Annotated in this window: 53 protein-coding genes (2 of these 53 only partly in view); 25 read left to right on the plus strand and 28 right to left on the minus strand. The window is 64.2% G+C overall.

Going from position 1 to position 55,425, the window contains the following annotated elements:
* Together ACA027_RS11325 and ACA027_RS11330 are read left to right on the plus strand one after the other, a co-directional pair.
* Positions 1–159: the 3' portion of an EAL domain-containing protein gene (locus ACA027_RS11325; RefSeq protein ID WP_370682471.1), read on the plus strand. The gene continues 2,931 nt to the left of window position 1, outside the view; 159 of the gene's 3,090 nt are visible here — the last part of the coding sequence; the start codon falls outside the window, past its left edge; its stop codon occupies positions 157–159.
* A gap of 111 nt (positions 160–270) precedes the next feature.
* Positions 271–594, plus strand: a complete 324-nt coding sequence (locus ACA027_RS11330; RefSeq protein WP_370682472.1) for a YnfA family protein — start codon at positions 271–273, stop codon at positions 592–594.
* Between the two features lie 7 nt (positions 595–601).
* Here ACA027_RS11330 and ACA027_RS11335 read toward each other — a convergent pair.
* A protein-coding gene (locus tag ACA027_RS11335; protein WP_370682473.1) for an IS5 family transposase occupies positions 602–1,394 on the minus strand; the annotation gives its coding sequence in 2 pieces (ribosomal slippage) (positions 602–1,136 and positions 1,135–1,394; 795 coding nt in all).
* Between the two features lie 263 nt (positions 1,395–1,657).
* On the opposite strand from ACA027_RS11335, the gene smc reads away from it, so the two are divergent.
* The 5 genes from smc to ACA027_RS11360 all read left to right on the plus strand — a co-directional run bounded on the left by smc (position 1,658) and on the right by ACA027_RS11360 (position 10,215).
* Positions 1,658–5,185: a chromosome segregation protein SMC gene (smc, locus tag ACA027_RS11340; protein WP_370682474.1), complete on the plus strand. Its 3,528-nt coding sequence runs from the start codon at positions 1,658–1,660 to the stop codon at positions 5,183–5,185.
* 18 nt (positions 5,186–5,203) lie between these two features.
* Positions 5,204–6,430 carry a cell division protein ZipA C-terminal FtsZ-binding domain-containing protein gene (locus ACA027_RS11345; protein WP_370682475.1) on the plus strand — a complete coding sequence of 409 codons (1,227 nt, stop codon included), beginning with the start codon at positions 5,204–5,206 and terminating at the stop codon, positions 6,428–6,430.
* 266 nt (positions 6,431–6,696) lie between these two features.
* Positions 6,697–8,820: an NAD-dependent DNA ligase LigA gene (ligA, locus tag ACA027_RS11350; protein WP_370682476.1), complete on the plus strand. Its 2,124-nt coding sequence runs from the start codon at positions 6,697–6,699 to the stop codon at positions 8,818–8,820.
* A complete protein-coding gene (locus ACA027_RS11355) occupies positions 8,820–9,803 on the plus strand; it encodes a patatin-like phospholipase family protein (RefSeq protein WP_370682477.1) in 984 nt (327 codons plus the stop codon). Before ligA ends, ACA027_RS11355 begins: the two co-directional genes overlap by 1 nt.
* A 10-nt stretch (positions 9,804–9,813) precedes the next feature.
* Entirely contained in the window at positions 9,814–10,215 is a 402-nt protein-coding gene (locus tag ACA027_RS11360; RefSeq protein WP_370682478.1) for an Imm10 family immunity protein, read from the plus strand.
* Positions 10,216–10,736: 521 nt separating this feature from the next.
* Here the strand turns inward: ACA027_RS11360 and ACA027_RS11365 are convergent.
* The 3 genes from ACA027_RS11365 to ACA027_RS11375 all read right to left on the minus strand — a co-directional run bounded on the left by ACA027_RS11365 (position 10,737) and on the right by ACA027_RS11375 (position 15,003).
* Positions 10,737–13,433: a chemotaxis protein CheW gene (locus tag ACA027_RS11365; protein WP_370682479.1), complete on the minus strand. Its 2,697-nt coding sequence runs from the start codon at positions 13,431–13,433 to the stop codon at positions 10,737–10,739.
* Between the two features lie 189 nt (positions 13,434–13,622).
* The gene (locus ACA027_RS11370; protein ID WP_370682480.1) at positions 13,623–14,183 is read right to left on the minus strand and encodes an NUDIX hydrolase; all 561 of its coding nucleotides are present in this window, start codon (positions 14,181–14,183) and stop codon (positions 13,623–13,625) included.
* Between the two features lie 118 nt (positions 14,184–14,301).
* Positions 14,302–15,003: a fumarylacetoacetate hydrolase family protein gene (locus ACA027_RS11375; protein WP_370682481.1), complete on the minus strand. Its 702-nt coding sequence runs from the start codon at positions 15,001–15,003 to the stop codon at positions 14,302–14,304.
* A gap of 196 nt (positions 15,004–15,199) precedes the next feature.
* Here ACA027_RS11375 and maiA point away from each other — a divergent pair, with 196 nt between their 5' ends.
* Together maiA and ACA027_RS11385 are read left to right on the plus strand one after the other, a co-directional pair.
* Entirely contained in the window at positions 15,200–15,871 is a 672-nt protein-coding gene (maiA, locus tag ACA027_RS11380; protein WP_370682566.1) for a maleylacetoacetate isomerase, read from the plus strand.
* A 9-nt stretch (positions 15,872–15,880) separates the two neighbouring features.
* Complete coding sequence (locus ACA027_RS11385) at positions 15,881–16,759, plus strand: polyphenol oxidase family protein (protein ID WP_370682482.1); 879 nt, start codon at positions 15,881–15,883, stop codon at positions 16,757–16,759.
* 4 nt (positions 16,760–16,763) lie between these two features.
* Here the strand turns inward: ACA027_RS11385 and ACA027_RS11390 are convergent, their stop codons facing one another.
* Positions 16,764–17,042: a hypothetical protein gene (locus ACA027_RS11390; protein ID WP_370678352.1), complete on the minus strand. Its 279-nt coding sequence runs from the start codon at positions 17,040–17,042 to the stop codon at positions 16,764–16,766.
* A 175-nt stretch (positions 17,043–17,217) separates the two neighbouring features.
* Between ACA027_RS11390 and ACA027_RS11395 the strand changes: the two genes are divergently transcribed.
* From ACA027_RS11395 to ACA027_RS11425, 7 genes are all read left to right on the plus strand, one after another.
* A complete protein-coding gene (locus tag ACA027_RS11395) occupies positions 17,218–18,921 on the plus strand; it encodes a PHA/PHB synthase family protein (protein WP_370678353.1) in 1,704 nt (567 codons plus the stop codon).
* A gap of 125 nt (positions 18,922–19,046) precedes the next feature.
* The gene (locus tag ACA027_RS11400) at positions 19,047–20,225 is read left to right on the plus strand and encodes an acetyl-CoA C-acetyltransferase (RefSeq protein ID WP_370678354.1); all 1,179 of its coding nucleotides are present in this window, start codon (positions 19,047–19,049) and stop codon (positions 20,223–20,225) included.
* A gap of 24 nt (positions 20,226–20,249) precedes the next feature.
* The gene (locus tag ACA027_RS11405; RefSeq protein ID WP_370678355.1) at positions 20,250–20,462 is read left to right on the plus strand and encodes a hypothetical protein; all 213 of its coding nucleotides are present in this window, start codon (positions 20,250–20,252) and stop codon (positions 20,460–20,462) included.
* Complete coding sequence (gene phbB, locus ACA027_RS11410; protein WP_370678356.1) at positions 20,459–21,196, plus strand: acetoacetyl-CoA reductase; 738 nt, start codon at positions 20,459–20,461, stop codon at positions 21,194–21,196. The genes ACA027_RS11405 and phbB overlap by 4 nt, the downstream gene beginning before the upstream one ends.
* Positions 21,197–22,475: 1,279 nt before the next feature.
* The gene (locus ACA027_RS11415) at positions 22,476–23,144 is read left to right on the plus strand and encodes a LysE family translocator (protein ID WP_370678357.1); all 669 of its coding nucleotides are present in this window, start codon (positions 22,476–22,478) and stop codon (positions 23,142–23,144) included.
* 186 nt (positions 23,145–23,330) lie between these two features.
* On the plus strand, positions 23,331–23,882 hold the full coding sequence (locus ACA027_RS11420; protein WP_370678358.1) for an OmpA family protein: 552 nt from the start codon (positions 23,331–23,333) through the stop codon (positions 23,880–23,882).
* A 280-nt stretch (positions 23,883–24,162) separates the two neighbouring features.
* Positions 24,163–24,966: a PhzF family phenazine biosynthesis protein gene (locus ACA027_RS11425; protein ID WP_370678359.1), complete on the plus strand. Its 804-nt coding sequence runs from the start codon at positions 24,163–24,165 to the stop codon at positions 24,964–24,966.
* An 82-nt stretch (positions 24,967–25,048) separates the two neighbouring features.
* On the opposite strand, the gene gloA is transcribed toward ACA027_RS11425, so the two are convergent.
* From gloA to ACA027_RS11450, 5 genes are all read right to left on the minus strand, one after another.
* The gene (gloA, locus tag ACA027_RS11430) at positions 25,049–25,492 is read right to left on the minus strand and encodes a lactoylglutathione lyase (protein ID WP_370682567.1); all 444 of its coding nucleotides are present in this window, start codon (positions 25,490–25,492) and stop codon (positions 25,049–25,051) included.
* 115 nt (positions 25,493–25,607) lie between these two features.
* Positions 25,608–26,747, minus strand: coding sequence for an ABC transporter permease (locus ACA027_RS11435; RefSeq protein WP_370678360.1), 1,140 nt, complete (start codon positions 26,745–26,747; stop codon positions 25,608–25,610).
* Positions 26,748–26,749: 2 nt separating this feature from the next.
* Positions 26,750–27,937 (minus strand): ABC transporter permease, encoded by a 1,188-nt coding sequence (locus ACA027_RS11440; protein WP_370678361.1) that lies wholly within the window; start codon positions 27,935–27,937, stop codon positions 26,750–26,752.
* Complete coding sequence (locus tag ACA027_RS11445; protein ID WP_370678362.1) at positions 27,934–28,986, minus strand: HlyD family secretion protein; 1,053 nt, start codon at positions 28,984–28,986, stop codon at positions 27,934–27,936. The genes ACA027_RS11440 and ACA027_RS11445 overlap by 4 nt, the downstream gene beginning before the upstream one ends.
* Positions 28,983–30,413, minus strand: a complete 1,431-nt coding sequence (locus ACA027_RS11450) for a TolC family protein (RefSeq protein WP_370678363.1) — start codon at positions 30,411–30,413, stop codon at positions 28,983–28,985. The genes ACA027_RS11445 and ACA027_RS11450 overlap by 4 nt, the downstream gene beginning before the upstream one ends.
* A gap of 481 nt (positions 30,414–30,894) precedes the next feature.
* On the opposite strand from ACA027_RS11450, the gene ACA027_RS11455 reads away from it, so the two are divergent.
* A complete protein-coding gene (locus ACA027_RS11455) occupies positions 30,895–31,350 on the plus strand; it encodes an Lrp/AsnC family transcriptional regulator (protein ID WP_370678364.1) in 456 nt (151 codons plus the stop codon).
* 152 nt (positions 31,351–31,502) lie between these two features.
* The gene (locus tag ACA027_RS11460; protein WP_370678365.1) at positions 31,503–31,778 is read left to right on the plus strand and encodes a PsiF family protein; all 276 of its coding nucleotides are present in this window, start codon (positions 31,503–31,505) and stop codon (positions 31,776–31,778) included.
* 166 nt (positions 31,779–31,944) lie between these two features.
* Here ACA027_RS11460 and ACA027_RS11465 read toward each other — a convergent pair whose 3' ends face one another.
* From ACA027_RS11465 to ACA027_RS11480, 4 genes are all read right to left on the minus strand, one after another.
* Complete coding sequence (locus ACA027_RS11465; RefSeq protein WP_370678366.1) at positions 31,945–32,385, minus strand: DUF6691 family protein; 441 nt, start codon at positions 32,383–32,385, stop codon at positions 31,945–31,947.
* Positions 32,386–32,413: 28 nt separating this feature from the next.
* The gene (locus ACA027_RS11470; protein ID WP_370678367.1) at positions 32,414–32,863 is read right to left on the minus strand and encodes a YeeE/YedE family protein; all 450 of its coding nucleotides are present in this window, start codon (positions 32,861–32,863) and stop codon (positions 32,414–32,416) included.
* The gene (locus tag ACA027_RS11475; RefSeq protein ID WP_370678368.1) at positions 32,860–33,225 is read right to left on the minus strand and encodes an ArsR/SmtB family transcription factor; all 366 of its coding nucleotides are present in this window, start codon (positions 33,223–33,225) and stop codon (positions 32,860–32,862) included. Before ACA027_RS11475 ends, ACA027_RS11470 begins: the two co-directional genes overlap by 4 nt.
* A 151-nt stretch (positions 33,226–33,376) precedes the next feature.
* On the minus strand, positions 33,377–33,562 hold the full coding sequence (locus tag ACA027_RS11480) for a DUF2892 domain-containing protein (RefSeq protein ID WP_370678369.1): 186 nt from the start codon (positions 33,560–33,562) through the stop codon (positions 33,377–33,379).
* Positions 33,563–33,709: 147 nt separating this feature from the next.
* On the opposite strand from ACA027_RS11480, the gene ACA027_RS11485 reads away from it, so the two are divergent.
* The gene (locus tag ACA027_RS11485) at positions 33,710–34,075 is read left to right on the plus strand and encodes a carboxymuconolactone decarboxylase family protein (RefSeq protein ID WP_370678370.1); all 366 of its coding nucleotides are present in this window, start codon (positions 33,710–33,712) and stop codon (positions 34,073–34,075) included.
* A 74-nt stretch (positions 34,076–34,149) separates the two neighbouring features.
* Here the strand turns inward: ACA027_RS11485 and ACA027_RS11490 are convergent, their stop codons facing one another.
* The gene (locus ACA027_RS11490) at positions 34,150–35,388 is read right to left on the minus strand and encodes an MFS transporter (protein ID WP_370678371.1); all 1,239 of its coding nucleotides are present in this window, start codon (positions 35,386–35,388) and stop codon (positions 34,150–34,152) included.
* 145 nt (positions 35,389–35,533) lie between these two features.
* Between ACA027_RS11490 and ACA027_RS11495 the strand changes: the two genes are divergently transcribed.
* Positions 35,534–36,313, plus strand: a complete 780-nt coding sequence (locus tag ACA027_RS11495) for a helix-turn-helix transcriptional regulator (protein WP_370678372.1) — start codon at positions 35,534–35,536, stop codon at positions 36,311–36,313.
* Positions 36,314–36,327: 14 nt separating this feature from the next.
* On the opposite strand, the gene ACA027_RS11500 is transcribed toward ACA027_RS11495, so the two are convergent.
* Positions 36,328–36,978: a LysE family translocator gene (locus ACA027_RS11500; protein WP_370678373.1), complete on the minus strand. Its 651-nt coding sequence runs from the start codon at positions 36,976–36,978 to the stop codon at positions 36,328–36,330.
* Positions 36,979–37,083: 105 nt separating this feature from the next.
* Here ACA027_RS11500 and ACA027_RS11505 point away from each other — a divergent pair, with 105 nt between their 5' ends.
* Complete coding sequence (locus ACA027_RS11505) at positions 37,084–37,539, plus strand: Lrp/AsnC family transcriptional regulator (protein ID WP_370678374.1); 456 nt, start codon at positions 37,084–37,086, stop codon at positions 37,537–37,539.
* A 682-nt stretch (positions 37,540–38,221) separates the two neighbouring features.
* Positions 38,222–40,825: an autotransporter domain-containing protein gene (locus ACA027_RS11510; protein ID WP_370678375.1), complete on the plus strand. Its 2,604-nt coding sequence runs from the start codon at positions 38,222–38,224 to the stop codon at positions 40,823–40,825.
* Positions 40,826–40,882: 57 nt separating this feature from the next.
* Here the strand turns inward: ACA027_RS11510 and ACA027_RS11515 are convergent, their stop codons facing one another.
* The 5 genes from ACA027_RS11515 to ACA027_RS11535 form a co-directional block, all read right to left on the minus strand.
* Positions 40,883–41,413 carry an N-acetyltransferase family protein gene (locus ACA027_RS11515; protein WP_370678376.1) on the minus strand — a complete coding sequence of 177 codons (531 nt, stop codon included), beginning with the start codon at positions 41,411–41,413 and terminating at the stop codon, positions 40,883–40,885.
* A 205-nt stretch (positions 41,414–41,618) separates the two neighbouring features.
* Positions 41,619–43,619 (minus strand): TonB-dependent receptor domain-containing protein, encoded by a 2,001-nt coding sequence (locus tag ACA027_RS11520; protein ID WP_370678377.1) that lies wholly within the window; start codon positions 43,617–43,619, stop codon positions 41,619–41,621.
* A 129-nt stretch (positions 43,620–43,748) separates the two neighbouring features.
* The gene (locus tag ACA027_RS11525; protein ID WP_370678378.1) at positions 43,749–44,081 is read right to left on the minus strand and encodes a DUF3325 domain-containing protein; all 333 of its coding nucleotides are present in this window, start codon (positions 44,079–44,081) and stop codon (positions 43,749–43,751) included.
* A complete protein-coding gene (locus ACA027_RS11530) occupies positions 44,078–45,769 on the minus strand; it encodes a PepSY-associated TM helix domain-containing protein (RefSeq protein WP_370678379.1) in 1,692 nt (563 codons plus the stop codon). The genes ACA027_RS11525 and ACA027_RS11530 overlap by 4 nt, the downstream gene beginning before the upstream one ends.
* Positions 45,766–46,092, minus strand: a complete 327-nt coding sequence (locus tag ACA027_RS11535) for a DUF3649 domain-containing protein (protein ID WP_370678380.1) — start codon at positions 46,090–46,092, stop codon at positions 45,766–45,768. The genes ACA027_RS11530 and ACA027_RS11535 overlap by 4 nt, the downstream gene beginning before the upstream one ends.
* A gap of 130 nt (positions 46,093–46,222) precedes the next feature.
* Here ACA027_RS11535 and ACA027_RS11540 point away from each other — a divergent pair, with 130 nt between their 5' ends.
* Positions 46,223–46,921, plus strand: a complete 699-nt coding sequence (locus tag ACA027_RS11540) for a response regulator transcription factor (protein ID WP_370678381.1) — start codon at positions 46,223–46,225, stop codon at positions 46,919–46,921.
* Positions 46,902–48,218, plus strand: a complete 1,317-nt coding sequence (locus ACA027_RS11545) for a sensor histidine kinase (RefSeq protein WP_370678382.1) — start codon at positions 46,902–46,904, stop codon at positions 48,216–48,218. The genes ACA027_RS11540 and ACA027_RS11545 overlap by 20 nt, the downstream gene beginning before the upstream one ends.
* 85 nt (positions 48,219–48,303) lie before the next feature.
* On the opposite strand, the gene dsbG is transcribed toward ACA027_RS11545, so the two are convergent.
* From dsbG to ACA027_RS11580, 7 genes are all read right to left on the minus strand, one after another.
* Entirely contained in the window at positions 48,304–49,131 is an 828-nt protein-coding gene (gene dsbG, locus ACA027_RS11550) for a thiol:disulfide interchange protein DsbG (RefSeq protein WP_370678383.1), read from the minus strand.
* Positions 49,128–49,997, minus strand: coding sequence for a redoxin domain-containing protein (locus ACA027_RS11555; RefSeq protein ID WP_370678384.1), 870 nt, complete (start codon positions 49,995–49,997; stop codon positions 49,128–49,130). Before ACA027_RS11555 ends, dsbG begins: the two co-directional genes overlap by 4 nt.
* Before the next feature lie 122 nt (positions 49,998–50,119).
* Complete coding sequence (locus tag ACA027_RS11560) at positions 50,120–50,449, minus strand: hypothetical protein (RefSeq protein ID WP_370678385.1); 330 nt, start codon at positions 50,447–50,449, stop codon at positions 50,120–50,122.
* 63 nt (positions 50,450–50,512) lie between these two features.
* The gene (locus ACA027_RS11565) at positions 50,513–51,928 is read right to left on the minus strand and encodes an FAD-dependent oxidoreductase (RefSeq protein WP_370678386.1); all 1,416 of its coding nucleotides are present in this window, start codon (positions 51,926–51,928) and stop codon (positions 50,513–50,515) included.
* Between the two features lie 502 nt (positions 51,929–52,430).
* Positions 52,431–53,444, minus strand: coding sequence for a c-type cytochrome (locus tag ACA027_RS11570; RefSeq protein ID WP_370678387.1), 1,014 nt, complete (start codon positions 53,442–53,444; stop codon positions 52,431–52,433).
* A 15-nt stretch (positions 53,445–53,459) separates the two neighbouring features.
* Entirely contained in the window at positions 53,460–54,128 is a 669-nt protein-coding gene (locus ACA027_RS11575; RefSeq protein WP_370678388.1) for a cytochrome c, read from the minus strand.
* Between the two features lie 181 nt (positions 54,129–54,309).
* Positions 54,310–55,257, minus strand: coding sequence for a DMT family transporter (locus tag ACA027_RS11580; RefSeq protein WP_370678389.1), 948 nt, complete (start codon positions 55,255–55,257; stop codon positions 54,310–54,312).
* On the opposite strand from ACA027_RS11580, the gene ACA027_RS11585 reads away from it, so the two are divergent.
* Positions 55,256–55,425, plus strand: partial view of a hypothetical protein gene (locus ACA027_RS11585; protein ID WP_370678390.1) — the 5' portion only. The gene runs 76 nt beyond the window's last position; only the first 170 of its 246 coding nucleotides appear in the window; its start codon is at positions 55,256–55,258; its stop codon lies off the right edge, out of view. The genes ACA027_RS11580 and ACA027_RS11585 overlap by 2 nt on opposite strands.

The following is a 55,425-nucleotide window of genomic DNA, read 5'->3' on the forward strand; positions in this document are numbered from 1 at the left end:
CGCGTGATCGCCGAAGGCGTGGAAACCGCGGCGCAGCGCGACTTTCTGGACGCCAACGGCTGCCATGCCTGGCAGGGCTATTTGTTCAGCCCGGCCATATCGGTGGCGCAGTTCGAGAACTGGGTCGCGGAGTTCAGAGGCCAGCACCACACGGGCTGAATGCAGCCGCCGGCTCTGGGGTGCTGCTGAAACCAGCAGTCGAACCCGCCTCCATCGCCCGCTGCATACGCTTGGCATGCTATGGTTTGTGCTTTCTTGCGAACAATCTCCATGCGTACCCTGGCCTTGTTTTTGCTGACGGCGGTGGCCGAAATCGTGGGCTGTTATCTGCCCTGGCTCTGGCTGCGCCAGGGGGGCAGCGCCTGGCTGCTGTTGCCCGCAGCCGCCAGCCTGGCCTTGTTTGCCTGGCTGCTGACGCTGCACCCCGATGCCAGCGGGCGTGTCTACGCCGCCTACGGCGGGGTGTATGTCACGGCGGCGCTGCTGTGGCTGTGGATGGTGGACGGCGTGCGCCCCACGGCCTGGGATTTGCTGGGCGGCCTGGTCTGCCTGGGGGGCATGGCCATCATCGCCTTCGGGCCGCGCAGTGCTTAGAGCGTGTTCAAAGTCTCCTGAGCAAGAGCCCCAAGAACGCCAGATGGACGAACTGCAAGCTGGTGTTGAGCCAACGCTCGCAGTTTTTCCATAACCTTCTGTTCTTCTCCAGCCAGGCGAAGCTGCGCTCCACTACCCAGCGCTTGGGCATGACCTTAAAGCTGTGCATCTCGCTCCTCTTGGCGATTTGCACCGTCACGTGCTCGCCCAGAATCTCTTGTACGCCCTGCGCAAAGGGCTGGCCCACGTAGCCGCTGTCGCACAGCACGCCTTGCACTCGCCCCAACGTCCGCTTACAGCGCTGCAGGGCCTGCAGGGCACCTTTGCGGTCCGTTACCTCGGCCGTGGTCACCGCAATGGCATGTGGCAGCCCCTGCGTGTCCACCGCAATGTGGCGCTTGATCCCACAGACCTTCTTGCCCGCGTCATAGCCCTTCAGCCCCGCCGTGTCCGTGTTCTTCACGCTCTGCGCGTCCACAATCAAGAACGCGCTGCATGCGTTGCGCCCCAGTTTCTCGCGGGCCGCGCCAACCTGATTTTTTTAAAGCCTGCTCCAGCAGGCTGCCTTCCTCGCGGGGCTCGCTCCAGATCGCCCAGTACGAATGCACCGTGCGCCACTTGGGAAAGTCGCTGGGCAGCGCTCGCCACTGGCAGCCCGTGCGCAGCAGATACAGCACGGCGCAGAACACCTCGTAAAGCTCCACCTTGCGTGGGGGCGTCCTTTTGTGCGCACTCTCCAGCATTGGCCGGATCACTTCGAACTGCTCACGCTTGATATCGCTGGGGTAGCCTTTTCTCATCCTGCGAGCTTCTCACATCTGGCGAGACTTTGAACACGTTCTTAGATCGTGAACACGCTCTTAGGCCAGCTCCACACCACCCTGGTGCACGCTCGCCAAACCATAGCTGCGCTTGCACACCCTGTGGGCGTGACTGCGGGATTTGGCTTGCAGGCAGGCCGCCCGGTCAAGCCCGAGCCGGGCGCACAGGCGCGGTATCATGCGGGCCTGTTTGCCTGCTTCGTACGCTCCACGCCTTCACCTTCCCGACGCTGAACTGATCCGTGCGCCTCAATTCCATCAAGCTTTCCGGCTTCAAGTCATTTGCCGAACCCACCAACTTCCTGCTGCCAGGCCAGCTGGTGGGTGTGGTGGGGCCGAATGGCTGCGGCAAGTCCAACATCATGGATGCCGTGCGCTGGGTGCTGGGCGAGAGTAAGGCCAGCGAGCTGCGTGGCGAGTCTATGCAGGACGTGATCTTCAACGGCACCACGCACCGCAAGCCGGCCAGCCGCTCCAGCGTGGAGCTGGTGTTTGACAACAGCGACCACCGCGCTGGCGGCCAGTGGGGCCAGTACGGTGAAATCGCCGTCAAACGCGTGCTCACCCGCGACGGCAACAGCAGCTATTTCATCAACAACCAGCCGGTGCGCCGCCGCGACGTGCAGGATGTGTTCCTGGGCACCGGCCTGGGCCCGCGCGCCTACGCCATCATCGGCCAGGGCACGATCAGCCGCATCATCGAGTCGCGCCCCGAAGAGCTGCGCCTGTTTCTGGAAGAAGCGGCCGGCGTGTCCAAATACAAGGAACGCCGCCGCGAGACCGAAAACCGCCTCTCCGGCACGCGCGAGAATCTGACCCGCGTCGAAGACATTCTGCGCGAGCTCAATGGCAATCTGGAGAAGCTGGAAAAGCAGGCCGAAGTGGCTGCCCAGTACAACGCCCTGCATGCCGGCGTGACGCTGAAGCAGCAGCAGCTGTGGTTTTTGAAGCGTGCCGATGCCGAGGCCGATATGGCCAAGATCCGCGCCGAAGGGCTGGAGGCCGTCAACGAGCTGGAAGCCCGCATGGCCGAGCTGCGCCATATCGAGGCCGACCTGGAAGCCATACGCCAGGCCCACTATGCGGCCGGCGACACCGTCAACCAGGCCCAGGGCAAGCTCTACGAGGCCACGGCCGAAGTGGGGCGCCTGGAGGCCGAAATTCGCTATGTGGTCGAAGGCCGCCAGCGCGTGGAGCAGCGCCTGGCCCAACTGGCCGAGCAGATCGACAGCTGGGGTGTGCGCCGTGACGAGGCCGAGATCGAGCTGGAACAGCTGGCCGGCCAGGGCATGGACGCCGAGGAGCAGGCCGAGATGCTGGCCGCCCAGCTGGAAGAGCAATCGCTGCAGCTGCCCGATCTGGAAGACGCCCACCGCAGCGCCCAGACCAAGGCCAACGAGCAACGCCAGCAGGTCAGCCATGTGCAGCAGCAAATTCAGGTGCTGGCCGCCGAGCAGCGTAGCACCAGCGAGCAAACCCGCCAGCTGGAAAGCCGCCACGAGCGTTTGCGCACCGACCGCAATGCCCTGGCCGCACCCGACGAAGCCCGGGTCAACAATCTGCGTCAGCAGTACGAGGAAGCGGCCGAAATGGCCGAGATGGCCGAGGCCGCCCTGGTTGAGCTACAGGACAGCGTGCCCCAGCTCGATGACGATCGCCGCCAGCGCCAACAGGCGCTGAACCAGGAGGGCGCCCGCCAGGCCGATCTGTCGGCCCGCATGGAGGCCCTCAAGGCCCTGCAGGAAAAAGTCAAAACCGACGGCAAGCTCCAGCCCTGGCTGGCCAAGCATGGACTGGACAGTCTGCAAGGCCTGTGGAGCCGCTTGCATGTGGAGCCCGGCTGGGAAAACGCGCTGGAAGCCGCGCTGCGCGAGCGCATGGGCGCGCTGGAAGTCGGCCGCCTGGACATGGTGCGCGGCTTTCTGGGTGCAGGCGGGCAAGATGCGCCGCCGGCCCGCCTGGCCTTCTACAACAAGCCGGTCGACGCTGCGGCTGCGGGCGCCACGGGTGGTTCGCATCGCCTGTCCGATCTGCTGCGCGTGCAGGACCCCGGCTTGCACGCCGTGCTGGTGGACTGGCTCACCGGCTGCCAGACCGCGCAGAGCCTGGACGAGGCCTTGAACCGCCGCGCCGCTCTGCAACCCGGCGACACCATTTACGTGCCCACCGGCCACGCCGTGACGGCCCACAGCGTCAGCTTTTATGCCCAGGATTCCGAGCAATCCGGCCTGCTGGCCCGTGCCCAGGAAATCGAACACCTGGAAAAAGAGCTGCGTGCCCAGGCCCTGATCCACGAAGAGGCACGCATGGCCCTGGCCCGCGCCGAAAGCGCCTATGCCGACGCCTCGCAGCGCCTGGTGGCCGCCCGCCGCGAGGCCTCGGAAGCCAAGCAGACCGCCCATGAGCTGCAGGTGGAGTCATTGCGCCTCACCCAGCTGGCCGAGCAGGCCCGCGCCCGCACGGCCCAGCTGGATACCGACCTGGGTGAAGTCAAGGCCCAGCTCGAGGAATTGCAGGAGCGCGCCGTGACCGCCGAGGCCCGCTTTGAAGAGCTGGACATGCAGCTGGCCGACAGCCAGGAGCGCCATGCCCAGCTGGACGAGCGCGTGATCGAATGCGAGCGCAAGGTGGCCGAATGCCGCGAGCAGCAGCGCGCGCTGGAACGCCGCGCCCAGGAGGCGACCTTCAGCCAGCGCAGCGTGGAAGCACGCAAGGGCGAGCTGCAACGCACCATGGAAACCGCGGTGCAGCAGTCCAAGGCCCTGGGCGAGGAGCGCGAGCGCGCCCTGGCTGAGCAGGGCCGGCTGAACGACGCGGCCGCCCAAGGCGGCCTGCAGGATGCGTTGAACATCAAGATGGAGCGCGAGCAGGCCCTGGGCGCCTGCCGCAGCCAGTACGACGACCTGACCAACAAACTGCGCGCCAGCGACGAGCGCCGCACCCAGCTGGAACGCGGCATGGAGCCGCTGCGCGGGCGCATCACCGAATTCCAACTCAAGGAGCAGGCCGCGCGCCTGGGTGTGGAGCAGTTCGAAGGCCTGCTGACCGAGGCCAATGCCGATCTGGCCGCCGTGGCCCAGTCCATCACCGAAGGCAATGTGCGTCTCCATGGTCTGCAGGGCGACATCGACCGCCTGCACCGCGACATCGCGGCCCTGGGCGCGGTCAACCTGGCGGCCCTGGAGGAGTTGACGATTGCCCGCGAGCGCAAGACCTTCCTCGACGCGCAAATGGACGACCTGACCCGCGCCATGAACACGCTGGAAGACGCGATCAAGAAGATCGATGCCGAAACCCGCCAGCTGCTGTCCGGCACCTTCGACACCGTCAACCACCATTTCGGTCGTATGTTCCCCGAGCTGTTCGGTGGCGGCCAGGCCAAGCTCATCATCACCGGCGATGAAATCCTGGACTCGGGCGTGCAGGTCATGGCCCAGCCCCCAGGCAAGAAAAACCAGACCATTCACCTGCTCTCGGGCGGTGAGAAGGCGCTGACCGCCATTGCCCTGGTGTTTGCCATCTTCCAGCTGAACCCCGCGCCTTTTTGTTTGCTCGACGAGGTGGATGCCCCCTTGGACGACGCCAATACCGAGCGCTATGCCAAACTGGTGGCCAGCATGAGCACCAGCACCCAGTTTTTGTTCATCAGTCACAACAAGATCGCCATGGAAATGGCGCAGCAGCTCATCGGCGTGACCATGCAGGAGCAAGGCGTCTCCCGCATCGTGGCAGTGGACATGGAGTCCGCACTGTCCATGGCCGATGCCTGACACCCAAAGAATGCATTCATGAGTACCTTGCAAATAAGCCTGGCCGTTGTGGGCGTGATCCTGCTCGGTCTGATCGTGGCCTATAACGCGTGGAACAACCGGCGCCATGCGCCCAAGCGGGCCGACCGGGACGAACAACAGCGCCAGGGCGCGGAAGATGCGGCGCGCTTCGAGCCCGGGCTTGACGGCCTGGACGTGACCAATCTGCCCCCCCATCTGCGCCCGGCAGCTGCCGCACAGTCCGCAGCGCCCCTGCATGACCCGCTGCTCGATGCCGGTGCCGGTGCTGAAGCTGCTGCGTTAGATGTCAGCGCCATGCCCGAGCTGCAGACCGGTGCCACGGCGCCGGAGCGCTCCATGGCCGCATCGGAGATGGCCGAGCCCAGCCTGCCGCAAGCCGCGCCCGCCATCCCGGCCGAGCGCAAGCTGGCCCTGGATGGCCTGATCGACGCCATGGCGCCCATCCACCTGGAGCAACTGGTCAGCGGCGAAGCCGCGCTGCAGATCCAGCCCACGACCCGCCGCGCCGGCAGCAAGCCGTTTCGCATCGAGGGCCTCAACGAGGCCAGCGGGGAATGGGAAAGCGTGCGCACCGGCCAGCGCTACAAGGCTTTTCAGGCCGGTGTGCAGCTGGCCAACCGCACGGGTGCGCTCAACGAAATCGAGTTTTCCGAATTTGCCGCCAAGGCCCAGCACTTTGCTGACACCCTGGGCGCCAGCCTGGAGCTGCCCGACATGCTGCACGAGGTGGGCCGCGCACGCGAGCTGGACCAGTTCGCCAGCGAACATGACGCACAGCTGAGCTTTATGCTGCGCGCCCGCACTGCCGCCTGGAGCCCAGGCTATGTGCGCCAGCACGCCGGCCAGCTGGGCTTTGTGATGAGCAATATGCCCGGCCGCATGGTGTTGCCGTCGCCCGTGCCTGGCAACTATCCGCAGCTGGTACTGGGCTTTGACGCCCAGGCCGCCCAGGCAGCCGACCTGGACCGCACAGCCTTTCACGAGGTGACGCTGAGCCTGGACGTGCCCCAGGTGCCGCGCGCCGAACAACCTTTTGCCCGTCTGCGCGAAGTGGCCCAGGCCCTGTGCGAGGCCATGGATGGCGTGCTGTGCGACCAGAATGGCTCGCCGCTGCACCCCCAGGTGCTGGAACCCATTGCCGTGGACCTGGAGCAGCTGTACGACCAGCTGGACCAGCGCGAGCTGTCGGCCGGCTCCATGCTGGCGCGACGATTATTTAATTGAGTAATTGAGGCACCCCCTGAGCCGCTGCGCGTCTTCCCCCTCTCTCGCTACGCGGGAGGGGAACGGCACCAGCGCGGCGGGGCGGCCCTTGCGCGGTGCCCCTGGCGAAAGGGGGACTTCATGCGCCCGTACTTTGCTCCTTCCCCCGTCGGGGGAAGGCAGGGATGGGGGCCTGTCCCGGTTCTTTCTCCCTCGCCCGCTTGCGGGAGAGGGTGGGGGTGAGGGGGCTTTCTGCCACGCACAGCACCATGAATAATTGAATTGCAATGACCGAGAGTTTTGACCTTTTTGGGGCCCAAACGCCCGAGCCGGCTGCACAGACTGCACCCAAAGCGGTAGTGGACAAGGTGCAGGCTCTGCGTGCCCAGCTGAACCAGTGGGCGCATGAATACTATGTGCAGGATGCGCCCAGCGTGCCCGATGGGGAGTACGACCGTGTGTTCCAGCAGCTGCAGGGCCTGGAAGGCGCTTACCCCGAATTCATCACCCCCGACTCGCCCACGCAGCGCGTGATTGGCGCGGTGCTGGATGGTCTGACGCCGGTGCGCCATGTGGTGCCCATGCTGTCCATCCGCACCGAAACCGACAACGAAGCCACAGGCGCTCAGGCCTTTGATGCCCGCATCCGCCGTGAGTTGGAGCTGGAAGACAGCGCTGCTGCCGTCGAATATGTGTGCGAGCCCAAGTTCGACGGTCTGGCCATGAGCCTGCGCTACGAGCTGGGCCAGTTGGTCCACGCCGTCACCCGTGGTGATGGCGAGGTGGGTGAAGAGGTGACGCACAACATCCGCACCATCCGCCAGATTCCTTTGACTCTGCCCATGGGAGAGGGCGGTGTGCCGCCCGTGCTGGAGGTGCGTGGCGAGGTCTATATGCGCCGCGCTGACTTTGCCAGGCTCAACGAGCGCCAGGAGGCGGTCGGGGGCAAGCTGTTTGCCAACCCGCGCAATGCCGCAGCCGGTGCTGTGCGCCAGCTCGATAGCAATATCGCGGCCCAGCGCCCGCTGTCGTTTTTTGCCTATGGCCTGGGCGACATCACGCCCGCAGCCGAGGGTGGCCCGCAGTTCGGCACCCACTACGCCATGCTGCAGCAACTGAAGAGCTGGGGTTTTCCGGTGGCGCCGCAGGTGTGTATTGCATATGGCGCTGCAGAATTGGTAGCGTTTCATGCGCGCATGGGCGCCGAACGCAGCGCGCTGCCCTATGAGATCGATGGCGTGGTCTACAAGGTCAACAGCTTGGCCCAGCAACGCCAACTGGGCTTTGTCACGCGCGAGCCGCGCTGGGCCGTGGCCCACAAATACCCGGCCGAGGAAATGCCCACCGTCATGGAAGGCATTGATGTGCAAGTGGGTCGCACCGGCAAGCTCACCCCCGTGGCGCGCCTGGCGCCGGTGGCCGTGGGCGGCGTGGTAGTCACCAATGCCACGCTGCACAACCTGTTCGAGACACGCAAAAAAGGCGTGCGCGTGGGTGACACCGTCATCGTGCGCCGCGCCGGTGATGTGATTCCCGAAGTAGTCGGCAAGGTTCCTGGGGAACGTCCCGCTTATGTACCCAATTTCCGCATGCCCACGGCTTGCCCCATTTGCGGCAGCGCCGTGGTGCGCGAAAAGGGTGAGGCCAACCACCGCTGCAGCGGCGGCCTGTTCTGCGGCGCACAGCGCAAGGAGGCCTTGCTGCACTTTGCCGCCCGCCGTGCCATGGACATCGAAGGCCTGGGTGACAAGCTGGTCGACCAGTTGGTGGACAGCGGCGTGGTGCGCACCCTGCCCGATCTGTACAAGCTGGGCCTGACATCGCTGATTGCGTTGGAGCGCATGGCCGAAAAGTCCGCGCAGAACGTGCTGGATGCGCTGGAAAAATCCAAGTCCACCACGCTGCCGCGCTTTCTGTTCGGTCTGGGCATACGCAATGTGGGCGAGGCCACGGCCAAGGACCTGGCTCGCCATTTCGGCCTGCTGGACGCCATCATGGACGCCAGCGTGGAAGACCTGGTGCAGGTGCGCGATGTGGGGCCCATCGTGGCCAATAGCATCCACACCTTCTTCGCCCAGCCCCACAACCGCGAGGTGGTGGAGCAGCTGCGCGCCTGCGGCGTGCACTGGAAGGAGGGGCCTCCGGCCGAAAAGCCGGCCCAGATTCTGGCCGGCATGACCGTGGTGCTCACCGGCACCCTGCCCACGCTGACACGCGATGCCGCCAAGGACATGCTGGAAGCGGCCGGTGCCAAGGTGGCCGGCTCGGTCAGCAAAAAAACCAGCTATGTGGTGGCCGGCGCAGAAGCCGGCAGCAAGCTGGCCAAAGCCGAGGAGCTGGGCGTCAAGGTGCTGGACGAGGCCGGCCTGCTGGCCCTGCTGCAGGGCGGTATGCCGCAAGAAGGTCTCTGATGGCCCTGGCCCGGCGCGCACCCAAACTGGGCCTGGCGCTGGGCAGTGGCTCGGCGCGCGGCTGGTCGCATATCGGTGTGCTGCGGGCCTTGCAGGAGGCCGGTATACAGCCCGATGTGGTGTGCGGCAGCTCGATTGGCGCCCTGGTGGGCGCGGCCTATGCGGCCGGCGAGCTGGAGCGCTTTGCCGACTGGGTGCTGGGCCTGGGCATGCGCGACGTGTTCGGCTTTATGGACTTCAACCTGGCCGGCGGCATGCTCAAGGGCGAAAAGCTGATCAGTTTTTGGCGCCGCAACTTCGCTGATTTCGATATAGAAAACGCCCCACGGCCTTTTGCCGCCGTGGCCACCGACCTGCATTCCGGCGCCGAAGTCTGGCTGCGCAGCGGCTCCATCGCCGACGCCGTGCGTGCCTCGATCGCGCTGCCCGGCCTGTTCACCCCGGTGCTGCGCGATGGCCGCATGCTGGTGGACGGCGGCCTGGTCAATCCGGTGCCGGCCTCGCTGGCACGCGCCATGGGCGCAGACATCGTGATTGCCGTGGACCTGAATGCCGATATTCTGCTGCGCCATATGCAGCCGCTGACCGTGACGCAGGATGCGGCAGCAGCACCGCTGCCTCCGCTTGCGGAAGCAGCGGCAGATGCTCTGCCAGAGGGGGCGGACAAGACTGCGGCCCCACCCTGGACCACGCGGCTGCTGTCCATATTGCCCGGTGTGGCAGCCAGCCCCTCGGGAGCGGAGCCACCCGCCGCCAGCCTGCCCACGCCTTCGATGCTCGATGTGGTGATGACCAGCGTCAACATCATGCAGATGCGCATCACCCGCAGCCGCATGGCCGGCGACCCGCCCGAGCTGGTGGTCGCCCCGCGCCTGGCCCACCTCGGCCTGTTGGACTTCCACCGCGCCCAGGAAGCCATAGACGCCGGCTACGCAGCCACCCAGGCCGCGCTGCCGGGGCTGGCGCATTGGCTGCCTGCGTGAGCGAGACCCTATGCAACACCTGATTTTTGACGCTCACTGCATCGCCCTGGAGCACCCCGAGGGCCTGTGCCATCTGGTCGGCTTGGCCGACAGCGAGTTCGACACTCACAACTATGTGATGCTGCAACGCGACTGGGAAAGTGATGCCCATGACCGGGCACTGGGCATGGACAGCTATCACGCCGAGTACGGCGGCGCACAGCGCGCCGGTGGCTATGGCGGCCTTGTGCGCTGTGTGCTGACGCCGCAAGCCATGCAACTGGTGTTTGCGCCTTCAGGCCCGCAGGCCGCAGGTGGCGTGGGCAGCATGGACATACGCTATCAGCTGGATGCAGCGCGCTACGCTGCGTTGCATCAGGCCCTGGCGCTCATTTTTGCGGGCACCGATTGCCTGCAAGTGCGCGCTGCATGATCGTGTGCCACCGCCATGTCTGAAAGCCCGCTCGCGCCGAAATCTCATCCCATATCTCACCCCATTGCCGCCGTCATGGTATATGTGGGCGATGTGCAGCAGGCGCTGGCTTGGTATCTGCGGGCTTTTGATCAGGCCTGTCGCCATAGGCCGCCGGGCACAGACTTTGAATGCCTGCGCATTGCCGGCGTGCAGCTGGAGTTTGTGCTGGCTGATCACCAAGTGGGCAGCGGCCCTGCGGGCTCGGTGGTGTACTGGCGGGTGGACTGCCTGGCTAGGGCGCGCAGCCATTTTCTGGCGCTGGGTGCCACCCCATACCGTGGCCCGCTGGCGATCGAGTCCGGCTTGGGCATATGCCAGGTGCGCGATCCCTGGGGGAACTGCATAGGCCTGCGCGGGCCATGGGAATCCATGCGTGTTCTGAGAGGATGCGCGCCTTCAGGCCCAGACCTGGCGTCTGGTCTGGGCAAGGTGGCAATAGTGCGCCGGGCGCAGCGCACTGTCGCGCAGGCCCCGCCTTCCTAGGCTGCATGGATAGCCTGGGCCTGGCCTTGCAGCATCTGCAGCAAACCGCTGGGGCTCAGGCACTGGATCAGCAGACTGCCGTCGTTGGCCTTGATCAAGGCGTCCAGCAGCGGGCGCTGGGTGGGGGCCATGGCGGGGGCGGGAATGATTTGCGCTGGCGTAAAACGCGCTACGCCTTGCAGGTCGCTGACCAGTACGCCCAGCTGGCGCCCCGCATGCTGCAGCACGATGACCTGGCTTTGTGCCGTCAACGTGCTGGCCTGGCCGTGCAGCAGCGCCCCCAGATCAAACACCCAGACATAGCCGGTGACCTGGCCCTGGCTGTGGCGCGCCAGCGTACCCACGCAATAGGGCATGCGCCCGGCCGAGACCGGGGCAATGGCGGATGCGGACAGGGCTTCGAGCACGCAGGCCGCGTCCAGCGCCATCAACTGGGAGCCGACGAAAAAGGTTGCCATTTCATGGGCCTGCTGCGACGGGGCTGCGGACTGGATGCGGATGCTGCGGCGGCGCACGGCAGCGACGGCGTCTTCTTGCTCATGGCCAAAGACTTGGAGGGAGACGGCCAACACCTCATCGCGGTAGCCGTCGCTGCGCTTGAATTCGCGGTAGCCGCTGCTGGCCGTGGCGGCCACGATGCAGTACTGGCCGGCATGCACCATGGCGCGGGCACGGCTTTCTCCGTTGGGGGTTTGCAGCAGCTCGGCCGGCAGTGCCATATGGCTGCCGGGCAGCTGCAGCGGATCGGTAGAGGCCATTACCAGGCCTTGGCGGTCCAGATAGAACACCCGGGTTTGCAGGCCACCTGAGCCCTGGGCAGGGACCGCGCTGTCCAGCATGGCGCGCAGCTCGCGCGCGGCGTGGAACACCAGGCCTATGCCGCCCAGCATCTGCCCGTCTTCCCCGCGGATGGCCGCATGGTAGGCATAGGTCGGGGGCGGTGTGCGGCCTGGCGCACCAGGAGGGTGGATGGCATCCAGTGCGTTGGGCCGCCAAGGCGTGACGTGATAGGCCTGGCTGTGCGCTAAGGCACGCACCTGGGCCAGGGTGTCGGCTTCGATTTGCAGGCCCAGCAAGGGATGGGGTGGGTCGCCGGCCAATGCGGGCAGGCCGGCGGTGGAGGCGGGGGCGCAGGAGGGCGTCTCGACCTCGGCCCGCAGGCTGGAGGCCACGATGCGGCCGCTGCGGTCGTAGACCACGATCTGGTGGTAGACGGTGTAGAGGTCGTGGATGCCAGTGAGCAGCGCGCAGCCCTGTTGCACCTGGTTCTGGGTGGCCTGGCCGGCATTGGCGGCCGCCAGCAAGGTTTGCAGCTGCGGCGTCAAGGCCCACCAGCGGCAGTCATTGGCACGCTCATACAGATTGCGATCCAGCAGGTCTACCAACAGACGGCTGAGTAGGGCGTTGTCGCGCAGTGCAGCGCTGAGCACGGTGTCGTAGAGCGTGCGTATGGACTGGGCGAAGACCTCGTTGGTGCGGGCGCCGGTCTCGCCGATCTGCTCCAGCACGGCTTGCAGCCGGGTGCTGTCGCTGTCCTCGCCTGCGGTCATGACCTGGCCGTTCCAGACCACGCGGCGTATGGTGTCGGCCGCCGTGATGATGGCGTGCAGCGGCGGGCAAAAACGGTGGGCATGGGCCAGCAAGCCCTGGGCCACATGGGGGGCGAGCTGCTCCAGCAACTGCTGGCCCTGGCCGGTGAAGGCCTGCTCCACAGGCACCATCACCTGGCCCTGCCAGCCGGCCGGCCCGGGATAGCCCTGGTAGCCGGCCGAGCGGGCGGATTGCACCAGATAGGTGCGGCCTGCGTGCACATGCAGCTGGGGTTCGGCGTCATGGTGGGTGGGCACGGGGGTTGTGGCGCCGAGCCAGTGCGCATCGCTGCTGGCCAGCACATGGCCTGAGCCATCCACCAGCAGTGCAATGCTGCGAGAGCCCTGGTGCTTGCCCGCCAAGCCGGCGGCGCGGGCGCTGAAGATGCTTTGCATCTCGCCCTCGAAATCAAAGCACAGGCACAGCACGCCCACGGGCACACCGCTGACCGGGTGCAGCAGGCGGTGGGAGTACACCAGGGCCTGTGGCAGATGCGGGCGAAGGTCGGTGGCGCGAAAAGTCTCCACATAGCGCGTGCTGGCCAGGCTGTGCGCCAGCAGCGGGTCCTGGCTGCCTTCGACGGGCGAGTCGCCATCGGTTTGGGCCATGACCTGGCCCTTGATGTCCAGCAGCATGATGGCGTTGTAGACGCTGTACTTGCTGCGATAGGCGCGCAGGCGTTCCTGCACGCCTGTGCCGTCGCTCAGTCCGGCCACATAGCGGCACAGCACGCTGTCGGTGGCCAGAAACCCCACATCGGCCGTGCGCTCGTAGAGGTTGCGCACCAAGGTGTCGATCACATGCTGGGCCTGGGTGGCCAGGCCCGCCATCACGCCGGAGACGGACTGCTGCACCATGGACTGCACCAGCTCCTGCTCCAGCTGCTCAAATCCGGCGCGCGTGGCGGCCATCATGGGCAGGATGGCGTGGGCCTCCTGGGGGCAGTTCATCTTGGCGGACGACTCGATCAGCCGCCACATCAGGTTCAGCTCCCGCAGCGACGTCTCGCAGCGCGTGACGCTGCGCATATAGGGAATGAAGGCGTCGCTGTCCAGACTGCTGGAAACAGCCGAAGCGGCGGAGGCAGGCGCGTTGTGGTGCATGGCGGTCTCGGTTTTTGCGGTGGTGGCGTGGTGCTACCGTGCAAAAAACGGGCCTGGCTTGTGGCCATGCCGGTGGGCTGCAATGCGCAGACAGCTTGGCGTCAGCATGGAATGCGCACGAAAAACACGCACGAAAAAAAGCCCGCTGCGAGCAGCGGGCGTAGTGGCAGCGATGCAGGCCGGTCTTTGCTATGCCAGGTCGATGCAGTGCACCTGGCCCTGGTCAATCACGCCGCGGCGGCGGTCGTCAAACCATTGGCGCAGCGTGGTGCTGACAGTGCGAAACGCCAGCTCTTCCCAGGGGATCTCGGCCTCGGTGAACAGCCGCGCCTCTATGGTTTCAAAGCCGGGGTTGAACTGCGCACTCAGCAGCTCGGCGCAATAGAACAAATGCACCTGGCCCACATGGGGCACGTTGACCAGCGAAAACAATCGGCCCATGCGGATCTGGGCGCCGGCTTCCTCGTCGGTTTCGCGGGCAGCGCCCTGGGCGGTGGTTTCGTTCAGCTCCATGAAGCCGGCGGGCAACGTCCACTTGCCCCAGCGGGGTTCGATGTTGCGCTTGCACAGCAGCACGCGGCCATCGGGCATCACCGGAATGGTGCCCACCACATTCAGCGGGTTTTCGTAGTGGATGGTGCTGCACTGGGGGCACACCGCGCGTTCGCGGGTGTCGCCGTCGTCGGGAATGCGATAGGCAACGGCATGGCCGCATTCGCGGCAGAACTTGATGGGGCGGCGCAAGGTCATGCCGCGAATATACGAAAAAACAGCTGCTTGCGCAGAACCGATGCGCACAAGCAGCTATCAAAACATGAGTTTTTCAGCAGGCGCGCAGGGCCGTCTTGGCCCACGCGCCTTGCGGCGATCAGACCATGCGCACGCGGATGGGGGCCAGGCCTTCGACGCCACCCTCCAGCACATCGCCGCGCACCACGGCACCCACGCCTTCGGGGGTGCCGGTCATGATCAGGTCGCCGGGCTGCAGCTCCCAGGCCTGGGAGAGGATGGCAATGGTCTCGGCCATGTTCCAGATCAGCTGGTCCAGATTGCTACGCTGGCGATCGGCGCCGTTGACCTGCAGCCAGATGGCGGCCTTGGCCACATCACCGGCCTGCGCGGCCGGGGTGATGGCGCCAATGGGGGCGCTGAAATCAAAGCCCTTGCCAATGCACCAGGGGCGGCCCTGGCGCTTCATCTCGCCTTGCAGATCGCGGCGCGTCATGTCCAGGCCCACGGCGTAACCCCAGACATGCTGCAGCGCCTGCTCCACCGGAATGTTCTTGCCGCCCTGGCCAATGGCCACCACCAGCTCGATTTCGTGGTGCAGGTTTTCGGTCAGCGTGGGATAGGGCATGTCGGCTGTCTGGCCTGCTGCCACGGGCAGCACGGTGTCGGCCGGCTTCAGAAAAAAGAAGGGGGCCTCGCGGCCGGTAAAGCCCATTTCCTTGGCGTGTTCGGCGTAATTGCGGCCCACGCAGTAGATGCGGTGCACGGGAAAGCGCGCATCGGAGCCGGCAACGGGCAGGCTGGCAACAGGGGCGGGGGGGAGGACGTACTGTTGTGACATGGATAAGAGCGGAAAAAACGTGTTGTCTCGGGGCACAGGCAGGGCGTGCCGCAGCGGCAGACCTGCCCAGTCGCAGTGTGCCACGGCGCCGCGAAGGCCAGCCTAAGAACGTGTTCGAAGTCTCTACGCAGGCGCGCCGCGAGGAGGCATTGAACACGTTCTAAAAAGCCGCATGGGCTGCGCTATGCTGCCGGCCATGCAGCTCTACAACTACTTTCGCTCCTCGGCCTCCTACCGCGTGCGCATCGCCCTGGCACACAAGGGCCTGCCTTATGACTACCGCAGCGTGCACCTGGTGCATGGCGAACAAAACGCCCCCGACTTTGCCGCGCAGGTGGGGGACAGCCTGGTGCCGGCGCTGGATCTGGGCGATGGTGCGGCCTGGCTGTCGCAGTCCGTGGCCATCATCGAATACCTGGATGAAGCTCACCCCACGCCCAGCTTGCTGCCGGGCGATGCATTGGCGCGGGCGCGCATCCGTGGCCTGGCCCAGCAGGTGGCCTGCGATATCCACCCGCTGAACAATCTGCGGGTGTTGCGCTGGTTGGTGAGGCAGGGAGGGCTGTCGGATGACAAAAAAAACCAGTGGTATCACCACTGGGTGCGCCAGGGGCTGGAAGCCTTTGAGCGCGCCTTGGCATTGATGGCCACCGAGCGCCAGCGTCTGGGCCTGGCTCCCTCCACGCTGTGCTGGGGCAGCGAGCTGACATTGGCCGACTGCTGCCTGGTGCCGCAAGTCTTCAATGCCCAGCGCTTTGCCGTGCCATTGGATGGCCTGCCCCTCACCATGGCTGCTTACGAGGCCGCGCAGGCCTTGCCGGCGGTGCAGGCGGCCCAACCCTCGGCCTGCCCGGATGCGCAGGCCTGAGTCGCCAGCATGCCCATGTCCTCTGCCGCGTCACACCCCTGGATCATGCCCGACTGGCCGCCGCTGCCCGGCGTGCAGGCCTTGTTCACCACCCGCGCGGGCGGCGTGAGCCAGCCGCCTTTTGACAGCCTGAACCTGGGCGACCATGTGCGCGATGCACCGGCCGATGTGGCGGCCAACCGCCGCATTCTGGCCGAGGCCCTACAGCAGTGCAGCCCCGGCGCGCGGCCGGTGTTTTTGCAGCAGGTGCATGGCTGTGATGTGCAGGCCTTGAACGCCAGCACGGCCGATGGCACGGCAGCCGATGCCTGTACCAGCAGCCAGCCCGGCCAGGTTTGCACCATCATGGTGGCGGATTGCCTGCCTGTGCTGCTGGCCCACCGCCATGCGCCGGTGGTGGCGGCGGCCCATGCAGGCTGGCGTGGCCTGGCGGGCCAGGGCGGTGTGGGCGTGCTGGAGACCGTGTTGGAGCGTTTCAAGGCGGATGTGCAGGCACAGCTTGCGCGGAAAGCTCTCAAAAATGAAGCAGCCACGAATGAGGCAGTCATGCCCGCTTGGTGCGCGGACGATGTGCAAGCCTGGCTGGGCCCTTGCATAGGCCCCACGGCGTTTGAGGTGGGCGACGAGGTGCGCCAGGCCTTTGTGGCGGATAGCGCTGCGGCCCAAGCCTGCTTTGCCCCAGGGGCGGTGCCGGGCAAATGGTGGGCCGACCTGGCTGGCCTGGCCCGCCTGCGGCTGCAGGCCCTGGGCATCCACCGCATCTATGGCAACGACAGCAGCCCTGGCTGGTGCACGGTGACGGATGCGGCGCGCTTTTTTTCACACCGACGCGATGCAGCAGTGCTGGGCAGCACGGGCCGCATGGCGGCCTGCATCTGGCTGGGTTAGGCGCTCAGGACATGGGCGGTTGCGAGGGCGGCGGGGGCGTCGCGGCTTGTTCCGCTGGTTGGGCCTGGGCCGCATCCCAGGCGCGCTGTTCGGCCTCGCGCTGGGCCCGCAGCCGGCGCTTGCGCATGGGGGTGCCCAGGATGTAGGCCACGATGCCCATGGGCAGCAGGCCATACAGCGCGAAGGTGATGCAGGCGCCCAGCAGGCTGCCGGCTGGGTTGGTGGCCTCGGCGATGGCCATCATCAGCACAACGTAGAACCAGGCAATCAAAATCAGGTACATGGCTGGCAAGCATAGGTCAGAGCGGGGGGCAGGGTGCTTGCCGCCCTTGATATCCGTCAATGAGCATGCTTGCAAACGGGGCCGCTGCGCCGGCTTGCGTTGTCAGCGGCGTCTGGCTCGGCAACAATGGATAGGCAGCTGATCGCACGCATACCAACAAGGGGACAAAGCAGGCATGAATTCCGATCCTATCTGGGGCCAGAGCGCCCAGGCTTTTCAGCAGTTTTTCGGTGAGCAATGGTCCAAGGCCATGCAGTCGTTTCAGCAGTTGGAGCCCGGCTCCCAGAGCAAAGCAGCGGCCCAGCCCGGCGTGCAGTTCGAGCCGGGCAAACTCCAGTCCGTGCAGCAAGACTATGTGCGTGAAGCCACGGCGCTGTGGGCCGCCGGCATGAAGGCGCCGGTGCCCAAGGACAAGCGCTTCAGCGCCGCGCCCTGGGAGCAAAACCCGCTGGCCTCTTTCTCGGCCGCAGCCTATGCGCTCAATGCGAAGGCCTTGATGGGCATGGCCGAGGCCGTGCAGGGCGATGCCAAGACCCGTCAGCGTGTGCGCTTTGCCGTGGAGCAGTGGGTGGCGGCCATGTCGCCCAGCAACTTCATGGCACTCAACCCCGATGCCCAGCAAAAAGCCATTGAGACGCGCGGCGAGAGCATTGCCAAGGGCGTGCAAAACCTGCTGCACGACATCCAGCAGGGCCATGTGTCCATGACGGACGAAAGCGTGTTCGAGGTGGGCAAAAACGTGGCCACCACCGAAGGCGCCGTGGTCTATGAGAACGAATACTTCCAGCTGATTGAGTACAAGCCGCTGACGGCCAAGGTGCACGAGCGCCCATTCCTGATGGTGCCGCCCTGCATCAACAAGTACTACATCCTGGACCTGCAGCCCGAGAACTCGCTGATCCGCTATGCCGTCAGCCAGGGCCATCGCACCTTTGTGGTGAGCTGGCGCAACCCCGATGCGTCCATGGGCGATCGCACCTGGGACAACTACATCGAGGAAGCGATTCTTCGCGCCATTGCCGTGGTGCAGGAGATTGCAGGCGTCGAGCAGATCAACGCCCTGGGCTTTTGCGTGGGCGGCACCATGCTGGCCACCGGCCTGGCCGTGCTGGCTGCACGCGGTGAGTACCCCGCAGCCAGCGCCACCTTTTTGACCACGCTGATCGACTTCCAGGACACCGGCATTCTGGATGTGTTCATCGACGAAAACTTCGTCAAATACCGCGAGATGCAGATGGGGCAGGGCGGTCTGCTGGCAGGCCAGGAACTGGCCTCGACCTTCAGCTTTTTGCGCCCCAACGATCTGGTCTGGAACTATGTGGTGGGCAACTACCTGAAGGGCGAAACCCCGCCGGCCTTTGACCTGCTGTACTGGAACAGCGACAGCACCAATCTGCCCGGCCCCTGGTATGCTTGGTATCTGCGCAATTTCTACCTGGAAAACAATCTGGTGAAGCCCGGCAAGCTGACCGTGTGTGGCGAACAGATCGATCTGCGCCTGCTGGATCTGCCGGTCTATGTCTATGGCTCGCGCGAGGACCACATCGTGCCCATCGACGCGTCATATGCATCCACCCAGCTGTTGCCTGGCCCCAAGCGCTTTGTGATGGGGGCTTCGGGCCATATCGCTGGCGTGATCAACCCTCCCGCCAAGAACAAGCGCAGCCACTGGCTGCGCGAGGATGGCGCGCTGCCACCCACCTTGTCGCAATGGCTGGAAGACGCCGAAGAGCTGCCCGGCAGCTGGTGGACCGATTGGGCCGACTGGCTCAAGGGCCATGCAGGCAAGCAGGTGGCCGCGCCCAAGCGCTACGGCAAAGGTACAAAGTACCAGCAACTGCAGGCAGCGCCCGGCAGCTACGTGCAGCAAAAAGCCTGAGTTTCCCTGTGTTTTGTCCCGTGAAACCGGGGCAGAATGCTGCGGTGCAATATGAAGCCGGCACGCCATGTGCTTGTTGGCTTTGGCACATATCCCTGACCAAGTGAATACGCAAAAGGAACATCATGGAAGACATCGTCATCGTTTCCGCCGTCCGCACTCCCGTGGGCAAGTTTGGGGGCTCGCTGGCCAAGGTGCCCGCGACCGAACTGGGTGCCATCGTGATCAAGGAAGCGCTGTCGCGTGCCCAGGTGGGTCTGGACCAGGTGGGTGAAGTCATCATGGGCCAGGTGCTGACCGCTGGCGTGGGCCAGAACCCTGCCCGCCAGGCCATGATGAAGGCTGGCGTGGCCAAGGAAACCCCGGCGCTGACCATCAACGCCGTGTGCGGCTCCGGCCTGAAGGCCGTAATGCTGGCAGCCCAGGCCGTGGCCACGGGCGACAGCGAAGTGGTGGTGGCCGGCGGCCAGGAAAACATGAGCCTGTCGCCCCATGTGCTCAACGGCTCGCGTGACGGCCAGCGCATGGGCGACTGGAAGATGACCGACACCATGGTCGTTGACGGCCTGTGGGATGTGTACAACCAATACCACATGGGCATCACCGCCGAGAACGTGGCCAAGGAAAACGCCATCAGCCGCGAGCAGCAGGACACGCTGGCACTGGGCAGCCAGCAAAAGGCGGCCGCAGCGCAGGACGCAGGCAAGTTCAAGGACGAAATCGTTCCCGTGGTCATCCCCCAGCGCAAGGGCGATCCCGTGGTGTTTGCTGCCGATGAATACATCAACCGCAAGACCAATGCCGATGCGCTGGGTGGCCTGCGCCCCGCCTTCGACAAGGCCGGCACCGTGACGGCGGGCAATGCCTCCGGCATCAATGACGGCGCGGCCGCCGTGGTAGTGATGAGCGCCAGCAAGGCCAAGGCCCTGGGCCTGAAGCCCCTGGCCACCATCAAGGGCTATGCCACCAGCGGCCTGGATCCCGCCACCATGGGCATGGGCCCGGTGTTTGCCACCCGCAAGGCGCTGGACCGCGCTGGCTGGTCCGTGGGTGATGTGGATCTGTTCGAGCTGAACGAGGCCTTTGCTGCCCAAGCCTGCGCCGTCAACAAGGTGCTGGGCATTGACGCCGGCAAGGTCAACGTCAATGGCGGTGCGATTGCCATTGGCCACCCCATTGGCGCTTCCGGCTGCCGCGTGCTGGTGACCCTGCTGCATGAAATGCAGCGCAGCGGCGCCAAAAAGGGCGTGGCCGCGCTGTGCATTGGCGGCGGCATGGGCGTTGCCATGGCACTGGAACGCTGAGGCGCATGGCACGAAGCGGCCTGCATGCCAGGCCACTTCGTGCTGCCAGCGCAGCAGGTGCATCGCAGCATGGCTGCCGGTGCATGCCATGCGCTGGCATTGACAGCTGCTGCTCTTGTGTTGATAGCGCAAAAGTCAATAAAAAAGCCGCGATTGGTACTTACCTCAAGCTTTCTCTGGAAAATTGCAGGTAGAGTGTTAGTAGAAAACTATCGATCAACAGGAGAGATTTCATGAACCAGAAAGTAGCGTATGTGACCGGGGGCATGGGCGGAATTGGTACGGCGATCTGCCAGCGTCTGCATCGTGAAGGTTTCAAGGTCATTGCGGGCTGCGGGCCCACACGCGACTTCCAGAAATGGCTGGACGAACAAAAGGCCCTGGGCTACAGCTTTTACGCATCCGTGGGCAATGTGGGCAATTGGGAGTCCACCGTCGAAGCCTTTGCCAAGGCCAAGGCCGAATATGGCAGCATCGACGTGCTGGTGAACAACGCAGGCATCACACGGGACCGCATGTTCCTGAAGATGACGCCGGATGACTGGCAAGCCGTGATCGAAACGAACCTGAACTCCATGTTCAACGTGACCAAACAGGTCGTGGGTGACATGGTGGAAAAGGGCTGGGGTCGCATCGTCAACATCAGCTCGGTGAACGGTGCCAAGGGCCAGGCCGGCCAGACCAATTACTCGGCGGCCAAGGCGGGCATGCACGGCTTCACCATGGCCCTGGCCCAGGAACTGGCCACCAAGGGCGTGACCGTGAACACCGTCAGCCCCGGCTACATCGGCACCGACATGGTCAAGGCCATCCGCGCTGACGTGCTGGAAAAGATTGTGGGCACCATCCCCGTCAAACGCCTGGGCGAGCCGGGTGAAATCGCCTCCATCATCGCCTGGCTGGCGTCGGACGAAGGTGGTTACTCCACCGGCGCTGACTTCTCGGTCAACGGCGGTCTGCACATGCACTAAAGCCTGGTAGTGGAGGTGTGAGGGCGCAAGCCTTTCCCCTCGCAAGGCGCAAAGGAGCTGGATATCCAGCTCCTTTTTTTATGCCTGTGCATGCAGTGCATACCTGCATGGCCCCCAGAGGTTTTCGCGGCATCGGCCCCCTGCCGCAAAAGCGGAAAGGGCGCACTCGGCGGAGAAACGAGAAAGCCCACCGAGGTGGGCTTTCATGGGGTGGAACAACGTCGTGGACGGCGCAATCTGTGCTCGGTATCAGTGCCACGCCGGAAGGCAGGATGGACAGTGCCGAAGCATCATGTGGGCCACAGGACCAGCAACCAGACTACAGGCGTGCCGGGGCACGCTTGCGGTCACGTTCGTCTTCAGGCCAGGCGGACAGTGTTGTGGAAAGTTGCATGTAGTTTTCACTCCTTGTACTTCTATAACGCCGCGCCAAAAGACATCGTTGACTGGGCGTGCTGCAAAGATTTGCGTGAAAAGTTCAGATTTGTATCTGTTTCATGTCCGGTCTGCCGCCAGCCATGGAAAGCAAAAAGCCCGCCGAGGCGGGCTGATTGGCAATGTGGTGAAGGCCATTGGATGCATCACCGGGGAGATGTGGACTGGCATGTCTGGCAGTCCTGGTAATCCGTACGGGGCAGCGGCGCTGTGCGTGTGCAAGCTGCGCGAAAAGGCGGGTACTTGTCAGTTCGGGGTGCGGTGCACATGGCCGCACTGCCGACGCCTGTTTACAGGCGAGCGGGGCTGCGCTTGCGGTCGCGTTCGTCGTCAGGCCAGGCGGACAAGATGGCGGTGGTGTTCATACAAATTCACTCCTTGTGTACTGACATAACGCGGCAGAAATACCTGCGGTTGACAGGCGCGTGGTCGGTAAAACGGAGAAATGCCAGGGAATCCACCTTTGTTTCAGGCTTGCTACGAAAGTGCCGAGCAAGAACAGCAAAAAGCCCGCACGCAGCGGGCTTTGGGGCAGAAGGTTCAGAGCGGCGCTGGGCGCTGGCTCTATAAAGCAGGGTTTACGCAGTGGCAGGCCGGCAGCCCGCGCACGGGGCGCTTACAGGCGGGCCGGGCTACGCTTGCGATCGCGGTCGTCGTTGGGCCAGGCGGACAAGATGGCGGTGTGCAACATGATAGGTTTTCTCCTTGTGCATCTACAACGCGGCGGCGCACAGGGCGGTTGACAGGGCTGCACAAAAAAATCGGTGCCAGAAGAAAAACATCCTGAGACGCATGCCAATGGCCGTTCCCTACAATGTCTGGTTTGCTGGCTGCCGGAGGGCTTATGTCTTTGCACACATGGCTGTTGTATGTCTCTTTGGCGGGCGTGGTGATTGCTTCGCCTGGGCCTTCGGCGCTGCTGTGCGCCACGCATGCGGCCCGTTACGGTGTGCGGCCGGTGCTGGCCACCATTGTTGGGGGCATAACGGCATCGATGACGCTGATGGGGCTGTCCGCCCTGGGTCTGGGCGCGGTGATTGCCGCTTCGGATACGCTGTTTCACGCCATCAAATGGGCGGGCGCTGCCTACCTGCTGTACCTGGGAATCAGCACCTGGCGCAACCAGGGAGGTGAGGCTGCGGGCAGTGCTCCTGCCGCAGCCGCGGACGACGCGCAGCAGCCCAAAGAGGAGAGCGGCCTGTCCATGTGGCGCACCTGGGGGCCGCTGTATCGCAAGGGCTTTGTGGTGGGCATTGGCAATCCCAAGGATTTGTTGTTTTTCAGTGCGCTTTTCCCGCAGTTCCTGGATGCCAGCGCCCCGGTTGCCGGGCAGTTGGGTGTGCTAGGACTGACCTGGCTGGTGCTGGATGGCAGCATCATGTTTGCCTACGGATTGTGCGGCGCCACATTGCTGGCCCGCTTGCAGCATGGTGCTGCGGCCCGTTGGTTTCATCGCGTCACCGGTGGTGCCTTCATTGCGGCCGGTGGTGTCCTGGCCGCGTCCAACCGCTGAGGCCAGCGCAGCCTCAGCGTTGCAATGGCACAGCGGCGGCAAAGTACATCACACAGGCCAGATACATACTGACTCTAGAATGTGCCCCGCCAGTCTTGTCGCGCACCAGGCTGGGTTGGCCTCTGCAAGCAAGAGAGGGACGGCCGACATGCAACATCACACAACATATCTCTGGAGAATTTCGACATGACATCGGACGATGACAGCCAGCAGCGCTTGGCTCTTGGCCTTATTTTTGCCCTCGTGACCCTGGTGGTCAGCACCGTGGTGGGTGGGGTGGTGTACCGCTCGGTGGCCCAGGGCGGCAAGGCCCCAGCGGCCAGCATCCCGGTTGTGCTCGATCCTGCTGTGGCGAACCAAGGGGTTCCGCCGGCTTTGGCAGCGGGCGCCGTTGAAGAGGGCGAAGGCGCCTACATCCGTGTGGAGCAGGGCGTGGTCAAGTTCTACTTTGCCACGGGCAGTGCAGAGCTGGCAGCCGGTGCCGATGATGCGCTGGCCGACGCTGTGCGCATTGCCAACCAGCGCGGCAAAAAGCTGTCGGTGGCGGGCTTTCACGACGGCACGGGCGATGCCGCCCTGAATGCGGAACTGGCCAAGCGCCGCGCCTTTGCCGTGCGCGACGCCATCGTTGCCCTGGGTGTCAGCACGGCCAATATCGAGCTGCGCAAGCCCGAGCAGACCCTGGCCGACGGCAGCAATGCCGAAGCCCGCCGCGTGGAAGTGGCCGTGATCGAATAAGCCCAAAGCGCTGCGCCAGCGCAGGCCCTTCACTGCGCAAGCAGATGAAGGCCGGCAAGCCCGCTTCCCAAGCCCATCACTACGGGCTTGGGAAGCGGGCTTTTTTGATGGCGGGGTTTGGGGACGATGGTGGGCGCCATCTGTATGGCGCTTGTGTGGCCCATCTGTACCAGGTGCGGCGGGCGGTGGGTCCGTAGAATTCGCTGTCTCGCGCCCCAGGAATGGGGGCCGGCCCCTCGCCCCAACACCCCCAAAAAACGGCCAACAAGCCCTGTGTGCCATGCAACTCCCCATCCACATCATTGACGCATTCACCGCAGAGCGGTTCAAGGGCAACCAGGCCGCCGTGATCCCCCTGGACGCATGGCTGCCTGCCCCTGCGCTGCAGGCCATTGCGGCAGAGAACAACCTGTCCGAGACGGCATTCCTGGTCTGGAGCGCCGACCGCGATGCCTATGAGATCCGCTGGTTCTCGCCGTTGAAAGAAATCGATTTCTGCGGCCATGCCACGTTGGCCAGCGCGTTTGTGCTTTTTGAATCTGCCCCGGCCCTTCGCAGCCTCACGTTCTGGGCCGCTGCCGTGGGCAAGGTCTCCGTCACGCTGGAGGACGGTGGACGCATCCGCATGAGCTTCCCCCGCCGTGACGCACAGCCCGTGGCGGAGCCGCCGGCCGCACTGCGCGAGGGCCTCAGCCCGGCCCCATCGGCCTATCTCGTGAACCAGCAGGCCTATGTGGCCGTTTACGCATCGGAAGCGCAGGTGCGCGCGGTCCAGCCTGATCTTGAACGCCTTCAATCGCTGGGGCCGCTCGATGTGGTGGTGACGGCGGCTGCGAATGCCGGTGCGGCCTATGACTTTGTCAGCCGCTATTTCTGGCCAGCCAATGGCGGCGATGAGGACCCGGTCACCGGTTCCATCCATGCGGCGCTGGCACCTTACTGGGCCGGCCGACTGGGCAAGAACAGCCTGGTGGCACACCAGGCATCACGGCGCACGGGCACGCTGTTTTGCGAGGTGACGGCATCGAGCGTGGAGGTGGCGGGCCACTGCGCCCGCTATCTGAGCGGCTGCATCACGATTTAGCCGGCAGCAGGCTTTGTGCCGAGCACGCAGCGCCAAAGAAAAATCCCCGGCACCTTGGATGGTGTCGGGGATTATTTTTCGTTTACGCGTTCCGCAGTGCGTCAGTGGAGGCGTCTTGGGGGCCTGTCTTATAAGCCCTTGAATTCTCTTGTATCAATTCGATCTTGTAGCCATCCGGATCCGTCACAAAAGCGATCACCGTGCTGCCGCCCTTGACGGGGCCGGCCTCGCGGGTGACAGCGCCGCCGGCAGCCTTGATTTTTTCGCAGGCTGCATAGGCATCGGGCACGCCCAGGGCGATATGGCCGTAGGCCGTGCCCATGTCGTAGCTTTCGGTGCCCCAGTTGTAGGTCAGCTCGATCTCGGCCTGGGCGGGGTTGCCGCCCTCAAAGCCCAGAAAGGCCAGCGAGTACTTGTATTCGGAGTTTTCCGAGGTGCGCAGCAGCTGCATGCCCATCACCTGGGTGTAGAAATCAATCGAGCGCTGGAGGTTGCCCACGCGCAGCATCGTGTGGAGGAATCGCATAGTCATGCCGCCCATTGTGCCTTCAAGCACAGCCCCTCGCCTGAAAGCACACACTAACAATATCTATGAAGTTGATAGCTGTTCATGCTGATGCAGAAAGCGCTAGAGGCCGTTTTTATGTGGATTTTTGCGGCTGCCGCGTTCCCAGCCACAGCACGCAGGCCCAGGTGAGCAAGGCGATGCAGGCCAGCCAGGCCATATGGGGCAGGGCGGCATCCAGCGGCGCACCGATTTGGTTCAGCCGCAGCGAGGCCTGTATGCCTGCCGTGCTGGGCGAGAGCCAGCGCAGCCATTGCAGCAACTGGGGCAGGGCCTCCACCGGCCAGGTAAAGCCACCCACAAAGGCCAGCGGGATGGAGGTGAACAACACCACCTGCAGGGCGCGTTCGCGGTTGGCCAGCCACCAGCCCAGCAAGGCGGCGCAGCCAGCCACAGCGGGCACAAAACAGACCAGCAGCAGCAGGGCACCAGCGGGATTGCCGCCGCGTGGGTAGTCTTGCCAGATGAAGATCCAGCCAAAGTACAGCAATCCGGCCAGCCAGCCTGGCACGCAGAATGCACAGAGCCGCGCCAGCCAGTGGGTGGCGCTGGCATGGGCCAGGCCTTGCTCGCGCCAGGTGCCCACCGTCAGTGCCGCGCCCATCAACAGGGTTTGCTGCAGGATGAGAATCGCCACGGCGGCCACGACAAAGCTGCCATAGCCCTCGGTGGGGTTGAACAGCGCAATCGCCTGGGCGTTGACGGGCGAGCGGCTGCTGGCGGCCTGCAGCGCGCTCTGGCCGCCGGCCGAAAGCCGCTTGATCTCAATGCCGGCGGACACCGTGCCAAAGGCCTCTGCAAAGCCGTACTGCACCTGTTTGCTCACCAGCGGATAAGCGCCATTGGCATAAACCGGCACCACCACAGAGCTGCTGCGTACCACCTCGCGCTTGAGGTCGCGGGGCAGCAGGGCATAGCCCATGACCTCGCCGCGCAGCAAGGCCTCGCGGGCCTCGCCCTCGTCGCCGGTGACCAATTGCGGGTCTATGCGCGGGCTGGCCTGGGCAAAGCGCAGCATTTGCCGCGCCAGGTTGGAGTTGTCTTGCACCACCACGGCCACGGGCACGCGTTGCACCACCTGCAGGCCGTAGAACCAGGGGTAGAAAAAGCCATACAGCAGCGGCGCGCCGCACAGCAGCAGCACGGCGCCCTTGTCGCGCAGCAGGCTCAAAAGGCTGTCCCGCCACAGCTGCCAGAAACCAGGGGATGTGGGCATATTCATCGACCGCCCCATTTCTCGGGGTGTGCCAGGCCACGCAATAGGCCGGCGCTGGACAGCGCCAACAGCACCAGCGTGGCCAGCAGCAGGCCGCAGACCACGGGCAGGGTTTGGGCCACGGGCGCGCCCATCTGCCACTGCTGCAGCTGCAGGCGGGCGTAATGGGTATAGGGCATGGACAGCGCCCAGCCGCTGGCCGCTGGCGTCATGGCCAGCAGCGGAAAGCCCACGCCGCTGAAGGCAAAGGCCGGCGCCGACAGCAGACCCGCGCCCGACAAGGCCGTGCGCAGCGACAGGGTGACAGCCGCCAGCGCCGCGCCAAGGGCCAGGCTGAGCACGGTCAGCGCCGCCAGGCCCACGGCCATCCAGGCCAGGCTGCCCGCCACGGCCCAGCCGCGCAGCTGTGACAGATACACCAGGCAGACCATGGTGCTGGCCCACAGCATCACCGCAGGGGGCAGCAACTTGGCCGATAAAGCCCCGGCCACCTGCAGCAGGCCGGGCTTTTCCACGCCATTGGCCTGCAGCCACTGCCCCAGCGTGCGGTCGCGCAGCTCGCGGCCCACAGACCAGGCGCCTGCCGTCATGGCCAGAATATGCAGCAGCGCCGGGATCAGCGCCGCGGCCAGAAAGGCCTCGTAATTGGTGGACACATTGAACAGCGCCACCAGCTGAGTCTTGATGGGTTCCATGCGTACCTGCAGCGCTTGGTGCGGATCGCCGCGCTTGGCGCGTGCCTGCATTTCCACACCGGCTGACAGCGTGCCCACCACCTGCTTCAGATCGCGCTGCAGCAGGCTGGAATGGGTGGCCAGCTGGGCGTTGTGCAGCAAGGTGACGGTGGCCGCCGTGCCGCGCTTCACATCGCGGGCAAAGTCCGGCGGGATATGCACCACGCCGTAGACATCGGTGCGCTGCAGCGCCTCTTCGGCCTCATGGGCGTTGAGCACATGGCGCTGCACCGACAGCCCAGGCGTGGCCTGCAGCATGCGCTCCAGCTGGTGCGACAGGGTGCTGTGGTCCTCATTCCATACCGCAATCGGCAGGCCATAGGGCTGGCCGGCGGCAAACACCCAGCACAGCATGGCCATGGCCAGCAGCGGCACCCAGCTGACCATGGCCATGTCCCAGGGGCGGCTCACCAACAGCCCCCATTCACGGCGCAGGCTGCGGCCGAATGCGCTCACGCGCCGCCTTCCACAATCACGCTCATGCCGGGGCGTGCGCCTTCAATGGGCTGGGCCGGGCGGGCACGCACCTCAAAGGTGCGGGCATCAAAACCCTGGCTGCCGCGCGTGGCGCGCCAGGTGGCAAAGTCCGGCAGCACGCCCACGTAGTACACGGTGAATTCAGCGCTGCGCTGGCCCAGGGCCGGCAACTGGCCGCTGAACTTGCTGCCCACGGCAAAGCGCTGCAAAAAGTCTTCGCGCACATTCAGCACCACCCATTGGTCGTTCAGATCGACCACGGTGACCACGCTCACGCCCTGGGGCGAGAGCTCGCCCACTTTGGCCAGCACATTGCTCACTTCGCCTGCGACCGGGCTGCGCAGCTGGGTTTCGGCCTCGGCCGCTTTGACCTCGGCGATCACGCCATCCACCTGGCGGGCCTGGGCAGCCGCGGCCGATTTGTCTTCCACCCGGGCGCCGCTGGCGGCCATGTCGTACTGAGCCTGGGCCGCCTGGGCGGCTGCGGTGGAGGCGCGCCAGTTGGTATGGGCCTCGTCCCGTTTTTGCGCCGCCACCAGTCCCTGGTTGAACAGGCTTTGCACGCGGTCATACGAGGTCTTGGCCAGCTCCGCAGCCGCCTGGGCACGCTGCCAGTTCAGGCGGGCCATTTCCACTTCCTGGGGGCGGGCGCCACGGTTGGCCTTGTCGGCCACGGCCTGGGCCGCGTCCTTGGCGGCCTGGGCCTGGGCCAGCTTGGCCTGCACCTCGGGGCTGTCCATTTCCAGCAGCAGATCACCGGCCTGGATTTTCTGGCCCTCGGTGACCAGCAGCTTGCTGATGCGGGCCGTGACCTTGGGGGCGATATCGGCTTCCTGGGCTTCCATCTGCCCCTGGAAATAAGGGGCTGGCGGCTGGGCCGCTTTCCAGAAACCCCAGAGGATGAAGAGCAGCACCGCTACTGCTGCGGCGCCAGCCACCAGCAGCGGCAGGGGCTTGCGCGGCGCGGGGGCGCGCGGGGGGACAGGCGCGGGCGTGGCAGAGGTCGGTGCTTGGGTGGGTTCGGTCATGGAGCGTCTGCAGGAATGAGGATGTCGGCACGGGCCATGTACTGGGCAAAGTCATCGGTCTGGCCGGTGCTCTCCAGCAAGGCGGCCAGGGCCTGCACATATTGGTTGGCGGCGGCGGCGCGTTCGGTCTGCACCTTGGCCAAATTCAGCTGGGTATCAATCAAGTCCAGCGTGGTGCTGCTGCCTTCCTTGAGGCCGGCGGTGCGCAGGCGCAGCAGCTCGCGCGCCAGGTTTTCCTGGGCCTGGCCGGCCAGGTATTGGGTGCGGGCCTGCTCCACGGCCAGCCAGTTTTTTTCCACCAGCAGGGCGATGTCGGAGCGGACCTGGGCATCGGTCAGCTCGGCCTGCTCGATGCTGCGCTGGCCTGCGGCAGCCAGTTTGTCGCGGTCTATGCTGTCCCACAGCGTCCAGCGCACGGCCACGCCGGCCACCCAGTTGGGCTTGCTGCTGGTGTTGACCTCGCGCATGCCAAAGGCCAGCACCTGGGGTTTGCGCAGTGCCTCGGAGGCATCATGCATAGCCTCGGCCTGGCGCTTTTTGGCGGCGACCTTGCCCAGGCCCGGGTGCTGCAGCAGGGCGGCATCCAGAAACTGCTGCAGCGGTGGCAGAGGCTGGCTGCTGACAAACAGTGCCGAGCTGGGCTGTACGCCGGCGGCCGCATGCACGGTACGCGCCAGGGCGTTGTGGGCCAGGTGGGCATCGTCATCGGCCTTGAGGGCTTGCTGCTGGGCATCGGCCAGGGCGGCGCTGGCCTGCAGCCGTTCCACCTGGGCGATCACGCCGGCTTTGAGCATGCGCTGGGCCGCGTCGTCATGGGCACGCACGCCGGTCAGGGCCCGCTGGCGCAAGGCTGCGGCGCGGGCCGCCAGCTGGGCGCCGAAGTAGCGCTGCACCAACAGGGAATGCAGCTGATTGCCGCTGGCCGCGGCGTCGGCCACGGCTTCATCGGACATGCCATCGAGCTGCTGGCGCACGGCGTTGGACAGGCCGCCCATATAGACGGGCCAAAGCGCCGACAGATTGGCCGAGCCCACATTGTTCTTGCGCTGCAAATCGTAGTTGGAGGGCAGGTTGAGCTGCGGGACCGGCAGGGGAAGCGGAATCGGAAGCCCCCCGCCCAGATTCACATCGACATTGGCCGAATAGCGATAGCCCATGCCCGTCACCGCCAAGGACGGGCCACCCAGCCCCTCCATGCCTTCGCGGCGCAGCTTGGCGCTGTCCACGGCCTTGCGCGAGGCGGCCAGTTGCTCCGAGCGCTCCAGGAAAGCGGCCTGGGCCTGGGCAAAACTCATGCGGGTGCCGTTGGCGGCCGTCTGCGCCCCTGCGCTGCAGGCCAGCAACATGCTGGCGACGACCAAGCCGTAGCGCGGCCAGGCAAGTGGGCCATGGGGTGGAGCGTGGTGCGACAAGGAGCTCAAGGGCATGGAGACAAGGCGATAGGCTTCACAAAAAGGTAGCGACAAGGCCTGTGCACCGAAGCGATGGAGCTGCACCAGCCCGGCGGACCTTCATCGACGGCTTGGGCATACGCGGCGCCACCCTGGGAGTCTGAGAACATGTTCCGATGGATGTTCTAAGGCGTGTATTTTGTGTTGCATTGTGCGCTGTCGCGACCAACGGTTTGAAATAACCAAGAAAACGCACAGACAAACAAACAAGCCGCAGCACCCGGGTAGGGTGGCGCGGCCTGCTTCAGGTGTTTCTGCTGTGGAAGCACTTCACATCTTCATTGCGAAACGGTAATTGAGCGTTGTCATGTGACTGGTGTTGCGGCCATCGTAAGCGCCGCTTCCATGGCTGTTAGTGTGCCGTGCGGGCCACAGAAAATGTTGCTTCAAATTTGAGAGTATTGCCGTGCTACAGAATTTTCTTCTGCAAAAATTCTTTGAGTGGTAAATTTTGCTGATGGATTCTTTGGATAGAAAAATTCTGGCCGCACTGCAGGCCAATGCCCGGGCCAGCTTGCAAGAAGTAGGCCAGGCCGTGGGTCTGAGCGCCTCACCCTGTTGGAGCCGCATCAAACGCATGGAAGAGGCCGGCGTCATCGAGGGCTATACCGTGCGCCTCAACCCCCAGGCCCTGGGCCTGGCCGACACGGTGCTGGTCATGGTCACCCTGGACAGCCACTCCGACAACACCCTGGAAAAGTTCGGCGAGGTGCTGGCCTCCATTCCCGAGGTGGTGGAAGCGCATCTGGTGTCGGGCGAATACGACTATCTGCTGCGCGTGGTGGTCAAAGACACGCGCGACTACGAGCGCCTGTTGCGCGAGAAGCTCTACAAGATCAAGGGCATACGCCACAGCCAGTCCAGCTTTGTGCTGCGCACCCTCAAGCGGGCCGATTTGCCACTGGGCGTTTGATGGCCGGTGAACAGGCGCTCACGCAATGCAGGACAGCGTTGCGTGCTCCCCCAAAATGAAGCGACGCAGTGCGTGCCAGGCATTGCTGCCACCTGCAGCCTGTGCTGAAATGCGGCTGCGCCGGCCATCGGCGTGACTGCACCACGTACACCATGAAAAACTGCATCGTTTTGTCGGCCCTGGTTCTGGCGACTTCCCTGGCTGCTGCTGCCGACAAGGCCCCCACGGCCCAGCAAAACCTGATGGCGACCTGCAACACCGAAGCCACCGGCAAAAAAGGCGATGAACGCAAGGACTTCATGAAGTCCTGCCTGTCCGACGGTAAAAAACGCCAGCAGGAGCGCATGAAGACTTGCAACACCGACGCCACCGGTAAAAAGGGTGAAGAGCGCAAGGCGTTTATGAGTGAGTGCTTGAAGAAAAAGTAACCCCCCTGAGCCGCCTTCGGCGTCTTCCCCCCAGGGGGACGGCATCATCGCTGCGGGGCGGCCCTTGCTCGATGCCCCTGGCATATGCCGTGCCGTGGCGAACAACTTTCTACCGCACGTAAAAAGCCCGCAGTCGCGGGCTTTTGTTTTTCGCTGAGCTGGTATTTCAGCCCCAGCATTTGTCCCACAGATGCTGCAGTGCCATGCCCGCCAGCATGGCGGCCACAAACAGCCAGGCCTCGGGCTGCAGCGTGGACAGGTTCATCAGCGCCGGGCCGGGGCAAAAGCCCGCCAGACCCCAGCCGGTGCCGAACAGGGCCGCGCCAACCAGCAAGCGTCCATCGACGCGGCTGCTGCTGGGCAGTTGCATGGGCTCGCCCAACAAGGCCGGCAGCTTGCGGGCTGCACGGCGCTTGGCCCAGCCAAAAGCCAGCAGGCCTACGGCAATGGCCCCGCCCATGAGCAGAGCCAGCGAGGGGTCCCATTGGCCAAAAAAGTCCAGAAAGTTCTGCACCTTGGCGGGGTTGCCCATGCCGGAGAGGATGAGGCCCAAGCCAAAGACCAGGCCGGCAACCAAGGCCACCAAAGAAGTTTTTGCGTTTTTCATAGCATTCATCGCTTGCTGTAATGGCCTATCAAGCCAGTTGGAGTACATGGCGCAGCACATACACGCTCAGCGCGCCCGTGGCCATGAACATCAGCGTGGCCGCCAGCGAGCGCAGCGACAGCCGCGACAGCCCGCACACGCCGTGGCCGCTGGTGCAGCCCGAACCCAGGCGGGTGCCAAAGCCCACCAGCAGGCCGGCCAGCACAATCAGCAGCGGGCTGCGGGGCATCTCCATGGCGGGCAGGGGGGCGAACCATTGCCATGCCAGCGGGGCCGCCAGCAAACCCAGGATGAACGCCAGGCGCCAGCCCCAGGTCTGGGGTTGCTGCCAGCTGCTGCGCTGCATCAGCGTGCCCACGATGCCGCTGATGCCGGTCACCCGGCCCAGCAACACCACCATGGCGGCCACGGCCAGGCCAACCAGCACCCCGCCGGCCAGGGAAGACCAAGGGGTGAATGCATTCCACAAAATCGTCATGTCGTTGTTTCCGGAGCGCAAAACAACTGGTACAGCGCTTGCATCAAAGTCAGGGCAGGGCCTTCGGTGATCTGGTACCAGATGAATTTGCCTTCGCGTCGGGTGCTGACCAGTCCCTCGCGGCGCAGCACGCCCAGCTGCTGCGACAGCGTGGGTTGACCAATGCCGGTGAGTTGCTCCAGCTCGCCCACCGTGCGCTCTTGCTGTGCCAGCTGGCACATGAGCATCAAACGGTCGGCATTGCCCAGCAGCTTGAGCAGGGCCACCGCCTCGGTGGCATGGGCGCGCAGGGCCTGCACATCCATGGCGGCGGCATCTGCAGGCACAGCGGTTTCAGTGGCGAGGGGGGCGGTCTGGGGCATGGTGGGGCGGGGAGGGAGGTCAGGCGCCCGATGCTATATAAAAAAGTAGACTGTCAGCGCCGCAGGGCGATTGCCGGAGGGACATATTCGCAATGAAAAAGGCCTCTGAAGCAATCCACACCTACGGTGATAGCTCTCAATCCAGAAGCTTTCAGCGCTTGCAGCTGCTGATGCCCAGCAAGGGGTAGAGCGGGCAAAAGCGCAGCAGGCCGGTGAGCAGCGGCACCACACCAATCCAGCCCCACCAGCCCACGGTGCCTGTGGCGGCCAGGGCGATCAGCACCAGGCCGACCAGAATGCGCAGCATGCGGTCCAGGCCGCCGACGTTGTTTTTCATGCTCTCTTCCTTTCGTTGAGTGAATCCACTGTTGCCATGCGCCCAGGCTTCTTTGCGAAGTAGAGTCTAGGCACACAATATGTTTTTGTATATTATATAAAAAGATAAATTAATCAAGTTTTTTTGCACCCAACTGAAGGAGTTCCCATGAGCACGTTTGCCCACCAAGCCCTGATCCGTGACATCAACACCTCGCTCAAGCCTTTTCGCAGCTCGCAAAGCGAAGCCATGAAGGGCTTTGCCCAGCTGGCCCAGGCCTCCATGGCCGAAGGTGCCATCAGCGCCAAGCACAAGGAGCTGATCGCCCTGGCGATTGGCGTCACGCAGAAATGCTCGGGCTGCATAGGCTTTCACGTCAAAGCCTTGCTCAAGCTGGGCACCACCCGCCAGGAGCTGGACGAAATGCTGGCCATTGCCGTCTACATGGGCGGCGGCCCGGCCCTGATGTATGCGGCCGAGGCCGTGCACGCCTGGGAGGAAATGTCGGCAGCTGCCGCGCCCACTGCCGTTTGATCTGCTCTCTAAAGCAGAGCGCCCTGCACGCATAGGTATTGCGTGCAGGGCGCTTTTGACTTGGAGTCCGCGTTTCAGCCTCTTGGCTTGCGGGTGTCCGGCAGCAAGGCCGTGGCCAGGCCCAGCAGCGGCAAAAAGGACACCAGGCCATAGACCCACACAATGCCATGGGTGTCGGCCAGATCGCCCAGGGCGGCGGCGCCAATGCCGCCTATACCAAACATCAGCCCAAACATCAGGCCCGAGACCATGCCCACGCGGCCGGGCACAGCCTCCTGGGCATAGACCACCATGGCGGCAAAGGCCGAAGACATCACCAGGCCGATGGCAACGGCCAGCACCGCCGTCCACACCAGGCCCACATGGGGCAGGGCCAGAGCGAATGGCGCGACGCCCAGGAAGGAAATCCAGATCACCGCCTTGCGCCCGACACGGTCGCCCACCGGGCCACCCGCAAACGTGCCGGCCGCCACGGCCGCCAGAAACATGAACAAAAACATCTGGCTGTGCTGCACGCTCACGCCAAAACGTTCGATCAGGTAGAAGGTGAAGTAGTTGGTGAACGAGGCGATGTAGACAAACTTGGCAAACATCAGCACGCAGATCACCGCCACGGCGCGCACCACGCCGGCGCGGTCCAGACCCTGCACATGGCTGGTGGCCAGGCCCTTGGCCTTGGCCTGGCCATGCTGCTTGACCCAGAGGGTCAGGCGATAGAGCACATAAATGGCCGCCAGCGCCGCAAAGATGAACCAGGCCACTGCCGCCTGACCGTAGGGGATGACGATGGCAGCCGCAAGCAGCGGGCCAATGGCCGAGCCGGTATTGCCTCCCACCTGAAAGGTGGACTGCGCGGTGCCAAAGCGCCCGCCCGAGGCCAGGCGGGCAATGCGCGAGGCTTCCGGGTGGAAGGTGGCCGAGCCCACGCCCACCACGGCAGCAGCCACCAAAAGCATGGCGTAGCTATTGGCCACGGCCAGCAGGGCAATGCCGATCAGCGTCATCACCATGCCGCTGGGCAGCAGATAGGGCTTGGGGTGCTTGTCGGTGTAAAGCCCCACCCAGGGCTGGAGCAGGGATGCGGTGACCTGGTAGACCAGGGCAATGAGGCCAATCTGCCCAAAGCTCAGTGCGAAATTGGTCTTGAGCAGGGGGAAGATCGCCGGCAGCATGGCCTGGATCATGTCGTTGAGCAGGTGGGCGAATGCCGCACCGCCCACGATGGGCAATAAAAAGCCCTGGTGCTTGGTGGCCGCGGCCAATGCGGCGGCAGGTGCGGGAGATTCCGGGAGCGTGGTGGTAGAGGCAGTCATGGAAAAAGCAGATACAGCGAAACGGCGGCCCGGGCAGCCGAGGGCGAACCAGGAAGCAGCAAGCGTAGTGGGCGGTGCAATGGCTGTCTCGCGCTAACATGCCAATCTATATAGCGTTTCTGCCATTTAAACCCCGGTCTTCTCTATGCCAACCGAGCCCGCTCTCAAGCACAAGGAATACGACAACCTCCCGCGTTCGGTGGTGGTCATGGAAAGCCGCTGGCAGGCCGGCATGTCCACGGGCTGGCATTCCCACCCCAAGGCCCAGCTGCTGTATGCGACCGAGGGGGTGATGGTGGTGCACACCGAAACGGGATCGTGGGTCATCCCGCCCAACCGGGCGCTGTGGGTGGCCACAGGCCTGCGCCATACCGTGAGCATGTCCGGTGATGTATGGATGCGTACCGCCTATATCGAGACGGGCCAGGTGCCGGCGCTGCCCCAGGCCAGCTGTGCCATCAATGTCTCGCCGCTTTTGCGCGAGTTGCTGGTGGAAGCGGTGCGCCTTTCGCCCACCGAAGCGCCCGAGGGGCGGGATGCCCGGCTGCTGGCGCTGCTCATCGACGAAATCCGCGACTCGGCCACCATGCCGCTGCACCTGTATCTGCCCATGCCCAGCGACGCGCGCCTGCGCTCTATTTGCGATGGCCTGGTGGCCCAGCCTTCGGAAGCCGCCAGCGTGGCGCAATGGGCGGCCTCCATCCATGTGGCGGAGCGCACTCTGCACCGGCTGTTTGCCCAGGAAACCGGCATGACGTTCGCACAGTGGCGGGAGCAGGCCCGCTTGCTGCATGCGCTGCGCCGCATTGCCAAGGGCGACAAGGTGATTGATATCGCCATCGACTGCGGTTACGCCAGCCCCAGCGCATTCACCGCCATGTTCCGGCGCCACTTTGGCATCACGCCTTCAGGCTTTTATCAATAGGCGAAGCGCATGGCTTAGGCCATGGCCCGCTCTGCCAGCAGCAGCAAGGCGATGGCGATCATCAAAGCCCCGGAGACCCGGGTGACGATGAAAGCCGCCGACGGCCGCGAACCCAGCACGCGCTGCGAGGCCATGCCCACGCCAAAGTAGACAAAGCAGCAACTGATGGCATGCACGGCGCCCAGGGTCAGAATCTGCGCGCCGATGGGCCAAGCCGCAGCAGGCCGCACAAACTGGGGCAGCAAGGCCAGCAACAGCAAGATCAGCTTGGGGTTGAGGCCGCTGACGCCCGCGCCCTTGATGGCCCAGCGCCAGGGCATATCGGCGGCCTGACCTACTTCGCCTGTCGCAACCGCTGTTTCCAGGGGGCCGGCCTGGGCCGGGGGAGGGCTGCGCCACATGCCCATGCCCATCCACAGCAAATAAGCCGCGCCGGCCACCGTCAGCACGGTCAGCACCATGGGTTGGCGCGCCACCAGGGCCCCCACGCCGGCGGCCACGGCCAAGGTGGCCAACAAGGCACCGCAGGCCAAACCCACCACGGCCGGCAGCACCAGCCGACGCTCGCGCAGCCCGGCCGAAATCACATAGGCCCAGTCCGCCCCCGGGGTGATCACCAGCAAAAACGACACCGCCCAAAAGGCCGTCACAGCAGTCAATGGCACACAGCTACCCACACTTTTTGTAAAGCAGGGAGCTTATGCAAGTTCATCCGGCATATGCTTTCAAAATCTGCTTGCCAAACATTCATTATTGGAAGTTATTGCCCCATGAACGCGCTGGATAGAAAAATTCTTGCTGCACTGGAAAACGACGGCCGCCTCAGTGTCACCGAACTGGCCGAACGGGTGGGCCTGAGCCTCTCACCCTGCCACCGCCGTGTTCGGGCGCTGGAAGAAGCGGGGGTCATCCGCGGCTACCGGGCCGAGCTGGACCCGGCCGCTCTGGGCCTGGACTTCGCCGCCCTGGTGTTTGTCACCCTGAGCAATAGCAAAGAGGTCCAGGCCTTTGAAAGCGCCGTGGCCTTGCTGGACAACGTCACCCAGGCGCAACGCCTGTTTGGCGATCCGGACTATCTGCTGCATGTGGTGGTGCGGGACCTGCCGGCCTTTCAGCGCCTGTATGACGCGCAGCTGACCGCCTTGCCCGGCGTGCTGCGCATGACTTCCACCCTGGTGATGAAGCATGTGGTGAGCAACCGGCCGCTGACGCTGGCTGCTGGCTAGGTCTCGGTAGGACTTGGCTTGGCCGGTTCCGGTGCGGCCACACAAGCTGTGCGCTGCCGCTACCCTCTATCAAAACAAGAGTGCACAGTGCTGATGCTGTATGCCTTTGCGGCCTATTTCGTGTGAAAACACGCCATCTATGTTGCGCATGCGGCACATCTGGCCCATGACGCGGATGCGCATCGCAGGGCTCCGCGCTCCCAGCGAATCCACGCTACGCCGAGGCGCCCCTCTTTTTGAACTGGCGATTTTCCCAGTCGCCATTATCTCTGCGGCAATATTCATTTATCTGCGCAATAAGTGAGTAACTGCTCTCAATAATTCCTGAAGCAACTTCCCGCATATTAAAAGCCTGTAATGCCGCGAGAAAGACGGTTAAACAAGGCGATTCCTAAATTACCGCCTGTCGGCGATTGTGTTAGCTTCAAGTCGCCCACCACACTGTGGTTTATCTATCTCCCAAATCGGGTGCATGGGGAATTAATCCCTGCGCCGAATTGAATATTGCAGAGGGATTTATCTCATGGGATTTACTGAGCAATTGACTCAATCGACTGAAAATACCTTGCCCCATTCATGCGCAATGGCTGCTGGAAATGCATGCAGCAGAGGCAAAAAGGCAGGGAAATCCATTGCACCGCAGGCTGCGCCCCATGCCGGCGCAAAGTACAGCCCGGTGCGCGTGCGCTGGAGGGCCGTCGCCCTGGCTGCCGCCATGCTGGCCTTGGGTGGTGGCCAGCTCTCCTGGGCGCAGACCGTTGTGGTGACAGGAGACACCGATCCCAGCACATCAGGCAGTTCTTCCACCTGGGATCTGGGCAATCAAATGCTGAGCATAGGCTATAAGGGCCAGGGCAGCATGAGCATTCAAAACGGTGGCCAGGTTGCCAACGGCTCTGCTTATGTTGGCAATACCTCCAGCGGCATCGGTTCAGTCCGCGTGCAGGGGGCGGGCTCCGCATGGAATATCAACGGTTCCCTGAATGTGGGCTACTACGGTACGGGGGAGATGCTCATCTCCAACGGTGCCAAGGTCAGCAGCCACAAAGCCGAGATAGGCAACCTGGCCGGCAGTACCGGCCGCATGCTGGTCACAGGCTCTGGCACGTTGTGGGAGATGGGAAAGGGCGCGCTCGGATTGAGTGTTGGCAGCTATGGAAATGGGGAGCTGACCATCAAAGACGGCGCCAAGGTGGTGACTTCAGGCGACTCGCTGATTGGCATAACGGATGGTGCGAAAGGCAAGGTCACGGTCAGCGGCGCCGGAACGCAATGGATAGGCTCCATTGGTTTGAGCATCGGGGAGTTTGCTGACAGCGAAGGGTATTTGCTGATTGAAGATGGGGCCATGGTCGTAATGAACAACGTGGTGCTGGGGCGCACCTCCACCTCCAAGGCCACGCTGGAGATCCGCTCTGGCGGTGTGCTGGAGCTGTCCCAGTTGCAGGATTTGGCCTATTCCAATTCCGACAATCTGATCCTGGACGGCGGCACCTTGCGGGCCCGCAGAAACATTGCCAACTTCATGGCCCGCTTTGGCAATGTGGATCTGCAAGCGGGTGGCGTGAACATCGACAGCAACGGTTTTGACATCGGCGTGCAAACCGAGTTCGCAGGCAGCGGCAAGCTGGTCAAGCAAGGCGCAGGCACGCTGACGCTCGATGGCAGCAGCAGCTATACCGGAGGCACCTGGGTGCAAGGCGGCACCTTGTTGCCCACCATCAACACCGCTTTGGGCACCGGCGATGTGCTGATTGGCAACGGCAACCAGAGCGCCGTGCTGCGGGTGAATCCCGGAATCGATCTTGCCAACCTCATGACGGTGGGCAACCGTGGCTTTTTGATGGGTACGGGCACGGTCGGCGCCACCACGGTGCAAGCCGGCGGCACCGTGGCCGCCGGTGTGCCGGGCAATATCACAGGTACGCTGACGGTGAATGGTGACTTGAATCTGGGCGCAGGTTCCACCGTGGCGGTGCATACCAACCCCAACCTGGGCATCAGCAACGTAGTGGCCGTCAATGGCGTGGCCAATCTGGATGGGCGTGTGCTGCACATAGGCGCCGAAGAAAAATTCGAAGCCGGCACCCTCTACACCATTTTGACGGCCACCGGCGGCGTGAATGGCAAATTCGCGGCACTGGAAGACTATTACGCCTTTTTGGACCTGAAGGCGATTTACAACGCCAACAATGTGCAACTGGGCTGGGTTCGCAACCAGATCGATTTTTCGGACCTGGCGCTTACCCCCAATCAGCTCGCCGTGGCCAAGGATGTGGAAACTCACCCGACCACGGGGCCTATTTACAGCTTTGTCGAGAACCTGCAAGACGGCCAGGTGCCGGATGCCCTGGACAGCCTGTCGGGTGAAATCCACGCCAATATCCTGGGCCGGCTGGAGAACGTCAGCAGCAAGATTGCCACCGTGGGTTCCCGGCATTTGTTCAGTGACTTGCCCGCCTGGGTGGAGGTCGAAGGCAGCTGGCGCAATGTGAAGGGCGATGGCAACGCCGCCAAGCTCAAGCAAAACACCAGCGGCCTGTACCTGGGCATGAACCAGGACCTGGGCCAAAGCGGCTGGCGTGTGGGCGGGCTGCTGGGTTACTCCCGCATCAACGCCAAATCCCATGCCCGCTATGCGTCTGCCGATATCGACAACTACAGCGCCGCCTTGTATGCAGGCAAGGGCTTTGCGCACGGGGCCAATCGGGTGAATGTGCTGGGCGGTCTGTCCTATAGCCACCACAGCATAGACACCGACCGCAGCGTGCCCCTGCTGGGCCAGCGCTTGAAGACGGACTACAACGCCCAAACCACACAGCTGTTTGCCGAGCTGGGCTACGCCATGCCCTGGGATGCCAAGACCACCATCGAGCCCTTTGCCGCTGTGACCGTGGCCAAGCAGCGCGTGGATGGCTTCCATGAAAGCGGCGGCTTTGCCGAGCTGAGTGCAGCATCCAACAGCCAGACCCGTACGCATATGACGCTGGGCGTGCGCGGCCACAGCCAGGTGCTGCTGGCGGACAAGGACGTCAAGCTGCACGCCACCCTGGGCTGGCGCCGTGGCCTGGGCAATATGGACACCACCCGCGCCATGGCGTTCTCGGGTGTGGGCAGCGAGTTCACCATTGCCGGTGTGCCCCTGGCGCGCAACAGCGCCTTGCTGGGCCTGCAGGCCCAGGCCCAGCTCAGCCGCAATGCACAGCTGGAGCTGGGCTACAACGGCGAATTTGGTGGGCGCAGCAGCGCCCATGCCATCCAGGCCAAGCTGAGCTGGCTGTTCTAAAACCGGCGTTGACTCCAAGCCTTGGGGCCGGCAAATCGCCGGCCCTTTTTGATGTACTCAACCATCCACAGGCTGCAGCGGTGTCTCCAGCAGCAGCTGGTAGAGGGCCAGGTCTAGCCAAGCTCCAAACTTGAAACCCACCTGGGGTAGCTGGCCCACCAGTTTGAACCCCAGTTTTTCATGCAGCATGCGGCTGCCCTGGTTGGCGGCATCGATGGCGCCCACCAGGGCGTGCACATCGTGCTGCCGGGCCTGCGCGATCAATGCCTCCATCAACACCCGGCCCAGGCCACGGCCGCGCTGGCTGTGGTGGATGTAGACCGAATGCTCCATGGTGTATTTGTAGGCCGGCTGCGGGCGAAACAGCCCATAGCTGGCAAAGCCCAGCAAAGTGCCTGCCTCATCCTCCAGACCCAGCACCGGAAAGCCTCCACCTTGCTTGCTGGTAAACCAGCCCACCATATGTTCGGGGGTGCGTGGCTGGTAGTCGTACAAGGCGGTCGAGGTCAGGATGGCGTGGTTGAAGATGTCCAAAATCGCACCGGCATGGCGCTCATGGGTGCAGGGCACAAGATATGGCGGGTTCATCGCATGGCTCATGTGAGTGAAGAAGGGGCGGCCATCAAGGCCTGCACATAGCGTGCCTGGCCGTCTCCGAGGGGCAAACACCATGGCGGTGAGCCCGCTTGAATTATGGATTTCAATCAGAAAGCCTCATTTACCCCGCTGGGATTGCTCTACATTCGTGAGCATTCCTAGCCCTCACAGCTTGCCTAAGCGCAGTAAAACAGCATCAAAACTGTGCCGTCAGGCCGATGTACAGGCGCTGACCATCCAGCGTCTTGCCGTAGTCGGCCAGGTTGACGCTTTTGTCCAGCAGGTTGTAGAGCCCGGAAAACAGCTGGATATGGGGTGTGGCCTGGTAGGTGGCGCCTATATCGACCAGCGTGTAGGCGGGCAGTTGGGCGCTGCCGCCGTCGATGCTCTTGCTCTTGTAGCGCGCCTTGCCCCAGAGCTTGACTTTGCCGGTGACGTTCCAGTCCGCTCCCAGGTTGAGCATATGCCGGGGCAGGTTGTTCAGCGGCTTGCCGGCATTGGGTCCGTTGTCCACATCGCTGTGGGTGAAGGTGTAGGAGGTGTTGAACTTGGCACGGCCAAAAGGCGTGGCAATCGGCATGCTGTAGGCCACCTCCAGACCCTTGATGGTGGCGGAGCTGACGTTGACATACTGGTTGATGCGCGAGCGTACCTCGCCGTTGTAGTGGCAGGCCGGGGTGGAGGAGGGGCTGCTGCAGATGGTTTCCGTGCTGATCTTGTCGCGGAAGTTGGTCTGGTAGGCCGTCACACTGGCGTTCACGTCCTGGGCCGGTGTCCAGTTCAGGCCGATTTCGTAGTTGGTGCTTTTTTCGGGCTTGAGGTCTTTGTTGCCCATGTCCCAGGCCGCGCCACGTGCAGCGATCTCGACGATGTTGTCGTCCGCCTGCTTGAGTGTGGGAGCCTTGTAGCCACCGCTGACGCCACCTTTGAGGGTCAGGCTGTCCTGTATGCGATACACGCCATACAGGCGTGGAATCCACTCGCTGCCGTAATGCTGGTTGCGGTCATAGCGCAGGCCGCCCACCACGGAGAACTTGTCGGTGAGAAAGTATTCATCCTCGGCAAACAGCGCCATCTGCCAGCGCTCCAGGTTGATGTTGCGCGAGCCGGGAAAGCGGCTGCCGTCGTGGTCTGTGCGCTCTTTCTTGTACTCGCCGCCAAAAGAGAGCATGTGCTTGGCCAGCGGCACCACGGTCTTGGTCTGCAGATAGCTGGCCTGGTATTCGGACTGGTAGCTGCCGTTGCTGATTTCCACCTTCTCCTGCGTGATGAAGGAGCTGGTGCGTATGCGTGATCCCCAGTCGATCTCGTGGGTCAGGGCGTAGTAATTGCGCTCGTTCTGCACCGCGCCGGCAGAGCCCGTGCGGGCACTGCGCACGTTATCGCCTGTACCATGGGTGGCTTCCAGGCCCAGGGTCTGGTGGTCGCTCAGCTTCCAGGACAGCTTGGCGGTGAGATCCTTGTTTTCGCGGGCGGCATAGCCGCCGATATAGCCATCTTCATGGCGCTTGAAGCGTGAGCCATATACCGTCAGGCCCAGGCGGTTCTGCACCAAAGGCCCGCTGAGGTAAAAGCGCTGCTGCTGCTCGCTGCCCGAGTCGGCGTTTTCCTGCACCACGCCGTCCACGGTGACGCTGCCCGTCCATTGGGTGGCCACTTTCTTGGTGATGATGTTGATCACACCGCCCAGGGCGCTGGAGCCATACAGGGACGACATGGGGCCACGGATGACTTCGATGCGCTCGATGGCCGACATGGGAGGCAACCAGCTGGTCTGCTGTGCGCCACCAAAACCGTTGTAGTAGGCCTGGGAGGAACTGCCCAGGGGTTTGCCATCCACCAGGAACAAGGTGTAGTCCTCGCCCAGGCCGCGGATATAGATTTGTGTGGATTCGATCTTGCCGCCGGCACCGCCTTCGATGGTGACACCGGGAATGTCCAGCAGCGCATCGGTCACGTCGCGGTAGCGCTTGCCTTCCAGCTCCTCCTTGCTCACCACGGTAATGGAGGCGGGCGCATCGGCCAGCAATTGCTCAAAACCCGTGGCCGTGACCACCACTTCGGACAGCTTGGTGTCGCCGGCCTCCTGGGCCTGGGCCAGCATGAAGCTGCTGCCGGCCAGCAGGCAGAGCACGGCTTTGCCGATGTGGTGAAGGCTTGGGCAGTCTTGGGGCTGCACAGAGAGGGAAACGTTCATGGATGACTCCCGTCGAGATGGAAGATGAAAAGAGGGATGCAGACGGGCGCAGCCATCCCGGCCGCAGCGTGGCTGCAGCCTTCAGGCTTGCGTCCGAGAAGGTGGGGAGGGTGGGTTAGTGGGTCGCGTTCATGGCAAGACCAGCCACAGCGCCATGCCCAGCAGGGCTGTGAACCAGGCCAGGCCGCGTAGGTGCCGCTCACAGTAGGTGAGCATCAGGCCCAGTGCGCCCGCAGAAAAAGCCAGCAGCCCGATCCAGGCGGCCAATGCCACCGAGGTGCTCCATTGCGCCAGGCAGGGCTGCAGCGAAATGGCGAGCAAGGCATAGCCGCCCATGCGCCACAGCATCAGAGGCCTATGGCCTAGCTGGCCCGTGCCCAGCGGGTCACGGTGGCGCTCCATGGAGGAGGCAATCACCGTGAAGGCCGAAAAAGCCAGCAGCAAAGAGACCCAGACCATCATGACGGCTGCTCCATGGACGTGCGGGCGACTGCAGCCGCGGCATCGCCGGGTACAGGCTGTGAGCGGACAGGCGCCCCTGTTTTGGCAGGAGCGGCCTTGCCCTTGGCCGGCTGGAGCAGCCACCAGGTGATGAGGGCGTGCAGCAGGGCCAAGGCCAGCATCATCAAATCAAATCCCGCCACACTCCACTGGCTGTGCACCAGGCTCTGCAGCAGCGAAGCACCGCCGGTGAGTGGGTTGAGCAATGGCAGCAGCCCAAACAGCACCGTGGCCAATGCCAGTTGTTCGGTCCAGGCCTTGCGATGGGGGCGAAGCAACGGGTGCAGCAGGCACAGCAGCCAGACAATGAAAAAGCCGCGAATTTCCCAGTCACTGCGTGCAGCGCTGTCGGCGGGAATCAGGCGGTTGAGCCAGAAATAGGCGGCCGTGGCCACGGACAGGCCGGCAATGGAGCCCACATTCAGCACCTCCACCAGGCGATGGCCTGGCGGCGTGCGGCCCATCTTGCGGCGCTCCGGCAGGCGCTTGACCACCCACAGCACCATGCCCGTCGCGGCCATGATGGTGCCCACCAGGCCGCTGAGAAACAGCAAGCAGCGCAGCGCGGGCTCGGCAAAGCGGCCCAGGTGCACACTGGTCAACACATTGCTGGTGGCGCGCACCCACGAGACTTCAGGGCTGGCAGGGCCTTCACGCAAGGCGCCGCTACCCGCCTCGAAGCGCAGGCTGCGGGACATGCCCCGGTTGAGCAGGCTGGCGCCTCCGCGTTCGCGCAGCTCCACCGTCGCACCTGCCGTTCCGGGGGCATTCACGGTGATGCTGCCCACATCGCGCCCGGGCCATTGCTGGCGAGCTTGCTCCAGCATGGGCGCCATCGCGGCCATTGGCAGAAAGGCTGCAGGGCGGTCTGCCTGGGCCGCACGGGGGCTGCGCTCACCTTGGCCTGCGGCCGCCGCTGCCTGGCGATTGCCCCGCATCTCGGCAAAGTAGGCCTGGTTGTCCCCGTTGTAGGCGGCCTGTATGCCCCAGGGCATCAGCATATTCATCAACAGCAGCAGGCCGCTGAAGGTGATGAGAATGTGAAAGGGCAGGGCCAGCACGGCCGTGGCGTTGTGGGCATCGAGCCAGGAGCGCTGGCCTTTCTTGGGGCGGAAGGTGAAGAAATCGGTGAAGATTTTCTTGTGCGTGATGACCCCGCTGATGATGGCCACGAACATCAGCATGGTGGCGATGCCCACAATCCAGCGGCCCCAGATGCGGGGCATGGCATAGAGCTCGAAATGAAAGCGATAGAGAAAGCTGCCGCCACGGGTTTCGCGAGGCTGCAGGCGCTCGCCGGTGGCGGCGTCAATCTCGGCCCGTTGGGTTCCGGCGCGTCCGGCCGGTGCCCCCACATCGCGCCAGGAAGCTTCCACTGCAGTCTGGCGGGGACCGGGCAGATTCAGCGTCCAGGTGCTGGCATGGGGTGCGATGTTCTGCATCGCATCCAATGCTTTCTGGATGGTGTTTTCATCGCTGATGGAGCGGTGCAACTCTGGCCGCATCCAGTCGGTGATCTCATCGCGGAAAAAGCTCAGCGTGCCGGTGAAGAACACGGCATACAGCAGCCAGCCCAGTACCAGGCCACTCCAGGTGTGCAGCCAGGACATGGACTGGCGCAGGCCTTCTGGTTTGCCATCCACTCTCATGGCTGGCCCCCTGGCAGCAGCAGCCATGTCAACGCGGCAAGCAGCAGCGCGGGGACGGCGCAGCCTATCCATGCGCGTGTGGCGCTGGCGCAGCCAAAGCACCACATGGCGGCAATGGCATGGACCATGAACGACAGCATGGTGGCCGCCATGGTGGCATCACTGCGGGCCAGGCCCAGATGTTGAAAACCCAATGCCCCGGCGGCGGCGCAGGTGGCTGCCAGCATGTATCCGCCGCCGATGGCGGCCGCCGCTCTTGAAGCGACTCTCACCCGATAGATGCCAAGGGTGGCGGCCTCGGTGGCCGAAACTGTTTTACTCACAATGTCCTCGTTGTTGCCAATAGCGCCACACAAGTGACGGTGGCCTGCTTGCGTGGGGTGCTCCAGATTTCAGCATTGGAAATGCGTATGATTCCCATTTTCGCAAACAATCCTGATCAATGCCTGACCAATGAAATTGCTCGTTGTGGAAGATCACCAAGATTTGAGGGCCTTGCTGCAGGCCCACCTGGAGCGCATGGGCTTTGCGGTGGATGTGGCGGCGACCGGCCAACAGGCACTGCATGCCATTGCCTGCAGTGATTTCGACGCCGTGATCCTGGATCTTGGTTTGCCCGACATGGATGGCATGCAGGTGCTGGCCTGCTGTGAGAGGTGCCGCCAGCGCATTCCCTGCATCATCCTCACGGCCCGTGACGCCCTGGAAAGCAGGCTGGCAGGGCTCAACCGTGGGGCGGATGACTATGTGCTCAAGCCCTTTGAGGTTGCCGAGCTGGAAGCGCGTGTGCGCGCCGTGCTGCGCCGCGCCCAGGGGGGAAGCGAGCCCAGCTTGCGCTTGGGCAATGTGGTGTTTGAAACCGACTCCCGGCACACTACGGTGGCAGGCAAGGAGGTGGAGCTGCTACGGCGTGAGGCCATGCTGCTGGAAGAAATGCTGCGGGTCTGGCCACGCACCGTCGTCAAGGAGCGCATGGAAGAGCATCTGTACGCATCCCGCGAAAGCGTCACCCTGAATGCCGTGGAAGCCCTGATCTCGCGCCTGCGCCGCAAATTGCGCGACGGCGGTGCCAATGTGCTGATCGACACCGTGCGTGGCGTGGGCTATCGCATGGTGTTGCCGGCATCGGTGCATGAAGCGCAGCAGTCTTGAGCGGCGTGTGTGGCTGGGGCTGGCGCTGGCTTTTGCCGCCGGCGCAGCAGCGTTGGCGCTGTCCCTGTATGACACCCGCGACCAGCTGCGCCGCGTCACCATGCTGATTCAGGCGCGCGAGATTGCTGAGGGCTTCAGCATGCACAGCGACCCGGCCAAGCTGCCCCCAAGCTATGCGGGTGGCGAGCTGTCCTACACCCTGTATTCGCCCGAGGGCCGGGTGCTCTGGTTTTCGGAGAATCTGAAATCACCGCGCCGCCTGCGTCCGGCATCGGCCGATGGGCACTGGCCGCTTTTCAGCCTGCCCATCCACAGCGGCGAAGTGATCAATGTCGCCGCGCCACTGGCCGACGGTGCAACGCTGATGGTGGCCAAGCGCGATGCGCTCGAGCGCCAGACCATTGGCAATCTGCTGCAGGCCAAGCTGCTGCAAAGCCTGGTGATGTTGTTGCCCATTGGGTCGCTGGCGCTGCTGTTGATCTATCTGATGATGCGCTGGACGCTCAGGCCGGTGCAGGACGCGGCACGCTTTGTGCAAAGCCTGTCCGTGGAGAACATGCAGCCCATACCGACCGACAAGCTCCCGCGTGAGTTGCTGCCCCTGGCGCAGGCGGCCAACCATGCGCTGGAAAAGCTCACACAGTCGCTGGCCAATGAAAAACGCCTGGTCGCCGATGCCGCCCATGAGCTCCGAACACCTTTGACGGTGCTGGACCTGCGCCTGCAACAAGCGCGGGCCGAGGCCTCACCAGACTGGCAGGCCATTGCAGCCGACATGGGCTATTTGCGCCAGGTCACGGACCAGTTGATGCTGCTGGCCCGCCAGGAGCAAGCGCTGGGCATGGGGGAGGCCTGCTCCGCCAGCACGGCGCTGACGCGCCTGGTGCGTGAAACCGTGGCCACTTTGCTGCCCCTGCTGGATGCACAGTCCCGCCAGGTGCATGTGGACTTGCTGGAGGGTGTGCGCTGCCAGGGCGACGAAAGCCTGCTGCGCACGGCGGTTGCCAACGTACTGGAAAACGCCATCTACCACGGCCAGGGCGATGTGCATGTGGGCATGTGCCAAGCCCACGGCCAGATCCTGCTGCACATCCGGGACCAGGGCCCGGGCGTGCCGGCGCAGCGGCAGGAGGCCATGTTCATCCGCTTCAACAAAGGCGTTGCAGGCAGCAAGGGCGCCGGCCTGGGCCTGGCCATCACCCGCAAGATCTTGCGCAATCTGGGGGGCGATGCCTGTTTTTTGCCAGGCCCGCACTGTGTGGTTGAGCTGCGCTTCCTGTTGCAGCAAAAACCATAGCTATACAAGCTTTACAGTGCAGCGTTTGAAGCGGTCTTGAGCATTGAACCAAGCATGAGCCACAGCCCATGCCGGCGGTAGATGTTTAGGGCTTGGGCCCAAACACCTCTGCCAGCTTGCCCTCCGGCGCGCCGGTAAGGGTGTGCAGCTCACCCTGGCCGTCCTTCCACAAGAGGGCGGGGGTGGCAGTGAGGCCCAGTTGCACCATGGCCTGCTGGTTGTTGGTCAGCTGGGTGGCGATGGCGGGCGGAATGTTCTTCAGCGGCTGCAGGCCTTTGCCATCCACGGGCTGGATACGGCCGCTGCCGTGCAGCTTGGAATGGGCAGCCAGGGCGGCGGCCGGGTCTTTGCTGGCCAGCACGGCGGCGGCCTTGCCTGCGCTGTCGGGGCGGATCACGCCCACCAGAATATGGCGCAGCTGCACCTTGCCGGCCTCTACCCAGGGGCGGGCATCGGCCCAGAGTTTGTTGCAATAAGGGCAGTTGGGGTCGGTGAACATATAGACCACGCGCGGGGCCTTGGCGCTGCCATCGGCCACCCAGTGCGTAGCCTGCACGGTGTCCCAGGCCTGCTTGTCCAGCGCTGGCTGGACCAGGGCTTCCAGCGTGGGACGGTTCACATCCTCGCCCTCGGCGTTCAACAGCACGCCGGTGACCACATGTTTGCCATCGGGGGTGAGGTACATGGCCAGAGGCTGACCCTGGCGCTGGCCGGCCCAGGCCTGCAAGCCGCCCTGGGCCTTCATGGGGCCGATGATTTCCACACCAAACTGCTGCATGGCGGCAATCGGTGCCGGGGGTTTTTGCGCCCATGCGGCGGCCAGCGGTGCGGCCAGAACCATGCCGGCGACCAGGGCCCTGGCCCCTTGCAATGCGGTGAAGGACGTGGAAAGCGGATGCGTAAGCAGTGTCATGGCGAGGCAGATTCCGTGGAAGAAGATGGCGGGGCGCTGGCGGCAGCAGAAACCCCCAGGGCTTGCAACTGCTGGGCCAGCGTGGCGGTAGAGAGTTCACCCACGCGCAGTGCGGCCTGACGGCCCTGCGTGTCGACAAATACGGTGGTCGGCAGGGCGCGGCTGCCGAGCAGGCGGCCCAGGTCTTGCCGAATGTCCAGCAGCACCTGAGAGGGCGGCAGCTGGTGCTGGGCGGCAAAGCGCAGCACGGTTTCCGGGGCTTCGCCCTGGTTGACCCAGAGAAAGCGCACGCCGGGGTGTTCCTGCTGGGCCTGCAGCATGGCCGGCATTTCGCGGCGGCAGGGCGGGCACCAGCTGGCCCAGAGGTTGATGACCAGGGGCTGGCCATGCTGAGCTGGCAGTTGCTCCAGATTCAGGGTCTGCCCTTGCAGCGTCACGGCGGCAAAGGCAGGCAGCGGAATATTGCTGGGCAACATGGCATGGCGCAGCGCTTGCACGCCCAGCCACAGCGCCAGGGCGCTGGCAATGCCCACAGCGGCGGCGCGCAGCAAAGGGCTGCGCCTGATCCACAGAAAAACCAGGTACAGCAAGGCCGTGGCCACGCCGGCGCCCGCGCTCCAGCCGCCGTCGCGAATGTCCAGGGCGCTCCAGACCGGCGTGCGGTAGTGCTCGGTGTACTGCAACACAAAGGCGGCGCGGGCCACAATCAGGCTGCAGAGCAGCAGCATCCAGCCATGCAGACCCCAGACCTGCTGCTGGCGTGCAGCCAAGCGCTGGGCCAGGGCATCACCCACCCACCAGGCGCCCAGCAGTTGCAGCGGCGCCCAGGGCAGGGCCAAAGGGCCAATTTGAAGCACTTCACCCATGGCTCTGTGTATTCATTCCGGAAACAGTGGGCACCAGGGCATGTAAACCCATGGACTGGTGGGGGTAGCAAGGCGCTGCGCCATCGCCAGCGCACAAGAGAGCGGCCAAAACAGTGCCGACCTCAGGCGTGGATATAGGCCCAGCCAGCCTGTTGCAGCAAGGCCAGCTCGATCACGGCCGGCCGCTCCAGCACGGTGAGGGGGGCATGGGCCTGGCGGCCGGTGTGGCCCAGGGTGTTGGGGCACAGGCCGGTCAATGGGTCGGCCTCGGCATGCGGCTGGTCCAGCGCGGCGGCCACGGCTGCAGCGTTGGCAATGATGCGCACGCTGCACTGGGCGTCGGCCTTGCGGGCATTGAGGGCGCTGGCCCGGGCGCGGGCCAGTGCGTCGGGGGTAGGGGCGTGTAGCACGATGCGCAGCGCAGGGGACTGGGGCTTGGAGGCAGTGGTCATGGGGTGTTCCTGGTAGCGAGGCTTACTGAGGCGCAATGGGGTGGAGCGAGACCGGGGCGGCACTCAACGCGGGCCGCCGGGTTGGCATTGGCGGGCAGCGTCTTGCAGCGCGCTGGGAATCATCTCTTCCACGCAAGGGTGGTAGGTGGGCAATTCCTGCAGACTGTGTACGGTTTCCCCGCGCATCACGGCCCAGGCCAGCAAATGGGCCAGGTGCTCGCCGCGCTCGGCGACGATGGTGGCACCCAGCAATCGGCCTGTGGCCCGGTCAGCATAGATGCGCAACAGGTTGTCGCGTGCATGCATGACCTTGCTGCGGCCGTTGCCCGCGCCGCGCGCCGTACCAATGACGGTGTGCGCGGGGTCCAGCGCCTGCCAGGGCATGCCGACCTGGGCAATGTCGGGGTTGGTGAAGACGATGGACAGCGGCGTGCGCGGCTGCGGCGCCTCGCTGCCTGTGGACAGCCCCAGCAGGCGCGCCACCTGCCAGGCAGCCAGTCGGCCCTGGTCCACGGCCTCGTGCATCAGCGGGCGGATGCCGCTGACATCGCCTGCAGCGAAAACAGGAGCAGAACCCACTTGCAGGGTCTGCGTATTCAGCAGTTTTTGTGCTTTTTCAGGCCAATCTTCCACGGCATGCTGCAGCTGCAAATCCTCCCAGTTGGGGCGGCGGCCCACGGCCAGCAGCACACGGTCTACCTCGCGGGAGGTATGGCCCACGGTAAAGCGCAGGCTGCAGCCAACACGCTCCACCTGGGCGGCCTGGCCCAGGTGCATGTCCAGGCTGCGGCCCAGCCAGGCCGTGGCCAGCTCGGCGGCCACGGGGTCCGTCAGGCCGGCAGGGGCGGTGTGCAGATCGGCTGCAATCACCTCGCAGCCCAGGCGCTGCAGCGCCATCCCCATTTCCACGCCGATGGCGCCCAGGCCCAGCACGCCCACACGGGGTGGCGGCGCCTCCAGGCTGAAGAGCGCATCGGTGGTGATGACGGCATCGCCGAGGGCCTGCAGCGCGGCCGGCACCACGGGGCGGCTGCCGGTGGCCAGCACAAACGCCTGGGCGGTGATGGCGGTGATCTCCCCACCTTGGCCTTCCACTTCCAGGGTGTGCGGGCCGGTGAAGCGGGCCGCGCCCTGCAGCAAGCGCTCTCCCAAGGCCAGGGTGCGCTGGGCCTGGGCACCGGCCAGCTCGTCGCGCACGGCCAGGGCCTGTTGCCACAGCTGGTGGGGTTGCTGGTAGGTACCGACGGGGCTGACCGTGCCTTGCGACAGGCATTGCCACTGGGCAGCCGCGTGCAGCATCGCCTTGGAGGGCATGCAGCCCACACGCGCACAGGTGGTGCCCAGGGGGCCGCGATCGACCAGCAGCACGTCGACGCCCCACTGGCGCAGCGCGTGAAACGCATTCATACCGGCAGAGCCGGCACCGATCACCACGGCCTGGGCCTGGCGGGAAGAAGAAGAGGAGTGAGAAGTTGGCATGGCGTCCGCTATTGAAAAGAGGAGCGCTTAAGGCTGTATTAACGCGCTGTGCAAGGGTTATTTGTCAGCATGGAGCGCATAAAAAAACCCCGCTCCCAAAAAGGAGCGGGGGTCAAACACAAGCGCCAACCTGGCAACGGTGCGGGGGACGCGACCGTTGTGAGGCGGGCAGGGTGGATTGGGCTGCAGCCGTGTTATGGCTGCATTAAGAACGTGTTCAATGTCTCTACGCAGGCGCGTTGGAACGCAATCGGGATGAGTTCGAAGCGATGGAGCGCAGCTTGCACCTGTGTGCAAGCAAGCTTCAGCGCGAAGAAATCGCCCGATTTCGCTCCAACCCTGCGGGCCAGTGCCTTTGCGGGCGGTCTACTGTGTTGCGAATCCTCGCAATAGCGCGGCTATTGCTGCGGTGTCGCGCCTTGTATCCCATCCCGCAAAAACGCTGGCGCGCCGCGAGGAGACTTTGAACACGTTCTAAGCGCCTTTTGGGCCTTTGGCGGGCTTAGATGCCCTTGCCCAGCAGCTTGCCGTTGACTTCCAGGCCGTACATCGAGTTGGGGCTGTCGTGGAAGATTTCACGCGTCTTGGCAATGCTGCCGTTGAAACGTGGATCTTGCGGACGCTCGAAGCTGTTGATGAAGGTGGCCACTTCCCAGGCTTCCTGGTCGCTCAAATCGTTGTGCAGGCCGTAAGGCATATTGGCCTTGATGAAGCTGGCCGCCTTGTCGATTTCGTGCATGCCGGCGCCCCAGTTGTAGGACTCCTTGCCCCACAGCGGAGGGAACACGGTCACACCGTCCTTTTTCTGGCCCTGGCCGTTGTCGCCGTGGCACAGGGCGCACTTGGCTTCATAGACCTTCTGGCCTGCCTCAAAGGTCGGCGTCACCTCGGCCTTGGGCACTTTCTTGAAGCCGGCTCCGGGCAGCTTTTCGCCGATGGGGGCTTTCTGCGCCATCCAGTAGGCATAGGCCTCGACGGCCACCAGAATGTCGTGGCCATCGTCCGGCGCCTTGCCGTTCATGGAATACATAAAGCAGCCACGCACGCGCTCGGCAAAAGTGTCGACATGGTCGGTCTTTTTGCGATAGGCCGGGTACAGCGGGTAGGCGCCCCACATGGGCGCGGCGTTCTTCAGGCGGCCGGCATCCAGGTGGCAGTTGGCGCAGCTGAGCGGATTGCCCGAGAAGCCTTTGGCGTTATCCGGCGTGCGCAGGAAGATGGCTTCACCGCGTTGTATCCATTCACCCATCTTGGTGTCGGGGATGGCGGTGGCAGCAGGCACGCTGTAGGCGGCGGGCTGCAGGCCGGCCTGGGCAGCCTTGGCCTGGGCGGCTTCCTTGGCCAGCTTTTCCGCCGCAGCGCGCTGGGCCCGGGGGGTGTCAGGGATGCTGTAGGCGATACCGCCCAACGCGGCCAGCAGGGGAATGGCGCAAAACGCCACCGCAATGGCAGCGCCCAGTTTGCCGCCTTCGGGCTGGCTGTCTGCCGTGGTGTGCACAGGAGATTCCGTGGTCATATCCGGTGTCCGTTTTTAGTTGGAGGCGGCTTGGCTGCCGTGCTGTTGCTGGTAGTAGGCCGCAACGTCCTGAATGTCCTTGGGCGTGAGCTTTTGGGCAATCGAGCCCATCAGGCCCAGCGGGCCGTTGTCACGCGTCTTCTTCTGCCAGGCATCGACCTGCGACTGCATATAGGCCGCGCTCAGGTGGCCAATGGCGGGGAAGTCCAGGCCCACGCCGGTACCACCAGGACCGTGGCATTTGGCGCAGGCCGGAATACCGTCACCCCAGCGGCCGCGTTCGACCAACCAGGCGCCGTTGCTGTCCTTGGCGGTGGGCAAGGGGCCCACCTGGCTCTTGATGGGCAACTTCAGACTGGCGTAATAGGCGGCGACATCGGCCTTTTCCGCATCGGTCAGCGCACGGGCATTGGGCTCCATGGTCGGCGCCTTGCGCTTGCCGGCGGCAAAGCTCAGGAGCTGGCGCTCCAGGTAACCAGCGGACTGGCCGGCCAATGGCGGAAAGCCGGGGCCACCCTCGCCGTTGCTGCCGTGGCAGGAGACGCAGGCGGCTGCGCCTTGGGAGCCGCCATTGGCAGCGATTTTGGCGCCGGCGCTCGCGTCAGCAGCCCAGCTCGGAATATGGCAGGCTGCCAGCAGGGCAAAGCACGCCAGCCCTTGGATAGGGGCCTTGGTTACGGGCATAAGAATGAATGGACAAAGTGGGGGAGAACCAGGGTCGGTCCGCGGTGCGGCCTCCCTGGGCGTGCGCTTTTCGTATGCCTCCGGCGCGCGCAGGCATTGACCCCCAAAAGGCTAAGGGCAATGCATTAAGACGGAATTAAGACTTTGGCAAACCTTGCTTTCGAGCAAGGTGCTGCAACACTCAATGTGTAGACTGACTGCGGCTACGCTGCAACGGCACCGTGGCCACCAGCACGCTGCACAGTGCCATGCCCAGGGCCAGCATTTGCAAGGGCTGCAGCGACTCCCCCAGCAGCAGCACACCGGTCAGTGCTGCACTCACGGGCAGCAGCACCGTGAAGACGCCGCTTTGTGACGCCGGCACGGTGCGCAGCCCCGTCATCCACAGCCACACGGTCCACATGCTGGCGGCCAGCGCATACAGCAGCAGCAGCCACCAGGTGCTGCTTTGCACGCCCGCAAAATCAAACTGCAGCGCCATATAAACGCCCATGGGCGTGGACAGGGCCAGACCCCACAGATTGATGATGGCGGTGATGCGCTTGGGCGGCAGGGCGGCCGTGAGCTTTTTGCCGATGACGGCGTAGCTGGCCTCACACAGCACGGCGGCCACCAAAAGCAAATGGCCGACCACCGTGCGCGAGGGCAGGGAAGAGACCTCCTGCAGGTTGCCGGCCTGTACGCCGGCCTGACCCGGGGCCAGGGCCAGCAGGCCTATGCCGGCCACGGCCAGGGCAATCGCCCACCAGGTGCGCGCACTGGCCGCCTCACGCAAGAACAACCAGCTGAACACCGCCACCGCTGCCGGAATGGCCGCCATGATGACCCCGGCCGAGACCGCGCTGGTCAGGCTGACCCCGGTGATCATGCACAAGGTGAACAGGAAGTTGCCGAAAAACGACTCCAGAAACAGCAGCTGGCGCGTTGGCCGGTTGATGGGGGCTTCCCCTTCGATTTTGCGCAGCCAGGGCGCCATGGCCACCGCTGCAATCCCGAAGCGCAGCCAGGCCAGCAGAAACACCGGAATCGCCGCCACCAGCGGCTTGGTCAGCGCCACATAGCAACCCACCATGGACATGCTCAGCGCCAGACATAGATAGGCGACGGGTTTGGAGGGTGGCAGGGACATGGCAACGGAAGAAGGTGGGACTGAAAAATCGGGCGGCAGCCATCATGCCGCAAAGACGGACTGCCACTTTGGCTTGTCGCGCGATGGGCTGCGCAGGGGCGGGGCCATGTTTACCCCTGGCGGTGGAGGCGAAATATTGCCATTCGGGAAAGTGTTTTCACTATGTGA

This window comes from Comamonas sp. GB3 AK4-5, assembly GCF_041320665.1.
Lineage (GTDB): Bacteria > Pseudomonadota > Gammaproteobacteria > Burkholderiales > Burkholderiaceae_C > Comamonas.

What these genes read in the sequence shown, in the direction of transcription:
- ACA027_RS11480 (WP_370678369.1), bottom strand. Translation starts at nt 33,562, where the DNA reads ATGAAAAACAACGTCGGCGGCCTGGACCGCATGCTGCGCATTCTGGTC.
- ACA027_RS11425 (WP_370678359.1), top strand. Translation starts at nt 24,163, where the DNA reads ATGCAACTCCCCATCCACATCATTGACGCATTCACCGCAGAGCGGTTC.
- ACA027_RS11415 (WP_370678357.1), top strand. Translation starts at nt 22,476, where the DNA reads ATGTCTTTGCACACATGGCTGTTGTATGTCTCTTTGGCGGGCGTGGTG.
- ACA027_RS11490 (WP_370678371.1), bottom strand. Translation starts at nt 35,388, where the DNA reads ATGACTGCCTCTACCACCACGCTCCCGGAATCTCCCGCACCTGCCGCC.
- ACA027_RS11365 (WP_370682479.1), bottom strand. Translation starts at nt 13,433, where the DNA reads ATGCACCACAACGCGCCTGCCTCCGCCGCTTCGGCTGTTTCCAGCAGT.
- ACA027_RS11575 (WP_370678388.1), bottom strand. Translation starts at nt 54,128, where the DNA reads ATGCCCGTAACCAAGGCCCCTATCCAAGGGCTGGCGTGCTTTGCCCTG.
- ACA027_RS11525 (WP_370678378.1), bottom strand. Translation starts at nt 44,081, where the DNA reads ATGATGGTCTGGGTCTCTTTGCTGCTGGCTTTTTCGGCCTTCACGGTG.
- ACA027_RS11435 (WP_370678360.1), bottom strand. Translation starts at nt 26,747, where the DNA reads ATGCCCACATCCCCTGGTTTCTGGCAGCTGTGGCGGGACAGCCTTTTG.
- ligA (WP_370682476.1), top strand. Translation starts at nt 6,697, where the DNA reads ATGACCGAGAGTTTTGACCTTTTTGGGGCCCAAACGCCCGAGCCGGCT.
- ACA027_RS11355 (WP_370682477.1), top strand. Translation starts at nt 8,820, where the DNA reads ATGGCCCTGGCCCGGCGCGCACCCAAACTGGGCCTGGCGCTGGGCAGT.
- ACA027_RS11530 (WP_370678379.1), bottom strand. Translation starts at nt 45,769, where the DNA reads ATGAGAGTGGATGGCAAACCAGAAGGCCTGCGCCAGTCCATGTCCTGG.
- ACA027_RS11520 (WP_370678377.1), bottom strand. Translation starts at nt 43,619, where the DNA reads ATGAACGTTTCCCTCTCTGTGCAGCCCCAAGACTGCCCAAGCCTTCAC.
- ACA027_RS11580 (WP_370678389.1), bottom strand. Translation starts at nt 55,257, where the DNA reads ATGTCCCTGCCACCCTCCAAACCCGTCGCCTATCTATGTCTGGCGCTG.
- ACA027_RS11385 (WP_370682482.1), top strand. Translation starts at nt 15,881, where the DNA reads ATGCCCATGTCCTCTGCCGCGTCACACCCCTGGATCATGCCCGACTGG.
- ACA027_RS11390 (WP_370678352.1), bottom strand. Translation starts at nt 17,042, where the DNA reads ATGTACCTGATTTTGATTGCCTGGTTCTACGTTGTGCTGATGATGGCC.
- ACA027_RS11570 (WP_370678387.1), bottom strand. Translation starts at nt 53,444, where the DNA reads ATGACCACGGAATCTCCTGTGCACACCACGGCAGACAGCCAGCCCGAA.
- ACA027_RS11395 (WP_370678353.1), top strand. Translation starts at nt 17,218, where the DNA reads ATGAATTCCGATCCTATCTGGGGCCAGAGCGCCCAGGCTTTTCAGCAG.
- ACA027_RS11485 (WP_370678370.1), top strand. Translation starts at nt 33,710, where the DNA reads ATGAGCACGTTTGCCCACCAAGCCCTGATCCGTGACATCAACACCTCG.
- phbB (WP_370678356.1), top strand. Translation starts at nt 20,459, where the DNA reads ATGAACCAGAAAGTAGCGTATGTGACCGGGGGCATGGGCGGAATTGGT.
- ACA027_RS11475 (WP_370678368.1), bottom strand. Translation starts at nt 33,225, where the DNA reads ATGCCCCAGACCGCCCCCCTCGCCACTGAAACCGCTGTGCCTGCAGAT.
- ACA027_RS11470 (WP_370678367.1), bottom strand. Translation starts at nt 32,863, where the DNA reads ATGACGATTTTGTGGAATGCATTCACCCCTTGGTCTTCCCTGGCCGGC.
- ACA027_RS11555 (WP_370678384.1), bottom strand. Translation starts at nt 49,997, where the DNA reads ATGGGTGAAGTGCTTCAAATTGGCCCTTTGGCCCTGCCCTGGGCGCCG.
- ACA027_RS11565 (WP_370678386.1), bottom strand. Translation starts at nt 51,928, where the DNA reads ATGCCAACTTCTCACTCCTCTTCTTCTTCCCGCCAGGCCCAGGCCGTG.
- ACA027_RS11405 (WP_370678355.1), top strand. Translation starts at nt 20,250, where the DNA reads ATGCCAGGCCACTTCGTGCTGCCAGCGCAGCAGGTGCATCGCAGCATG.
- ACA027_RS11545 (WP_370678382.1), top strand. Translation starts at nt 46,902, where the DNA reads ATGAAGCGCAGCAGTCTTGAGCGGCGTGTGTGGCTGGGGCTGGCGCTG.
- ACA027_RS11345 (WP_370682475.1), top strand. Translation starts at nt 5,204, where the DNA reads ATGAGTACCTTGCAAATAAGCCTGGCCGTTGTGGGCGTGATCCTGCTC.
- ACA027_RS11420 (WP_370678358.1), top strand. Translation starts at nt 23,331, where the DNA reads ATGACATCGGACGATGACAGCCAGCAGCGCTTGGCTCTTGGCCTTATT.
- gloA (WP_370682567.1), bottom strand. Translation starts at nt 25,492, where the DNA reads ATGCGATTCCTCCACACGATGCTGCGCGTGGGCAACCTCCAGCGCTCG.
- ACA027_RS11370 (WP_370682480.1), bottom strand. Translation starts at nt 14,183, where the DNA reads ATGACCTTGCGCCGCCCCATCAAGTTCTGCCGCGAATGCGGCCATGCC.
- ACA027_RS11360 (WP_370682478.1), top strand. Translation starts at nt 9,814, where the DNA reads ATGCAACACCTGATTTTTGACGCTCACTGCATCGCCCTGGAGCACCCC.
- ACA027_RS11455 (WP_370678364.1), top strand. Translation starts at nt 30,895, where the DNA reads ATGGATTCTTTGGATAGAAAAATTCTGGCCGCACTGCAGGCCAATGCC.
- ACA027_RS11445 (WP_370678362.1), bottom strand. Translation starts at nt 28,986, where the DNA reads ATGACCGAACCCACCCAAGCACCGACCTCTGCCACGCCCGCGCCTGTC.
- dsbG (WP_370678383.1), bottom strand. Translation starts at nt 49,131, where the DNA reads ATGACACTGCTTACGCATCCGCTTTCCACGTCCTTCACCGCATTGCAA.
- ACA027_RS11375 (WP_370682481.1), bottom strand. Translation starts at nt 15,003, where the DNA reads ATGTCACAACAGTACGTCCTCCCCCCCGCCCCTGTTGCCAGCCTGCCC.
- ACA027_RS11495 (WP_370678372.1), top strand. Translation starts at nt 35,534, where the DNA reads ATGCCAACCGAGCCCGCTCTCAAGCACAAGGAATACGACAACCTCCCG.
- ACA027_RS11450 (WP_370678363.1), bottom strand. Translation starts at nt 30,413, where the DNA reads ATGCCCTTGAGCTCCTTGTCGCACCACGCTCCACCCCATGGCCCACTT.
- ACA027_RS11560 (WP_370678385.1), bottom strand. Translation starts at nt 50,449, where the DNA reads ATGACCACTGCCTCCAAGCCCCAGTCCCCTGCGCTGCGCATCGTGCTA.
- ACA027_RS11505 (WP_370678374.1), top strand. Translation starts at nt 37,084, where the DNA reads ATGAACGCGCTGGATAGAAAAATTCTTGCTGCACTGGAAAACGACGGC.
- ACA027_RS11460 (WP_370678365.1), top strand. Translation starts at nt 31,503, where the DNA reads ATGAAAAACTGCATCGTTTTGTCGGCCCTGGTTCTGGCGACTTCCCTG.
- ACA027_RS11465 (WP_370678366.1), bottom strand. Translation starts at nt 32,385, where the DNA reads ATGAAAAACGCAAAAACTTCTTTGGTGGCCTTGGTTGCCGGCCTGGTC.
- ACA027_RS11400 (WP_370678354.1), top strand. Translation starts at nt 19,047, where the DNA reads ATGGAAGACATCGTCATCGTTTCCGCCGTCCGCACTCCCGTGGGCAAG.
- ACA027_RS11515 (WP_370678376.1), bottom strand. Translation starts at nt 41,413, where the DNA reads ATGAACCCGCCATATCTTGTGCCCTGCACCCATGAGCGCCATGCCGGT.
- ACA027_RS11540 (WP_370678381.1), top strand. Translation starts at nt 46,223, where the DNA reads ATGAAATTGCTCGTTGTGGAAGATCACCAAGATTTGAGGGCCTTGCTG.
- maiA (WP_370682566.1), top strand. Translation starts at nt 15,200, where the DNA reads ATGCAGCTCTACAACTACTTTCGCTCCTCGGCCTCCTACCGCGTGCGC.
- ACA027_RS11330 (WP_370682472.1), top strand. Translation starts at nt 271, where the DNA reads ATGCGTACCCTGGCCTTGTTTTTGCTGACGGCGGTGGCCGAAATCGTG.